Origin of the sequence: Sphingobacterium endophyticum (assembly GCF_009733535.1) — a bacterium.
In the GTDB taxonomy this organism is placed as follows: Bacteria; Bacteroidota; Bacteroidia; order Sphingobacteriales; family Sphingobacteriaceae; genus Sphingobacterium; species Sphingobacterium endophyticum.
Map to the genome: position 1 here is coordinate 1 of NZ_SMMI01000020.1, position 56,843 is coordinate 56,843.

At 37.9% G+C, this 56,843-nt stretch carries 63 protein-coding genes (1 of these 63 running past the window's edge); 33 read left to right on the plus strand and 30 right to left on the minus strand.

Translation table 11 applies throughout. The features are described 5' to 3' along the window. The 3 genes from E0Y80_RS18120 to mobA all read right to left on the minus strand — a co-directional run. A partial coding sequence (locus E0Y80_RS18120) for a YWFCY domain-containing protein (protein ID WP_156309093.1) occupies positions 1 to 1,433 on the minus strand: 1,433 nt, incomplete at its 3' end. A gap of 102 nt (positions 1,434 to 1,535) precedes the next feature. Beyond that, positions 1,536 to 2,822: a conjugal transfer protein MobB gene (mobB, locus tag E0Y80_RS18125; protein WP_156309094.1), complete on the minus strand. Its 1,287-nt coding sequence runs from the start codon at positions 2,820 to 2,822 to the stop codon at positions 1,536 to 1,538. Positions 2,823 to 2,830: 8 nt separating this feature from the next. Continuing rightward, positions 2,831 to 3,262, minus strand: a complete 432-nt coding sequence (mobA, locus tag E0Y80_RS18130) for a conjugal transfer protein MobA (protein ID WP_156309095.1) — start codon at positions 3,260 to 3,262, stop codon at positions 2,831 to 2,833. 748 nt (positions 3,263 to 4,010) lie between these two features. On the opposite strand from mobA, the gene E0Y80_RS18135 reads away from it, so the two are divergent. From E0Y80_RS18135 to E0Y80_RS18155, 5 genes are read left to right on the plus strand one after another with little or no spacing between them, the layout of a single operon-like run. Further along, positions 4,011 to 4,778 carry a ParA family protein gene (locus tag E0Y80_RS18135; RefSeq protein WP_034867773.1) on the plus strand — a complete coding sequence of 256 codons (768 nt, stop codon included), beginning with the start codon at positions 4,011 to 4,013 and terminating at the stop codon, positions 4,776 to 4,778. A 5-nt stretch (positions 4,779 to 4,783) separates the two neighbouring features. Continuing rightward, on the plus strand, positions 4,784 to 5,227 hold the full coding sequence (locus E0Y80_RS18140; protein WP_034867772.1) for a DUF3408 domain-containing protein: 444 nt from the start codon (positions 4,784 to 4,786) through the stop codon (positions 5,225 to 5,227). 11 nt (positions 5,228 to 5,238) lie between these two features. Beyond that, positions 5,239 to 5,511 carry a DUF3408 domain-containing protein gene (locus tag E0Y80_RS18145; RefSeq protein ID WP_052114627.1) on the plus strand — a complete coding sequence of 91 codons (273 nt, stop codon included), beginning with the start codon at positions 5,239 to 5,241 and terminating at the stop codon, positions 5,509 to 5,511. An 11-nt stretch (positions 5,512 to 5,522) separates the two neighbouring features. Then, entirely contained in the window at positions 5,523 to 5,795 is a 273-nt protein-coding gene (locus E0Y80_RS18150; RefSeq protein ID WP_156309096.1) for a DUF3408 domain-containing protein, read from the plus strand. Between the two features lie 2 nt (positions 5,796 to 5,797). Further along, on the plus strand, positions 5,798 to 6,433 hold the full coding sequence (locus E0Y80_RS18155; RefSeq protein ID WP_156309097.1) for a conjugal transfer protein TraD: 636 nt from the start codon (positions 5,798 to 5,800) through the stop codon (positions 6,431 to 6,433). Positions 6,434 to 6,493: 60 nt separating this feature from the next. On the opposite strand, the gene E0Y80_RS18160 is transcribed toward E0Y80_RS18155, so the two are convergent. The 3 genes from E0Y80_RS18160 to E0Y80_RS18170 form a co-directional block, all read right to left on the minus strand. Then, positions 6,494 to 7,288, minus strand: a complete 795-nt coding sequence (locus tag E0Y80_RS18160; RefSeq protein ID WP_026706462.1) for a cation efflux transmembrane domain-containing protein — start codon at positions 7,286 to 7,288, stop codon at positions 6,494 to 6,496. A gap of 3 nt (positions 7,289 to 7,291) precedes the next feature. Beyond that, a complete protein-coding gene (locus E0Y80_RS18165; RefSeq protein WP_231596100.1) occupies positions 7,292 to 9,433 on the minus strand; it encodes a TonB-dependent receptor in 2,142 nt (713 codons plus the stop codon). A 115-nt stretch (positions 9,434 to 9,548) separates the two neighbouring features. Next, positions 9,549 to 9,950, minus strand: coding sequence for a hypothetical protein (locus E0Y80_RS18170; protein WP_228384046.1), 402 nt, complete (start codon positions 9,948 to 9,950; stop codon positions 9,549 to 9,551). A 99-nt stretch (positions 9,951 to 10,049) separates the two neighbouring features. Between E0Y80_RS18170 and E0Y80_RS18175 the strand changes: the two genes are divergently transcribed. From E0Y80_RS18175 to E0Y80_RS18240, 14 genes are all read left to right on the plus strand, one after another. Further along, on the plus strand, positions 10,050 to 10,355 hold the full coding sequence (locus tag E0Y80_RS18175; protein WP_026706465.1) for a DUF4134 domain-containing protein: 306 nt from the start codon (positions 10,050 to 10,052) through the stop codon (positions 10,353 to 10,355). Positions 10,356 to 10,366: 11 nt separating this feature from the next. Next, on the plus strand, positions 10,367 to 10,699 hold the full coding sequence (locus E0Y80_RS18180; protein WP_156309098.1) for a DUF4133 domain-containing protein: 333 nt from the start codon (positions 10,367 to 10,369) through the stop codon (positions 10,697 to 10,699). After that, a complete protein-coding gene (locus tag E0Y80_RS18185) occupies positions 10,696 to 13,200 on the plus strand; it encodes a TraG family conjugative transposon ATPase (protein ID WP_156309099.1) in 2,505 nt (834 codons plus the stop codon). The genes E0Y80_RS18180 and E0Y80_RS18185 overlap by 4 nt, the downstream gene beginning before the upstream one ends. 29 nt (positions 13,201 to 13,229) lie before the next feature. Further along, complete coding sequence (locus E0Y80_RS18190) at positions 13,230 to 13,862, plus strand: DUF4141 domain-containing protein (RefSeq protein WP_156309100.1); 633 nt, start codon at positions 13,230 to 13,232, stop codon at positions 13,860 to 13,862. A 2-nt stretch (positions 13,863 to 13,864) separates the two neighbouring features. Then, positions 13,865 to 14,860, plus strand: a complete 996-nt coding sequence (traJ, locus tag E0Y80_RS18195) for a conjugative transposon protein TraJ (protein ID WP_002978255.1) — start codon at positions 13,865 to 13,867, stop codon at positions 14,858 to 14,860. Positions 14,861 to 14,879: 19 nt separating this feature from the next. Then, a complete protein-coding gene (traK, locus tag E0Y80_RS18200) occupies positions 14,880 to 15,503 on the plus strand; it encodes a conjugative transposon protein TraK (protein ID WP_002978256.1) in 624 nt (207 codons plus the stop codon). An 11-nt stretch (positions 15,504 to 15,514) separates the two neighbouring features. After that, positions 15,515 to 15,943 carry a hypothetical protein gene (locus E0Y80_RS18205; RefSeq protein WP_156309101.1) on the plus strand — a complete coding sequence of 143 codons (429 nt, stop codon included), beginning with the start codon at positions 15,515 to 15,517 and terminating at the stop codon, positions 15,941 to 15,943. Positions 15,944 to 15,962: 19 nt separating this feature from the next. Next, a complete protein-coding gene (locus E0Y80_RS18210; RefSeq protein ID WP_156309102.1) occupies positions 15,963 to 16,247 on the plus strand; it encodes a nitrogen regulatory IIA protein in 285 nt (94 codons plus the stop codon). Next, complete coding sequence (gene traM, locus E0Y80_RS18215) at positions 16,234 to 17,583, plus strand: conjugative transposon protein TraM (protein WP_156309103.1); 1,350 nt, start codon at positions 16,234 to 16,236, stop codon at positions 17,581 to 17,583. Before E0Y80_RS18210 ends, traM begins: the two co-directional genes overlap by 14 nt. A 24-nt stretch (positions 17,584 to 17,607) precedes the next feature. Continuing rightward, complete coding sequence (gene traN / locus E0Y80_RS18220; protein ID WP_156309104.1) at positions 17,608 to 18,501, plus strand: conjugative transposon protein TraN; 894 nt, start codon at positions 17,608 to 17,610, stop codon at positions 18,499 to 18,501. A gap of 20 nt (positions 18,502 to 18,521) precedes the next feature. Continuing rightward, positions 18,522 to 19,082, plus strand: a complete 561-nt coding sequence (locus tag E0Y80_RS18225; protein WP_156309105.1) for a conjugal transfer protein TraO — start codon at positions 18,522 to 18,524, stop codon at positions 19,080 to 19,082. An 11-nt stretch (positions 19,083 to 19,093) separates the two neighbouring features. After that, positions 19,094 to 19,543, plus strand: coding sequence for a DUF3872 domain-containing protein (locus E0Y80_RS18230; RefSeq protein ID WP_156309106.1), 450 nt, complete (start codon positions 19,094 to 19,096; stop codon positions 19,541 to 19,543). 101 nt (positions 19,544 to 19,644) lie between these two features. Then, positions 19,645 to 19,917, plus strand: coding sequence for a molybdenum ABC transporter permease (locus E0Y80_RS18235; RefSeq protein WP_156309107.1), 273 nt, complete (start codon positions 19,645 to 19,647; stop codon positions 19,915 to 19,917). 10 nt (positions 19,918 to 19,927) lie between these two features. Then, positions 19,928 to 20,728 (plus strand): TIGR02391 family protein, encoded by an 801-nt coding sequence (locus E0Y80_RS18240; RefSeq protein ID WP_002978276.1) that lies wholly within the window; start codon positions 19,928 to 19,930, stop codon positions 20,726 to 20,728. A 39-nt stretch (positions 20,729 to 20,767) separates the two neighbouring features. Here E0Y80_RS18240 and E0Y80_RS18245 read toward each other — a convergent pair whose 3' ends face one another. Further along, positions 20,768 to 23,428 carry a phospholipase D-like domain-containing protein gene (locus E0Y80_RS18245; RefSeq protein WP_156309108.1) on the minus strand — a complete coding sequence of 887 codons (2,661 nt, stop codon included), beginning with the start codon at positions 23,426 to 23,428 and terminating at the stop codon, positions 20,768 to 20,770. Continuing rightward, positions 23,428 to 25,029 (minus strand): hypothetical protein, encoded by a 1,602-nt coding sequence (locus E0Y80_RS18250; protein WP_156309109.1) that lies wholly within the window; start codon positions 25,027 to 25,029, stop codon positions 23,428 to 23,430. Before E0Y80_RS18250 ends, E0Y80_RS18245 begins: the two co-directional genes overlap by 1 nt. A gap of 169 nt (positions 25,030 to 25,198) precedes the next feature. Here E0Y80_RS18250 and E0Y80_RS18255 point away from each other — a divergent pair, with 169 nt between their 5' ends. The 3 genes from E0Y80_RS18255 to E0Y80_RS18265 all read left to right on the plus strand — a co-directional run bounded on the left by E0Y80_RS18255 (position 25,199) and on the right by E0Y80_RS18265 (position 26,452). Beyond that, positions 25,199 to 25,510 carry a helix-turn-helix domain-containing protein gene (locus E0Y80_RS18255; protein ID WP_135834316.1) on the plus strand — a complete coding sequence of 104 codons (312 nt, stop codon included), beginning with the start codon at positions 25,199 to 25,201 and terminating at the stop codon, positions 25,508 to 25,510. Further along, a complete protein-coding gene (locus E0Y80_RS18260) occupies positions 25,491 to 25,790 on the plus strand; it encodes a helix-turn-helix domain-containing protein (RefSeq protein ID WP_049038341.1) in 300 nt (99 codons plus the stop codon). The genes E0Y80_RS18255 and E0Y80_RS18260 overlap by 20 nt, the downstream gene beginning before the upstream one ends. Positions 25,791 to 26,062: 272 nt before the next feature. After that, positions 26,063 to 26,452 carry a response regulator transcription factor gene (locus E0Y80_RS18265; protein ID WP_037438467.1) on the plus strand — a complete coding sequence of 130 codons (390 nt, stop codon included), beginning with the start codon at positions 26,063 to 26,065 and terminating at the stop codon, positions 26,450 to 26,452. Positions 26,453 to 26,463: 11 nt separating this feature from the next. Here E0Y80_RS18265 and E0Y80_RS18270 read toward each other — a convergent pair whose 3' ends face one another. After that, the gene (locus E0Y80_RS18270) at positions 26,464 to 27,453 is read right to left on the minus strand and encodes a hypothetical protein (protein ID WP_156309110.1); all 990 of its coding nucleotides are present in this window, start codon (positions 27,451 to 27,453) and stop codon (positions 26,464 to 26,466) included. A 95-nt stretch (positions 27,454 to 27,548) separates the two neighbouring features. Then, a complete protein-coding gene (locus E0Y80_RS18275; RefSeq protein ID WP_156309111.1) occupies positions 27,549 to 28,016 on the minus strand; it encodes a DUF1905 domain-containing protein in 468 nt (155 codons plus the stop codon). Positions 28,017 to 28,414: 398 nt separating this feature from the next. Here E0Y80_RS18275 and E0Y80_RS18280 point away from each other — a divergent pair, with 398 nt between their 5' ends. Both E0Y80_RS18280 and nhaA read left to right on the plus strand, forming a co-directional pair. Continuing rightward, positions 28,415 to 29,458 (plus strand): IS110 family RNA-guided transposase, encoded by a 1,044-nt coding sequence (locus tag E0Y80_RS18280; protein WP_041461711.1) that lies wholly within the window; start codon positions 28,415 to 28,417, stop codon positions 29,456 to 29,458. A gap of 221 nt (positions 29,459 to 29,679) precedes the next feature. Further along, a complete protein-coding gene (nhaA, locus tag E0Y80_RS18285; protein ID WP_002978293.1) occupies positions 29,680 to 30,867 on the plus strand; it encodes a Na+/H+ antiporter NhaA in 1,188 nt (395 codons plus the stop codon). Between the two features lie 2 nt (positions 30,868 to 30,869). Here nhaA and arsB read toward each other — a convergent pair whose 3' ends face one another. From arsB to E0Y80_RS21040, 20 genes are all read right to left on the minus strand, one after another. After that, positions 30,870 to 31,910 carry an ACR3 family arsenite efflux transporter gene (arsB, locus tag E0Y80_RS18290; RefSeq protein ID WP_002978295.1) on the minus strand — a complete coding sequence of 347 codons (1,041 nt, stop codon included), beginning with the start codon at positions 31,908 to 31,910 and terminating at the stop codon, positions 30,870 to 30,872. Between the two features lie 2 nt (positions 31,911 to 31,912). Further along, on the minus strand, positions 31,913 to 32,290 hold the full coding sequence (gene gcvH / locus E0Y80_RS18295) for a glycine cleavage system protein GcvH (RefSeq protein WP_002978297.1): 378 nt from the start codon (positions 32,288 to 32,290) through the stop codon (positions 31,913 to 31,915). A gap of 16 nt (positions 32,291 to 32,306) precedes the next feature. After that, complete coding sequence (locus tag E0Y80_RS18300; RefSeq protein ID WP_002978299.1) at positions 32,307 to 33,080, minus strand: metallophosphoesterase family protein; 774 nt, start codon at positions 33,078 to 33,080, stop codon at positions 32,307 to 32,309. A gap of 43 nt (positions 33,081 to 33,123) precedes the next feature. Beyond that, positions 33,124 to 34,251: a chromate efflux transporter gene (gene chrA / locus E0Y80_RS18305; protein WP_002978301.1), complete on the minus strand. Its 1,128-nt coding sequence runs from the start codon at positions 34,249 to 34,251 to the stop codon at positions 33,124 to 33,126. Next, positions 34,241 to 34,672 carry a DoxX family protein gene (locus tag E0Y80_RS18310; RefSeq protein WP_002978304.1) on the minus strand — a complete coding sequence of 144 codons (432 nt, stop codon included), beginning with the start codon at positions 34,670 to 34,672 and terminating at the stop codon, positions 34,241 to 34,243. Before E0Y80_RS18310 ends, chrA begins: the two co-directional genes overlap by 11 nt. A gap of 12 nt (positions 34,673 to 34,684) precedes the next feature. After that, positions 34,685 to 35,158 (minus strand): DUF6428 family protein, encoded by a 474-nt coding sequence (locus E0Y80_RS18315; RefSeq protein ID WP_002978305.1) that lies wholly within the window; start codon positions 35,156 to 35,158, stop codon positions 34,685 to 34,687. A 66-nt stretch (positions 35,159 to 35,224) separates the two neighbouring features. After that, positions 35,225 to 35,554 (minus strand): ArsR/SmtB family transcription factor, encoded by a 330-nt coding sequence (locus tag E0Y80_RS18320; RefSeq protein WP_002978307.1) that lies wholly within the window; start codon positions 35,552 to 35,554, stop codon positions 35,225 to 35,227. Positions 35,555 to 35,665: 111 nt separating this feature from the next. Then, positions 35,666 to 37,201, minus strand: coding sequence for a SulP family inorganic anion transporter (locus E0Y80_RS18325; protein ID WP_002978310.1), 1,536 nt, complete (start codon positions 37,199 to 37,201; stop codon positions 35,666 to 35,668). Positions 37,202 to 37,675: 474 nt separating this feature from the next. Continuing rightward, complete coding sequence (locus E0Y80_RS18330; RefSeq protein ID WP_156309112.1) at positions 37,676 to 38,482, minus strand: PRTRC system ThiF family protein; 807 nt, start codon at positions 38,480 to 38,482, stop codon at positions 37,676 to 37,678. Beyond that, entirely contained in the window at positions 38,482 to 39,204 is a 723-nt protein-coding gene (locus E0Y80_RS18335; RefSeq protein WP_156309113.1) for a PRTRC system protein B, read from the minus strand. Before E0Y80_RS18335 ends, E0Y80_RS18330 begins: the two co-directional genes overlap by 1 nt. Continuing rightward, positions 39,201 to 40,364 (minus strand): hypothetical protein, encoded by a 1,164-nt coding sequence (locus E0Y80_RS18340; protein WP_156309114.1) that lies wholly within the window; start codon positions 40,362 to 40,364, stop codon positions 39,201 to 39,203. Before E0Y80_RS18340 ends, E0Y80_RS18335 begins: the two co-directional genes overlap by 4 nt. Before the next feature lie 15 nt (positions 40,365 to 40,379). Continuing rightward, positions 40,380 to 40,598, minus strand: coding sequence for a PRTRC system protein C (locus E0Y80_RS18345; protein WP_037438461.1), 219 nt, complete (start codon positions 40,596 to 40,598; stop codon positions 40,380 to 40,382). Between the two features lie 18 nt (positions 40,599 to 40,616). Then, positions 40,617 to 41,228 carry a PRTRC system protein E gene (locus E0Y80_RS18350; RefSeq protein ID WP_156309115.1) on the minus strand — a complete coding sequence of 204 codons (612 nt, stop codon included), beginning with the start codon at positions 41,226 to 41,228 and terminating at the stop codon, positions 40,617 to 40,619. A gap of 12 nt (positions 41,229 to 41,240) precedes the next feature. Next, on the minus strand, positions 41,241 to 41,423 hold the full coding sequence (locus E0Y80_RS18355; protein WP_156309116.1) for a 3-isopropylmalate dehydratase: 183 nt from the start codon (positions 41,421 to 41,423) through the stop codon (positions 41,241 to 41,243). 18 nt (positions 41,424 to 41,441) lie between these two features. Continuing rightward, positions 41,442 to 41,780, minus strand: a complete 339-nt coding sequence (locus E0Y80_RS18360) for a molybdenum ABC transporter ATP-binding protein (RefSeq protein ID WP_156309117.1) — start codon at positions 41,778 to 41,780, stop codon at positions 41,442 to 41,444. Between the two features lie 11 nt (positions 41,781 to 41,791). Beyond that, on the minus strand, positions 41,792 to 42,274 hold the full coding sequence (locus E0Y80_RS18365) for a DUF1281 family ferredoxin-like fold protein (protein WP_037438458.1): 483 nt from the start codon (positions 42,272 to 42,274) through the stop codon (positions 41,792 to 41,794). A gap of 52 nt (positions 42,275 to 42,326) precedes the next feature. After that, positions 42,327 to 43,400 (minus strand): DUF932 domain-containing protein, encoded by a 1,074-nt coding sequence (locus E0Y80_RS18370; RefSeq protein WP_156309118.1) that lies wholly within the window; start codon positions 43,398 to 43,400, stop codon positions 42,327 to 42,329. A 43-nt stretch (positions 43,401 to 43,443) separates the two neighbouring features. Further along, positions 43,444 to 43,821 carry a single-stranded DNA-binding protein gene (locus E0Y80_RS18375; protein ID WP_135834327.1) on the minus strand — a complete coding sequence of 126 codons (378 nt, stop codon included), beginning with the start codon at positions 43,819 to 43,821 and terminating at the stop codon, positions 43,444 to 43,446. A gap of 646 nt (positions 43,822 to 44,467) precedes the next feature. Beyond that, on the minus strand, positions 44,468 to 45,718 hold the full coding sequence (locus E0Y80_RS18380; protein WP_037438455.1) for a site-specific integrase: 1,251 nt from the start codon (positions 45,716 to 45,718) through the stop codon (positions 44,468 to 44,470). 928 nt (positions 45,719 to 46,646) lie between these two features. Then, positions 46,647 to 46,934, minus strand: coding sequence for a DUF4372 domain-containing protein (locus tag E0Y80_RS21040; protein WP_394350248.1), 288 nt, complete (start codon positions 46,932 to 46,934; stop codon positions 46,647 to 46,649). A gap of 173 nt (positions 46,935 to 47,107) precedes the next feature. Here E0Y80_RS21040 and E0Y80_RS18385 point away from each other — a divergent pair, with 173 nt between their 5' ends. The 9 genes from E0Y80_RS18385 to E0Y80_RS18425 all read left to right on the plus strand — a co-directional run. Next, positions 47,108 to 47,524: a prepilin-type N-terminal cleavage/methylation domain-containing protein gene (locus tag E0Y80_RS18385; protein WP_156309119.1), complete on the plus strand. Its 417-nt coding sequence runs from the start codon at positions 47,108 to 47,110 to the stop codon at positions 47,522 to 47,524. After that, positions 47,525 to 48,022 (plus strand): hypothetical protein, encoded by a 498-nt coding sequence (locus E0Y80_RS18390; protein WP_156309120.1) that lies wholly within the window; start codon positions 47,525 to 47,527, stop codon positions 48,020 to 48,022. A gap of 79 nt (positions 48,023 to 48,101) precedes the next feature. Continuing rightward, positions 48,102 to 49,529, plus strand: a complete 1,428-nt coding sequence (locus E0Y80_RS18395; RefSeq protein WP_231596101.1) for a GspE/PulE family protein — start codon at positions 48,102 to 48,104, stop codon at positions 49,527 to 49,529. Beyond that, a complete protein-coding gene (locus tag E0Y80_RS18400) occupies positions 49,529 to 51,487 on the plus strand; it encodes a type II secretion system protein GspD (RefSeq protein WP_156309121.1) in 1,959 nt (652 codons plus the stop codon). Before E0Y80_RS18395 ends, E0Y80_RS18400 begins: the two co-directional genes overlap by 1 nt. 8 nt (positions 51,488 to 51,495) lie before the next feature. Further along, positions 51,496 to 52,752 carry a hypothetical protein gene (locus tag E0Y80_RS18405; RefSeq protein WP_156309122.1) on the plus strand — a complete coding sequence of 419 codons (1,257 nt, stop codon included), beginning with the start codon at positions 51,496 to 51,498 and terminating at the stop codon, positions 52,750 to 52,752. Next, positions 52,742 to 53,245 carry a hypothetical protein gene (locus E0Y80_RS18410; protein ID WP_156309123.1) on the plus strand — a complete coding sequence of 168 codons (504 nt, stop codon included), beginning with the start codon at positions 52,742 to 52,744 and terminating at the stop codon, positions 53,243 to 53,245. Before E0Y80_RS18405 ends, E0Y80_RS18410 begins: the two co-directional genes overlap by 11 nt. 375 nt (positions 53,246 to 53,620) lie before the next feature. Next, positions 53,621 to 54,409, plus strand: a complete 789-nt coding sequence (locus E0Y80_RS18415) for a hypothetical protein (protein WP_156309124.1) — start codon at positions 53,621 to 53,623, stop codon at positions 54,407 to 54,409. Between the two features lie 60 nt (positions 54,410 to 54,469). Continuing rightward, a complete protein-coding gene (locus E0Y80_RS18420) occupies positions 54,470 to 55,132 on the plus strand; it encodes a hypothetical protein (RefSeq protein ID WP_156309125.1) in 663 nt (220 codons plus the stop codon). Between the two features lie 31 nt (positions 55,133 to 55,163). Then, a protein-coding gene (locus tag E0Y80_RS18425) for a hypothetical protein (protein ID WP_156309126.1) crosses the window boundary here: on the plus strand, positions 55,164 to 56,843 show its 5' portion. Its footprint extends 1,824 nt past the window's final position; the window shows 1,680 of its 3,504 coding nt (coding positions 1-1,680); the start codon lies at positions 55,164 to 55,166; its stop codon lies beyond the right edge, outside the window.

The following is a 56,843-nucleotide window of genomic DNA, read 5'->3' on the forward strand; positions in this document are numbered from 1 at the left end:
GTTGCAATTAAATTATCTAATCCTCTAAAGTAGATCGTCGGCAACTCATCTATGATAACTGAACTCTTTAATTGTCCCTTTTTGTTAATGAGCTTTACAATCCTCGAATTGTACAATCCTAACGCTGCGGAATAAATATTTTGTCGGTCGGGATTATTACCAACACACAAAATTTTTGGTTCATTTGGATTATTGATGTCTAAAGAAAAATCATCGCCTGTCATTACCCAATACAACTGCGGGCTAATCATTCTTGACAACGGAATTTTTGCCGATGCAATCTGCCCTTGTAATTGGTCTTGTGCGCCACCTTGCCAAGCATCCATAAAAGGGGACAAATAGTTTTCTAAATCGGGATATGAAGTTAAAATCGTGAAAACATCTGAATACTTCTTGTTCAGCAATTCAATAGCGTGCGGAAAAGTACAAAACTTTCCATCTTCATAAATTTTCAAATACCAAATAATGGCTGCTAGCAAAATAATCGGACTTTCTACAAAGAAATCGCCTTGCTTCTGTATCCAGCTTCGGTTGAGGTTTAGCATTATGGTATAAGCCGCTTCGTAAGCATCGGAAATATCCGTCATAAAATCAGGATTTAATGGATTGCAACGATGGCTCTTTCGTGGGTCGTCAAAGTTGATGACGTAGAATTTCGGCTGAACTTTGTACTTATCGGTATGTTTCAACAAATGATTGTAGGCAATTGTAGAAAGGTCATCAAACTTAAAATCGTAGATATACATACTGAAGCCTTTCTCAATCTGTTGTTTGATGTAATTGTTTACGATTGCATACGATTTTCCAGAACCGGGTGTTCCCAAAACAATAGTTGCCCGGAAAGGATTGACGATATTTATCCAGCCGTCATTCCATTTATTTTTATAATAAAACTTGGTAGGAAGATTGACAGAATATTCGTTTTCCATCAGTTTGGTTTCCTGCTGAAAACTCTCATTTTCATTATTGAAAACATCGTCCATAAGGTTAGTACGGAGTAATCGGCTCATCCATACACCTGCCATCAGCAAGGCGATATAACCTAATGAGATAGTAAGAATATACAGGAATGTGCCTATTACTGGAGATAGCTTTAAGAATGGTGTGTTCAGAAAAAACAGCACAAAGCCAATCCCCAAAGCCACGTAAATTTTAGACCAGGTTATTTTTTCATTCTTTACACCCTTTGTACCTAAACAGCTTAATGCCAATAATACTAAAGCAAATACTTTGGTATATAAGGTATGCGAAAACAATCCTGCTGTTCGCTGAAAATTGCCTAATATTTTGTTGATTATTTCTAAAGTCCAGCCACGTTCTATAAAGAAACCGTAGCAAAACCAATAAAGGTGCATTAGTACCAAAAGGATACTTACTGCCCTCATAAAAGCCATTATTTTGGCTAAACCTCTTAAATCGTCTTCTCCCTGCATTATTTTTTAGTTTTAATGTTCGGGAGTGAATTTAAAGGCTCTACTTAGTGGCTATAAGAATGTGGCAGTCAATGGCGGTGCGTGGCAGTGTTTGGCTGATTTCTATTTTTGACCTCTTTGGCGGTTTCTTTTTTTCTTCATCTTATTGGCAAAATCCTGTTCCTCGTAATCTTCGCCCTGTGCTTCGGGCAATAAACCGCCTAATGCCTCAATCAAACCGTCTTCGTGTTTTTCGGCATTTAAGAAATCGAAGAAATGATGAGGTTCTTCCGCAGGAAGATCTGCATCATTTGGTCTTGATATTTTCGATTGTAGTTCAACTGGCTCTTTAATCCCAGATTTTATATTATTATTCCAATAATCATTAAAAGTATTGGCAGAAAGTTCTTTTCCCAATCGTGAACCATTCCAAACTGTCTTAGAATTGTGGTCAATAAAAGTTATTCCGTAAATACGTCCTGTATCATTTCTCCTAACCACTACATTAATCCCTTGTTCGACTAACTTTTTCTTAAAACTCATTTCATCGTTCGTTGATTGTAAAGCAATGTTTACAGCAGATTTTAAAGTTTTTTGAACAGGATTATTTTTTAATGCAATTTTACTTTTCTCAAAATGCAATTCCAAAGCTGGAAGTCCAGCACTTTTTCCGAACAAAGAAGCTTTGAACGGATGACCGGCTTTTTCTCCTTTTTCATTTAATGGAATGTACAATAAACCCTTCTGCATCTTTCCTTGCAATTCGCCCTCTACCTTTTCAGTCGTAATATTAAACAAAGAAAGCAAGGCGTTGTATTCTCCCAAAGTCTGAAATTTATAATAATTCGGCAGGTGGCGGACTACTGAAGCAATCTGACTTTTTACATTGCCTGCTTTATAATCAACCGGACTGAAAACCTTGCCATTCTGCTTGTGTTCTTTATCGGTTGCGGGTATCAATCCGTGTTTCCTTTCGAGTTCACGGCACACATTCATAGACCGCATTTTTTCAAACTTGTCAGAGATTTTTTTACCATTCTCGTCCACACAAACCGATACGATATGAATATGACTGCGGTCAATATCCGTGTGTTTGAAAACTACAAAAGGCTGTTCACCGTATCCCATTTCCCGCATATACTGCTCAGCCATTTCCCGATATTTTTCATCGCTTACCTTATCATTCGGGTCGGGATTGAGCGAAATATGCAAAGTATGTTTTTCAGTATTGCGGTTCGCTATCAAATAAGAAGCAAAAGATTGGGCTAATTGAGCAACGGAATATTTTCCATTTGCAGTTTCAATCAACTTATTGGTAAACAAAATTTTTCCATTTTCATTCTCCACTTTCAGCTGATTGTACCCCAATGCTCCGTATAAATTTCCACTTCTTCCGATTTTCGCTATCATTACTAAGACTATTTTTTCAGATGTTTTGCTTCAAATTCTTCGGTTATCTGAATGATTTTTTGGCACAGCATTGCCATTTCAGCCGTCTGTTTTTCCAATTTGTATAGAAACGCCGCTGCTTTTTTCTCGGAAAAATTCTTGTACAGCAGCTTTACAATCTGGTTATAATTAACGCCTACTGAACGAAACTGACTGTGAAACGAGGTCAACCGCATATAAAAATCAACTGTTCCTTTATCAATTTTAACCGATTTCATTTCCTTATTAAACAGCAGGAAAATGATAAACTTTGCTTTATTGGGCATTCCCGATGCTTCAAAAAGCGATAAAAGTTTGGCGTTTTCTTCGTCCGTAAGACGAAAAACGTGGCGGTGGATGCTTGGGTCGGTCTTAGCTCTCCGTCCGCCCTTATTCTGTTTTTTGTTATTGTTCTCGTTCATCATAAATCAATTTTAAATTCACACAAAAACGCTGACTTCGGAAGGCGTTTTTTAAGCTCCCGGCAGGGCAAGTTGTTTTGAGGCACTAACTCGGTTTCGAGTGCCTCAAAACACAACTTGCCGTGTTCCGTTGAACACAAAAATCCGTCCGCCAAAAAAGGCGGAACCGGATTAAATGTAACAGGGAAAAACGGCTCGATGCCGTTCCCGTTACCCTCCGATTTGTCAAAAGTCTTTTGCATAAATCCGTTAATAAAAATTATTGTACAAAGTAAAGCCCTGTTTACGAAAGCATTGTGCTGTATAGCAGTGCCAAACACTGCCTTTGAACGCCAAACACTGCCACATTGATAAACTCCTTTGTTTATCTCTTTTTATTTGTACCAACAAAAGGAAGTAAGTGTATAGATAGTTATGCAGGTAACAACATAAGTACCTAACTACCGAAGTAAGTAATCAAGCAAACAGGTACATAGAAAAGTACCTGTTCAGATACCTGTTTATGTTGTTCTGTATGCACAAGTGCAAGTATTCAGGTAAGTAGGTCTGCTTGTACATATCTACTTATCTGCCTACCGATGTAGGCGTGTATTCAAGTACATAGATAGGTTGGTCTATGGGTAAATAATTACGTACGTAAATAAATCGGTGCATAGCAACATACTTAAATACAGAGGTGTCTATCTGCGGACATAAGCATTTACGCATATAGGTAATGGAGTATATAAATAATTAAATAAATAGAGATATGAGTACAAAACACAAAACAGTATTTATCGCCTTTTCTTCTCAAAAAGGCGGTGTCGGCAAAAGTACATTCACCACACTTGCTGCAAGTACCCTGCATTATCGTTTAGGTTATAATGTAGCCGTATTTGATACGGATTTTCCACAGCACAGCCTGATGAAAATGAAAGAACGTGACCTTAAAATGGTAATGGGAAACGAAGCCCTGAAGAAACAGGCGTATAATCAATTTATGACCATAAACAAAAAGGCGTATGAGATTATACAGCACGGGGCTGATAGTGTATTAGAAAAAGCCCAGGAATATGTAAACGCTTCTCCTGTTCCGATTGATGTTATATTCTTCGATTTACCCGGAACCGTGAACACACCCGGCATTCTTAAAGCGTTGGCAGGAATGCACCACATTTTTACTCCCATCACGGCAGACCGTGTGGTAATGGAAAGTACGCTTGTTTTTACACAACTTTTAAAGGACGTGATTATGAAACAAGGTGAAACTTCCATTAAAACAATTAACCTGTTTTGGAACCAAGTGGACGGCAGGGAAAGTACACCATTATATGAGGTATATAACAGCCTTATCCGCCAATTAGGATTAAGCCTGATGCAGAGCCAAATCAAGAGCAGTACACGCTTTCGTAAAGAAAGCGAAGTGAACAGCAAAACCGTTTTCCGCTCCACGCTATTGCCTCCCGACGAACGGTTGATGAAAACCTGTCAGTTAAACCTGTTTATGAACGAATTTTTAAAAATCATTCAATTATAAGCCCTATGGAAAAAGGAAACAAGAAAAGGGTTACTCCCGATATAAACGAAGAACTTATGATGAGCCTTATGGTGGATGGTATCAAAAAGGATGGCATAAAACTACCTCCTGAGCCCGTAAAAGAACCCAAAAAGGAAAGTGAAGTTGAGGAAACAAAACAACAGGCTGACCGAAACAAAGTCACGGTTAGAGAAAAGAACAGAACAAGGCGAAACGCTGAAACCGATTACGAAAATATCTTTTTCAAAAAAACCGACACCAATGCCCGTGACGGAAAAACGGTCTATATACGACCGGAATTTCATGAAAAGCTGACACGCATTATTCAGGTGATTGGCGAAGATAAGATTAGTATATACGCTTATCTGGACAATCTGCTGGACTACCATTTTCAGGAATTTGGCGAACAGATTACCAAGAGCTATAACGACAAGTATAAACCCATTTAATAATTGGAGATATGGAAAAGAGCAATAAAGCGACCAGAGCAAAGAAGACAAACAAATCGTATTCTTCTAAATTCCTTAAAAGGAACACACTGAAAGGAAGAGGCGATAAATCTATTTATGTCCGTCCCGAATACCACGAAAGGCTTACCCGGATAGTGAAGATTATCGGTGCGGGAGAAATCCCACTGTACGCCTATTTGGATAATATCTTAAAGCACCATTTTGAGTTGCATTCCGAAGAAATTCTCGAAGATTATAACAAGAATAATAAACCTATTCTATAAAGTATTTGATTATGAAAAATTTATTTAAGAAAAAGGCACAACATAAAAGCACCGCACAATATAGTGCCAGGTTTTTAGCCAATCGGTTTCCGTCCGGTCGTAACGGTAAGGTCGTTTACATACGTCCCGAATACCACGAAAGATTGCTCCGTATTGTACAAGTAACAAGGGAGGAAAAAACAACGCTCTACTCATACATTGACAATATTCTTGAACACCACTTCAAGGAGTTCGGGGAAGATATTACAGATTATTTCAACGACCATTTTAAACCCATTTTGTAGCTATGGAAATAGTAATTGTGATATGCCTACTGATAGTCATTGTCCTGCTATTGCAGGATAAGATTGTCATTCATAAAAGGTCGAAACAAGAACCTCCGCAGAAGAAAGCCAATCCGAACCTGCCCGATATTATGGGGCAACCAAAACCCGTAGAACGCCTTTCAGTGCCAAACACTGCCAATGAACGCCAAATTCAGGAACCGGAGATAAACCCTGCTAATTTAGACATTGAATACGACGAAAATGAAAGCGTAGGTATTCAAATTCCGCAGGAAGAGCTGGACGAAGTTTTCAGAAATATACCTGATTTGGAAGAAGAGGAAGAAGAATGGAACAGGTACGGAATATCCGGTGGCGATGACGGTTTTGCCCAAGGGGTTACCTTTGAAGAACTAAGCTCCGTGGGGGTGTTGCTCCAAAAAGAAGAATTGGAACCAGCCCAAAAGGAAACAGCGATAGCAATAGTTCAAAAAATACAGGGAACCGAATTATTCAGCCTATTGGAAAATTCTATGGAAGATGCTTCCCGAAGAATAGCCGAGCTTTTGGATAGTACCCTTTCATCTGAAACGGAAGCCGGTTCTTCCACTTTGCGGAAAAGTGATTTGAGTGATTTTGACATTGGGGAGTTTGTGTAAAAAAATAGAAGATTTTAAATGAGCCTGAAATTTAGTTTTTCAGGCTCAATTTTTTCTCACTCATTTCGCCAACTTCAATATTCTGTATGCCCCCCTTGCCACAACTAAGAATACAATAGCTCCGATAATCAAATCGGGATAGCTTGAATTGAGCCAATGAACCAAAAGCCCTGCAACGATAACACCCGAATTGATAATAACATCGTTTGATGTAAAAATCATAGTTGCCTGTATGTGGGCTTCTTTGCTTTTGTTCTTTTGCAACAGGTAAAGACAAAATATATTTGCCATTAGTGCCAAAACAGAAACGATAATCATAGTTTGAAAATCGGGCATTTTTTCAAAGCCTAAAAAACGCCTGATAACTTCAACAAAACCAATAACAGCCAATAGGATTTGAAAGTACCCTGCAAATTTGGCGATGTTGTTTTTCCTTGCTATTGTTCCACCCACAGCGAATAAAGCCAAAGCATAAACGATACTGTCCGCAAGCATATCCAAACTATCAGCTACCAAACCCATTGAATTGGAAAAAATGCCAAACACCATTTCCAATCCAAAGAAAACGAAATTAATAATCAGTACAGTCCAAAGTAGTTTCCGTTGGTTATTATTTGTATCTGTTTCAAAAATTGCATTGCTTTCTTCAGTTGAAATCAATGTAGTATTCAGGTTTAGTGTTCCCAAAGCCGTTAAAATCGGGTCGGGATTTCCATTGTGATAAACGTTCAGCTTTCTGTTTGGAATATCAAACTCTAATGATTTTACCGTATCAAAGTTTTGCAGTTTCATACGGATTAACTGCTCCTCACTTGGGCAATCCATTTTTGTAATATTGAATATTGTTTTGTTCATCTTTTAAAGTTTAAATTTTATTCCTCCGTTAATTACAAATCCGTCCAATGGTGAATAAATATCTTTAAAAACAGGGTTGGTTATAGTACCTGTATAAATGTTATCAAAACGTGTCTGTCTTGTATCAAGGAAGTTTTCAAAGTTGATATATAAAGAAAATCTTTCCCAAATCTTTTCAGCCATAAAGCCACAGGTCCAATAATCGTTTCCTATTGTTCCGTCATTGAGCTTTTGCGGACTGAAATAATAGGCTTCTAAACCAATCTTCCATTTATCCTCAATTTCATACATCAGTACAGAGTTAATACGGTGTTTTGGGGTTAATGGATTTTCGGTAGTTGTTCCGTTTTCAATCAATCGGGTATCGGTAAAGGTGTAGCCCAGAAACAGTTTCAAATCATCATATCCTATTTTTACGTTGGTTTCTGTTCCTTTAGTATGAATGTAGCCCGATGAATTGATGAACTGATAAAGATTAGCAGATGGATTTTGAAGCAACAAAGGATTATCCAGATAAGTATAAAAAAACAATTGGTTTATGCTGAATGTCCAATCATCGCCTATATTAGTACGGTAGTTGATGTCTGCATTTGCTCCGTAGCTCCTTTCTAATTTATTGGTTTTATCGTTAATAGGCATTACGTTTTGATATTGTATGCGTTCGCTTTCTTCGGTAAAAATGGTTGGTGTTTTGTAGCCAAATCCGCCCCCGACACGTGAAGTCAATCCATTTGCAATCTTAAACAATGCCGATACTCTTGGCAAAAAAACAGCTCCATAATCAATCACATAATCCGTCCTTAAACCTGCTTCCAATTGAAGCCAATCGGTAGCCTTAAAAGAATTTTGAACGAAAGCCCCGAATGTGGTATGAGTATAATCCCTCAACGGAAATGCAGTAATCTGTTTTTCTTTAAAATTATCAGTCCAAATATTAACGCCTGTTACCCATTCCGATTTTTCTTTGCTGTGCGTATAGCTTGCTTCCGTAAAAGTAGCGGTCTGCGTTCCCTCAAATTCGTAATTCGGAATAGCCGTATTGCGGTTAAAATAACTTACGCTGTTTTTGAATTGTACAAAACTGTTTTCGTTTACAGTATGGTCAAAAACAAATTGAGTGGAATAACGCTGTGTTTTGTTTTCTTCAAAATATTGATGGGTGTTATCTCCTTTGCCTTTGATGTAGAGCATATCGCCACCCAAACGGTTTTCAATGGTGGTGTTAATACCAAAGTTCATTTTTGTTTTATCATTGAAGTAAACAAATAATTTAGGGTTCAGTACATACCTTTCAAATTGGGGAATTGCAGAAAGCCCGATTTTTGCAGGGTCGTAAGCTCCGTTGCGATTATGCGAAGCAAATATTGTCGTTCCGATTTTCTTAAACTTCTGTCCGTAAAAACCGTTGATGTCTAAACCTCTGCCTGATGTTCCGTTTAAATGAAAGCGTAAATCCCTTTCTTCCGTTGGTGTTTTGGAAATCAGATTGACCAGACCTGCTATTGCTCCACCACCATACAGCGTGGAAGTTGAACCTTTGATAACTTCCACCTGCTTTAAGTCAAGGGGTGGGATTTGCAACAAACCTAACCCACTTGAAGCACCCGAATAAATCGGGAAACCGTCTTTTAAGATTTGCGTATATCGTCCGTCAAGCCCTTGAATACGAATACTTGCGTTGGCACTTGTGGGCGATGTAGTTTGTACATGAATACCTGTACTCTCACTCAAAAGCATACGAATATCCCCTGCTTTCATATTGCCTTTTTCGTCCAATTCTTCACCTCCGATAAATTCAATTCTTGTAGGGATATTTTGGATAGTTCTTGTACTTCTTGTTGATGAAATAACGATTTCTTCCAAATCTTCCGATTGTTCAGAAAGTAGGATTTCAATCGGGGTTGTATCTTTTAACGGAAAATTAAAGCTGTCGGTACGTTGGGCAAAACCAACATAACTAAATTGAATTTCCTGCAAACCGTTTGGAATACCTGTTAATATGATTTGTCCGTTTTCATCTGAAGTTGTTGCGATTGTAGTTCCCGTAACCTGTGCGGTTACGCCCATTAAAAGCTCTTTTTTTTCACTGTCTTTAATTACAGCTTTGAACGTATTTTGTGCATATACACAAAGGTTTAGTGCCATAAAAAATGACAAAATGAGTATTTTTTTCATTGTAAAAATGATGCTTAATATGAATAAATGAATGATAGCGGTGCTATGCACCGCAGGTAATAAACTGTGCTGAAGGCACTACATATTAAACAAGCTGTGGGGGATGCCAAACGGAAAAGGGAAAATCAGAAACAGGCGGTGTTGGCATTGTTCCTAATTTTCTTTGGGGTTCTTTTACTGAATGTGTAACCGAAAAATGAAAAGTAATTAAAACAAATCCCGTACAGGTATTACAGCTAAAAAAAGGCGAACAACAACCCTTATTGCAATCTTGGTCTTCCTGTCCGTTTTGTCCTTGCTCGGTTGTATGCTCCTGCATACATTTATCCTCAATAAAAGTCGGTACTGCTGATAACAGCAATACATAAACGGCTAATATTAAAGATATAAATTTCATTTTGCGAAGATAGTAAATAAACATTGTCCAATAAATATATATCCTCTTTTTTTCATCTCTATAACGCCACCCACCGCCAAACAATTCCACTGACTGCCACTTTCTTATAACGCTCTAATTTCTGAAACACCTTTGTCCCGAAAGCCCGCAAGGTGCGGGATAACAATAACAAATTAATGTGTTTCAGTTATGGAAAAACAGAGAAAAAAAGTTTTGCTGGCAGCCGTGGCTATGCTGTCAGGAATTGGTGCTTTCGCACAGGGAAACGGTACAGCAGGTATCAACGAGGCTACCCAAATGGTAACGTCTTATTTCGACCCCGCAACCCAATTAATCTACGCCATAGGTGCAGTAGTCGGGTTAATCGGAGGCGTTAAGGTGTACAACAAATTCAGTTCGGGCGACCCCGATACATCCAAAACTGCGGCAAGCTGGTTTGGTGCGTGTATCTTTTTAATCGTGGCAGCTACCATCCTGCGTTCATTCTTCCTTTAATCCTTTGCTTTATGAACAATTACAACATAAACAAAGGCATCGGGAGAACGGTGGAATTTAAAGGTTTGAAAGCGCAATACCTTTTCATCTTCGTTGGCGGACTACTCGGTACGCTCATCTTCGTGATGATACTGTATATGGCAGGCGTAAACTCTTACATCTGCCTGTTTCTCGGAGCAGGCAGTGCTTCGCTGATTGTGTGGCAGACCTTTTCGCTGAACAGGAAATATGGTGAACACGGATTAATGAAAATAGCTGCTAATAAAAGGCATCCCCGCTACATCATCTGCCGCAAGCCTATACACCGCTATTTAAAATTCACTCCTAAATCGAATGTCCTATGAGAAACGTTGCAAAAACTACAACGCTGGAAAACAAATTTCCGTTGTTGGCAGTAGAAAACAACTGTATTCTTTCCAAAGATGCAGATATTACCGCCTGCTTTGAGGTTCGTTTGCCGGAACTGTTTACTGTAGCTTCTGCGGAATATGAAGCCATTCATTCCGCCTGGCATAAGGCTATCAAGACCTTGCCTGATTTTACAGTTATTCACAAACAGGATTGGTATATTAAGGAAAGCTATACGCCCAATTTGGCAATCGAAGACCAGAGCTTTTTATCGAAGTCTTACCAACGTCATTTTAATGAGCGACCGTTCCTAAACCATTACTGCTACCTCTTTTTAACCAAGACAACTAAAGAGCGTATGCGTATGCAAAGTAATTTTTCATCGCTTTGCAAAGGTTCGCTGATACCAAAGGAAATCAGGAACAAGGAAACGATACACCGCTTTATGGAAGCGGTGGCACAGTTTGAACGTATCTTAAACGATAGCGGTTTCATAACCCTGAAACGTCTTACCGAAGATGACATTATCGGAACGGACGAAAAACAGGGATTATTGGAACAGTACCTTACGCTATCAAGGGAAGCTGGAACACCGATGCAGGACATCGCTCTCGGAACGGAAGAAGTCCGTATCGGGAACAAAAGGTTGAGCCTGCACACCTTGTCCGATACTGACGATTTACCCGGAACGGTATCGGCTGATACCCGTTTTGAAAAGCTATCTACCGACCGAAGTGATTGCCGTTTGTCATTCGCCGCACCTGTGGGCTTGTTGTTAAACTGCAACCACATTTACAACCAATATTTGTTTTTGGATAACAGCGAAGCCAATCTACAAAAGTTTGAGAAGTCCGCAAGGAATATGCACTCACTGGCTCGTTACAGTCGTGCCAACCAAATCAACAAAGAGTGGATAGAAAAGTACCTAAACGAAGCCCACAGTTTTGGGCTATCTTCTGTTCGTGCTCACTTCAACATTATGGCGTGGTCGGATGATGCGGCAGAACTGAAACAGCTAAAAAATGATTGTGGTAGTGCTTTAGCATTGATGGAATGTAAACCCAGACACAACACTACCGATGTAGCAACATTGTACTGGGCAGGAATACCGGGTAATGCAGGTGATTTTCCCGCAGAGGAAAGTTTTTACACCTTTATCGAACCTGCATTATGCTTCTTCACGGAAGAAACCAATTACCACAATTCGCCTTCGCCATTCGGTATCAAAATGGCTGACCGCCTGACCGGAAAGCCTATCCATTTGGATATATCGGATTTGCCTATGAAGCGTGGCATAATCACAAACCGGAACAAGTTTATACTCGGTCCATCGGGAAGTGGTAAATCGTTCTTCACAAACCATATGGTTAGGCAGTATTACGAGCAAGGCGCTCACGTTTTGCTTGTGGACACCGGAAATTCTTATCAAGGTTTGTGCGAACTCATTAAAGGTAAAACCAAAGGCGAAGACGGTGTTTACTTTACTTATACAGAAGACAACCCAATTGCCTTTAATCCTTTCTATACCGATGATGGCGTATTCGATATTGAGAAGCGTGAAAGTATCAAGACTTTGATACTGACACTCTGGAAACGTGATGATGAACCACCAACCCGTTCAGAAGAAGTAGCATTATCGAATGCTGTATCAGGCTATATCGAGCGCATCAAACAGGAAGATATTTATCCATCATTCAATGGCTTCTATGAGTATGTAAAAGGCGATTACCGCAAGGTACTCGAAGAAAAACAGGTAAGGGAAAAAGACTTTGACATTGCCAATTTCCTTAACGTACTCGAACCCTACTACAAGGGCGGTGAGTATGATTATTTGCTCAATTCCGATAAGCAGTTAGACCTGCTTTCCAAACGCTTTATTGTCTTTGAAATTGATGCGATAAAAGACCATAAAATCCTCTTTCCCATAGTTACCATTATCATTATGGAAGTCTTCATTAACAAGATGCGTAGGCTGAAAGGTATTCGCAAACTCATCTTAATTGAAGAGGCTTGGAAAGCGATTGCCAAAGAAGGAATGGCAGAATACATCAAGTATCTCTTTAAGACCGTCCGCAAATTCTTCGGAGAAGCGATTGTCGTAACGCAAGAGGTCGATGATATTATCCAATCGCCTATCGTCAAAGAAAGTATCATCAATAACTCTGACTGTAAAATCCTTTTAGACCAACGAAAGTATATGAACAAGTTTGATGATATACAGGCGATGTTGGGGCTTACAGATAAGGAAAAAGGGCAGGTACTTTCTATCAATATGAACAACGATGCAAGCCGACTTTACAAAGAGGTTTGGATAGGCTTAGGTGGTACGCACTCGGCAGTCTATGCCACCGAAGTTAGTTTGGAGGAATACCTTGCTTACACCACCGAAGAAACCGAAAAAATGGAAGTGATGCAGCTTGCTGCTGAACTGGACGGCAATGTAGAACTCGCCATCAAGCATATCGCAATGCAAAGGCGGGACAAAGTAAATCAATAGTCAATTAACAATTTAAAAATTCAGAAACAATGAAAAAAGTATTGTATCTGGTGTGTACGGCACTAATGCTCGCCGTAGCACCGTCAGCGAAAGCTCAATTTGTAGTAACTGACCCTGCAAATCTGGCATCAGGAATTATCAACAGTGCGAACGAAATCATACAGACTTCTTCCACCGTGAGCAATGTCGTAAAGAACTTCAACGAAGTGAAGAAAGTGTACGACCAGGGCAAGGAATATTACGATAAGCTGAAAGCTATCAACAACCTTGTGAAAGATGCCCGTAAAGTACAGCAAACCGTATTGTTGGTAGGCGATGTGTCCGAAATATATGTTCAGAACTTTGGAAAAATGATGAACGACCCCAATTTTACACCACAGGAATTGGTTGCAATCGGCAACGGTTATTCGGCACTGCTCAATGAAAGTACCGAACTGCTGAAAGAATTGAAGCAGATTATAACCTCGTCAAGTCTTTCCCTGAACGATAAAGAACGTATGGATGTAATTGACCGTGTATACAAAGAAGTTAAGGATTACCACAGCCTTGTTCGCTACTACACGAATAAGAACATTTCTGTAAGCTATCTAAGAGCGAAAAAGAAAAACGACGCACAGAGAGTGCTTGAACTCTACGGAACTTCTAACCAAAAATACTGGTAAAAATGGAATGGGATAATCTTCACGAACTCCTTCGTTCACTTTACGATGATATGATGCCACTTGCTGGTGATATGGCGGCTGTGGCTAAAGGATTGGCTGGATTGGGTGCGTTGTTCTATGTAGCATTAAAGGTTTGGCAGGCTTTAAGCCGAGCCGAGCCTATCGATGTGTTTCCGTTACTGCGTCCATTCGCTCTGGGTCTTTGTATAATGTTCTTTCCAACCATCGTGTTGGGAACCATTAATGCAGTATTAAGCCCGGTAGTTACAGGAACTCACGCCATACTCGAAGACCAGGTGCTTGACCTCAACCAACTCCAGCAACAGAAAGACCAATTGGAATACGAAGCAATGGTACGAAATCCCGAAACCGCCTATATGGCATCAGACGAAGAGTTTGATAAAAAACTGGATGAATTAGGATGGTCGCCTTCCGATGTTGGTACAATGGCAGGAATGTATATGGACAGGCAAGCCTACAAGATAGAGAAAGCAATAAAGGATTGGTTTCGCAATTTATTGGAAATACTCTTTCAGGCGGCGGCTTTAGTTATTGATACCATACGAACATTTTTCCTGATAGTCCTTTCGATACTGGGGCCAATAGCTTTTGCTATTTCCGTTTGGGACGGATTTCAGTCAACGCTCACGCAATGGATCACGAGGTATGTAAGTGTTTACCTGTGGCTTCCTGTTTCCGATTTGTTCAGTTCGATGTTGGCAAGAATACAATCCCTCATTTTAGAACGGGATATAGCAATGCTTGCCGATCCAACTTACATACCCGATACGAGCAATACGGTGTACATCATCTTTATGATTATCGGTATCGTTGGCTACTTCACAATTCCAACAGTAACAGGTTGGGTAATCCAAGCCGGAGGTGCAGGAAACTTTACTCGTAATGTAAATCAAACAGCGATGAAGGCAGGAAACCTTGCAGGTGCTGGTGCAGGATCTACAGTAGGAAACATCGGCGGTAAACTGATGAATAAATAACAATAAATCATTAAAAAAAATGGAATTTAAAACGCTAAGAAATATCGAAAACAGCTTTAGGCAGATAAGACTATATGCCATTGTGTTTGCGGTTCTCTGCATTGGCGTGGTAGGATATGCCGTATGGCAGTCCTACCGCTTTGCAGAAGAACAACGCCAAAAAATCTATGTATTGGATAACGGCAAATCTTTGATGCTTGCCTTATCGCAGGATGCGAGCATCAACCGACCTGTGGAAGCAAGAGAACACGTTAGAAGGTTTCACGAACTGTTCTTTACACTTGCTCCCGACAAAAACGCTATAGAAAGCAATATGAGCAGGGCATTCAATCTTGCTGACAAAAGTGCCTTCGACTACTATAAAGACTTGTCGGAAAAAGGCTATTACAGTCGTATTATATCAGGAAATGTACAGCAACGCATCGAAGTAGATAGTGTGGTCTGCAATTTCGATACCCATCCTTATGCGGTACGAACCTATGCAAAACAATTCATCATTCGGTCAAGCAATGTAACCAGACGTAACTTGATTACTTCCTGCTACCTAGTCAACTCCGTTCGCTCTGACAACAACCCACAAGGCTTCAATATCGAAAAATTTGCAGTCGTGGAAAACAGGGATATAGAAGTCATCGAACGCTAAAAAATAATCTTATGGAAGTATTATCAGATTTAAACACGTTCGCAAAAATCCTTACAGAAAAAGGATATAACGGCTATTTCCATACGCAGGGTGCGTATGCCGGAAAGCTGAAAGAAAGCATCAGCGATTACCTTGAAAGTTACCAAAAAGGTACAGACAGTTTACCCAAACAGGATTTATTGTTGACAGGCTATCTGCAATGGTTGGGAGAAGACAAGCCCCGTGTAGAATGCAGTATGTGGGTAAAGTACCTGAACGGCAAATTCTCATTGAGCCGAATGGAAATAGCCAAGAAAGACAGCTTTGGGCAACTGCTTAAAAAATCGGAATTGACAAACCTTTCAATCATATCTGCACCCAAATTAACTGAAGCGATCGCACTGGTCAATGATGAACAGAAACAAAATCTGGGCTCAAGTTCAAAACGGTTCAAGCTCTAACATCAGAAATAATAAGAATATGAAAAAACTAAGAGCAAATATGGACACGTATTTTGACAAGCTTGATGAACGTTGGCAGACGTTACCAGTACGCAAACAGCACCAATATACCCTGTGCTTTTTTGTGGGATATCTACTGCTTACCGCAGGTGTAATTTTCAAAGTCTGGTACGATACAAAGTCTGGAAACGATATGATCATAGAGCATATCGAAAACCCTGTCCTAAAAAAAAATGGAAGTCCTGCAAGATTGCAGGATAGTGTATCAACAATTTTAAAAAATAAAATTTATGAAAGAAAATGAGAACAAAAAGTCAGTTGTTCGGGTAACAGAAGGTAATCCGTCTGCAACTGCTGATGTGTTACAAGACGGCACACAGAATAATAAGGAGAAGCTCAAAAAGCCCTTAATTTTCGGCTTAATGGCGATTGTTTTCGTGGGTTGTATGTACCTCATATTTAAACCATCCGAAGACAAAAAGACAATTGAAAATGTAGGGCTGAACGATGCGGTACCAGAGGCTACTGGAACTGGAATGCCTGCCGACAAAGGCAAGGCGTATGAACAGGAAATGTTCGAACGCAAAGAGCAGGAAAAACGCAATGCATTGGCTACACTTTCAGACTACTGGAATACAGAAGACAAAGAAGAGCCAACCGACGAACCGTTTAATGAAGAAGAGGAAAACAACAGCTTTGGCGGTAGTGGGAGAAATTCGGCAAGAAGCAGTAATCCTGCTTTGAACAGCTATCGAAATAGCCAAAGCGCATTGAGTTCCTTTTATCAAGATGATAACGCTGAAACAATGGAACTGCGTAAGCAGGTGGACGAATTGAAAGAAAAATTATCAGAAAAGGGTGTGCCACCTGTGGCCACAGTTGATGACCAATTGAAGCTAATGGAGAAATCTTATGAAATGGCAGCAAAATATCTTCCGAAGAATGAAAATTCCGAGAACGGTACTCCTGCCAATGGTACTGTTCCGGTTGCTGTTAGTGCTGCTGGTACTAACCAAAAAGAGCATTTTGTATCGTTTACGCCTACAAGAAAAAATGCCGTATCAGCCCTGTACCGTGAACCATCGGACAGTGCTTTTTTAGCAGATTGGAGCGAAACAAAGAACCGTGGGTTTTATACCGCTGGTTCTGTGGAACAAATGGCACAACCCAAACACAGTATCAAAGCCTGTGTACACGATGCCCAAACAGTAGTTGGCGAAACAGGTGTGCGTTTACGATTATTAGAGCCTGCAAAAACACCGAGCCGTACCATTCCAAAAGGAACGATTTTAACGGCTAATGCGAAATTTCAGGGAGGGCGTTTACAACTAAAAGTTACCTCGATAGAACTGGAGGGCAATATCATCCCGGTAGATATAACCATTTATGATTTGGACGGACAGCAAGGCTTGTACGTTCCATATTCGCCGGAAATGAATGCCCTTACCGAAATGGCAGGCAATATGAGCCAGACAGGCGGAACAAGCGTAATGCTCACTCAAAATGCTGGACAGCAGGTTGCCGCAGACCTTAGTCGTGGTGTGGTACAGGGGATTTCGGGCTATTTTGCTAAAAAGGTAAGAACCCCAAAAGTTACGCTGAAAGCAGGATATCAAGTCTTCCTTGTATCTAAACAATAATGTTGAATTCAAACAAATAAAACAATGAAAAATATTTTAAAAACCTTTTGGGCAATTGCCCTCATACTCGGCTTTGCCGTACAATCTTTTGCACAAGACAGCATTAGAACTCCGCTTGCATTAGGCAAGATAGAACCGTATAAAATGGAAGTTACCTACGATAAAACTTCTCACTTGATTTTTCCGACCGCTATCCGTTATGTGGATTTGGGAAGCGAATATCTGATTGCAGGAAAAGCAGAAGATGCGGAAAATGTTTTGCGTGTAAAAGCATCTGTAAGGGATTTCGAACCTGAAACCAATTTTTCGGTCATTACCAATGACGGACGTTTTTACAGTTTCAATGTATATTACAGTTCCTATCCCGAGGCATTGAGTTATGACTTGCTCACAATGCAAAAGGCAGTAGACAAAGCTAACGGTAACGATGTGCTTTTTGAAGAGTTGGGCAATAATTCGCCTTCGTTGGCAGGATTGCTTTTGGAAACGATTTACAAAAATGATAAGCGTATTGTAAAGCACATTGGGGCAAAAAGCTTCGGCATACAGTTTATTTTGAAAGCTATTTATATCCACAACGGCAAATACTATTTCCATACGGAATTGAGAAATAAAACCAATGTGCCTTTCCAGATTGATTTTATCAATTTCAAAGTAGTAGATAAAAAGGTAGCCAAACGTACTGTGGTACAAGAACGCCCGATGACACCCCTCAGAACTTACAAGCCGTTGGACGAGATTGGCGGAAAACTAACCGAACAAAACGTGTTCCTTTTAGACCAATTTACCATTGCCGATGACAAGGTACTATTGATTGAGATTTTCGAGAAGAACGGTGGCAGACATCAAACTTTGCAGGTAGAAAATTCGGATTTGATAAAAGCTCGTTTGATAAACGATATGCACCTAAAATTTTAATAACCTTTTAATGCAATAATATGAAAAAGTATATCTATACCGTGATGTTCATTTTGATGGCCATCACGGTTACACAGGCACAAAGAATGCTTCCAAAACAGAAAGGATTGGAAATAAGCACAGGCATACTGTCCGATGATAAAATCGGTAACGACTATTATATTAATCTTGGTATGATCATAAACGGTAAAAATGGCAACTACCAACTTTGGGCGTTGGAATATACGAACCAATACCACGACTACAAAGACCTCCGCATACCGCAGGAAACCTACACTGCTGAAGGCGGTTACAGTTTTTTCCTTTTGGGCGATGCTCGTAAAAACATTACGCTGAACTTCGGAATAACAGGTGTGGTCGGTTATGAAAGCATCAATCGTGGCGAAACGATGTTGTATGATGGAGCAAAGGTTTTGAGCGAGGATAACTTCATCTACGGAGCTGGTGGACGGCTCACTCTTGAAACATATCTATCAGACCGTTTTGTGTTAATCCTGCAAGGACGCACAAAGGTATTTTGGGGTACGGACTTAGAGCAATTCCGACCATCCGCAGGTGTGGGACTAAGGTTTAACTTTTAATACATAAAACAATGATAGCAATATCCAATAAATTCAGAATAGGATTAAGCTCAATATATGTACTGTTGGCAATCCTCACAGTTTCGGTTTCTATGGTGTCTTGTAGTAAAGATGATGAACTGGAAATACAAAACGATTTTCCTTTCGAGGTAAACGTGATGCCTGTTCCCAAAGATATAGCCAATGGGCAGACGGTAGAAATACGCATTGCCATACAGCGAACAGGCAATTATAGCAACACACAGTATTTTCTTCGATATTTCCAATTTGACGGACAAGGAACGTTGCAATACTTCGATGAACCGCCATACCAGCCCAACGATTTATACCCATTAACCACAGAGCAGTTTCGCTTATACTACACTTCGACATCTGCCGTATCACAATCTTTTGATGTTTGGATTTCCGATAATTTCGGTAACGAAAAACAGATAAGTTTTCAGTTTAATAGTGCTGATTAAAAAGAATGAAATCCTGTCAAAAAAAGCAGGATTTCTCTTTTTAAGGGATATTAAAACTGTTTTTTTTGTAAATTTAAAAGGTAAAATTTAAGTGTTTTGTTATGGTCGCATCATTGGTTATAGGAATAATATTTTTGGTTGCTGGTTTAGGACTTCGATACTGGATTAACCGCAGAAAATTTTACAGGCGTGGTCCGATGGGAGCCGAAGGTTTTTCATCTTATGAAAGTTCGGTTTTCATTAAATTTATTGAAAAGGTTGGTAAATGGATAGCTTATGGATTGATTATATTTGGACTTTTATCACTTTGGGTTTATTCTCGTGAGAAAAAAGATAGGGAAATCCAAAACATGGAAATCCAGAAACAGAATTAATCATTTTTAAATGACAAAATCCTTTGATGACATAACCTTGCGAAATATATCTGACATTATATCAAATCTATTAACGCATACAAAAATCACAGAACATTTAGCTGGTGCTAATATTTCTCAATCGCAAATTGGTACAAACAAAACCGACAGACTTTTTTATGCATTAAAAGAAAAGCAAATACAAGACAATTGTGGAAATAATGTATTGGCATTTGTAGTTAGGTTATTAAATCCTAAAAGATATAATTCCGAAGACGAATTTGAAAGAGACAGAACAACTATCAATGAAAAATTAGTTTACGAAGGGATAGAAATTGATAAAACCGGACAACCCCGACTAGTTGAAAAAGCTAAAACCATTTCAGAAGCTAAAAGCAGGTCACTTAAAATCAAAGAAAAAGTACACGGTATCGGAGTTCATTCAGAAATTTTACCATACTGCGAAGCCGAATGGCTGAAAGAAAATTATTTTCACTCTATACTAGAAATCACAAAAAGTGTTGCGGAAAGACTTAGGCAGAAAAGTGGCTATACTTCAGATGGAGCAGATCTGGTTGATGATTGTTTTGCTTTAGGAAAAGACAAAAGACCTATGCTTGCTTTTAATATGCTGAATAATCCAAGCGAAGAAAGTGAGCATAAGGGTTTCGGCAACTTCTGTAAAGGATTTTTTTCTATGTACCGAAATCCAAAAGCGCATAACCCGAAAATATTAGAAGACACTCAACTTTCAGAAATGACTGAAGTATTGGTTGTAGCTACAATTATTCATAACAAACTTGATAACACTTACAAAACAGGACTTAAATAGCGCAAATCGGATAACCCAAAAGTTATCCGATTTTTTAACTTACAAATCGGTGCATATAAAAGATGAGAGTTTTAGAGGTAAATAAATTTCGTCTGGACTGTGTTTTATGTAATCTTCTTTATCATAGTCCCACATAAAGCCAGGTCTGATTAAAGTAAAATCGTTTGTTTTATTTACGTACTGAACGTAGCTATAACCCCAAGGCGATTTGTAAATAATTTGCCCGTTAACTGCTGATGTATCAAAGTTCTTATCTTCAATCTGTTCAATCACTTTTATAAACGAAGGACATAGTCTTTCGTAAAATATCTCTAAGTTTTTTTCAAATCCTTTTGTTCTGTTTTTCAGCTCGGAAATTCTAATATTAATTTTGGATTTTAATTCTACAAAATTGCTATTGAAATCATCTACATTCCTACAACCTAAATAATGAAGTGCATTTAAAGCCATAGTAAAAAAGTAATGTAATTCATCATCTTTCCATCGATTGTTAATTAAGCAAACAATTGTATTTATGAGTGCCTCTTTTTTTAGTTCCTCGATTTTCTTTTTTGTATAGTCAAATTCATACGCTTTAAATCCGCTTCTTGCCAGCATCAAAAAGTCGCCAATTAAGTTTAAACAACAACCCTTTACATTGTTATTGTCATAATCGTCTACAAATGGTAAATAACTGAAAAAATGGTGCGTGTCTTGTTCGTCATACTTTGCAGATTTCCCTCCGTATTCACTTATCAACTCAAGAGCGATTAAATATTTAGTCAAATCTGTAAGTGTAGGCCTATATGTTTTTGGTCGACTATTCCCATAGAGAATTTCTTGTTGGTAATTGTAAAGGTTATCAAAGTAGTTCATCAACTTTCTTTTTTCAGATTTAAGCATGACAAAGGAGAGGTTACGAACCGTTGCCACTTCTCCTTCCTCATTTCCATTTATGTTGCCTAAATCGTCTTCTTGCTCATCAATACTTATATCAGCTTTTTTATTTGTTGAAATTTCATTTAAATTGATGAACTTCAAAACATCTAAAACACGTAGGGAAAGAGAAGAGAGTAGAAGGTTTTTTTCAAATCCAGAATTTTCTATTGCTTTATAGGAAGAGAGATCGTAAAGTTTTTCAGGTTCTTTGTCATCATTCAACTTTGTAAACGTGTTTCTTCTACTATCTAAAAAGCTGGCTCCTGTCTCATTTTCTGTTTCGTCAAAGATGGCGTAATGCAACAAGTCAAGAACTTTACTTAGTTCGCCATTTTGAATTTCGCTATAAATTTTCTCAATTTCCTCTGTTTTTGGGTTAGGATGCGTTTTCGCCAAAAGGAAATAATCGGAAATTAATAGTTTATTAGAGATAATCTCTTCACTAATATTTGTCAATTGCACATATTGGAAAGTGCCTAATTCTAAATTGAGTTTTGTTTTTAGTTCTTTCTCATAATTTGAGAATGTTTTGGAATACAAAAATCGGTTTTGTTTATCGAAGAAAACAACCTTAAATTCATCGGTATAGGTGCCATTGGAATGAAGTATAAATTCATCATAAATCAACTCTGCCGATAGCAGTTGTAGTTTAAATTGATTATTCTCGATTATAGTTTCATAAATTGATTTACTTGTAGTCGTTGTAAATTCATCAAGGGTTTTACTATTGCTTGTTTTCAGTTTTATGCCTAATTGATTTAACAGTCCACCTTTTTCTGACTGAATAAGAAGTGAAACTTCTGCATTTGAATTTTTGCCCAATAATCCCAATCCTGCAGGTGTAATATTGGCACTACCGAACAAGCAAAACTCTTTTCCATTTTTTGTCTTGAAATGAATAATCTTCCCGTGAAGTTTTGATTTTGAGTTTCCAGAGTTTCCAGATTTTGCATATTGGATTTTGCTTACGCCTGCATCACACCAATCGTAAAATGTAAACGCTTTGCTCACTTGCATTGCAGAAGGGATTAAACCACTTTCATCCAATATGACTTTTACTATGGCTGAAGGAAAAAGAGAATTAAGTTCTTGCAATACTTTCCCATTTTTGTCATAATATGGAGAAATGGTAGTTATTTCTACTACTTTCTCATTGCTAAGATGTTTTAAAAGTTCGTTCCAAATAGAAGTTGTTTCAGTATTAAACAGGAAAGCAACCTTCTCTTTTTGCGACGTTTCGATAAATTGAAATGGTTTTGTCTTTGGCAATTCATTCAGCCATTTAGAATGTTCAAGTATCCATTTTGTAGTTTTTTCATTCATCTGTCCTTTAACTGACGATGAAAGAGTTGATAGATAATCCCAAGCTGACGAAAAGACTGATGAATTTTCGGTTGAACGAATATCAAAATGAAATGCTCCCCAAATCTCATCATTGTTGCCATTTCCAGAATTTGTAAGGTTTCCAGAACCAACAATAAGCAATCCTTCTTTTTCACCAAACAACATCCAAATTTTTGGATGGAATACTGACTTTTGAAAAACAGGATAAAGTGAATAACCGGCAGAAAGTTGCATTTCTTCTCCTGTCGCTTGTTGCATTAACTCTGAATAATAATGTCCATCAATAAAAACGTTGATGTTTCTCACGCCACAAGAACGCAACCATTTCATTGCTTTCATTTCAAAAAAATAAAAGTCAAAGCTGAAGGTAGTAAGAATTGCAGAATGATATCTTCTGCTTCCTATCAATGTTAGTATGTTTTCTCTTTCTAGTATCATCAGTCAATCAAAAGTTTCTTATGTAATGGCGATAAAACCCTTTGGTCGTTGATTACCTGTAAATCAAACATTATGTTTTGCAAGGCGTTCATTCTTGGCGATGTGTTTCTTGGAGGAAATGTATCTATGAAACGGATGTATTGTTCCTCAATAAAAAATTTGTGAGTAGCCTGTGAGCCGTTGCCCATTTTTCTGAGTGCAACCATTGAGTGCCTGTAAATAATTTTGCGTAAAATAAATTGTTCAACAAAATCTTGAAGTGTATCATTTTCTGCTGTGTGAACTGTCAAGATACCATCAACCATATTCCCATCCCTTTCTATCTTTTTTCTGCTCATAAATTCTTTCAATGGATGAAGTTGCTCTCTATTATTCTTGAATATTTGAAGCAAAAGCATAAAGCCATATTTTGCTGCCATAACAGGGTCGTTTGTTGCATCAATTTCCTTTTTGATGTTTTCCTCATCTTCTGTGTCAGGGATTAACTCCAAAATTTCTGCAAGTGAACTTGTTGGCTCTGTAGCTTGCTTTAGCTCTTTGCATATTTCATTTGTAATACTGCTTGAAAATTTCTTTACAAACAATGGTAGATATTGGTCTTGTTGGAAATCGTAAAGATGTTGTAATACAGCCCAAAATATTGTTCCGCAACTGTACTGCCAATACTCATTTAATTGATAGCAGTACCAACCAATATTAGTTTCCGTTTCAGGATAACCATTTGTTCCCAATTTCTTTCGGTAACTTTCCAATAGAAATCTATACCAGTCGTAATTATTTTCATTTTTAACAGCTGTATTTAAGAGCGACAAAATTGTTTCCCTTCTGTGAAAAGTAAAACGTTCTTCCATTTCTTGACTTGGATCGTCTTTGTCCAAAAGCATTTCTACATATAGTTGCCATTCGGCATTTTCTGTTTGTATCGTATCAATCGCAAAATACTTTATCAGTTCTGAAATATCATCTTGGTAGAGTTTTCCTTTTTTGATATTAATATAAAATAACTCTTTTATTTGTGGTGACAATGATCCTTCAAAAGCCTCGGCTAATTGTTTCCCAGAAACTTTTTGTCTTGGGTGTGGTTTACTAATGTTGTAAATAACATCTCCATCATCATTTATTGCTGTAATAATTAAGGAAAGTGCCTGCATTGCTCCGTAATAATATTGTCCGAATGCACCGGATGGATATTTCCAATAAACATTTTTATCGGTATTGTCCTTGTCTGCTCCTTCGGCTAAGTCAAAATAAGTTTCCTCAGCTGTATTTATTAGGTTTGAAGCAAAGTTACTTCCTGTTATCTGTTGAACTCCTTTACGCTCGCTTTGCATAATTATGGCAATCATCAATTCAGCTCTGCGGATAAAACGATATTGTTCTTTTGAGTTGCCTTTCTTCTCGGTCTTGAAATAGAAGTCTAAAAGCCAACAATAAAACCCATAATAACGGAGACGATTAGTCAAATTGGAAATTCCAGGCAATATAGTGGCGTAAGTCGCTTCTGAGGTTGTTTGAAGGCCTAACGGGTCAAGTCCAGTGATTAGACTTATTGATGCTCCCCAAAACGGATAATTTGAATTGCCTTTTTGTAATACTGCCATTTAAAATTAATTTATCAGTAACCTATATTCTTCAAATTTACAAAATAAACTATCTTGAAATTTATATCGTGGCGACAAATACTACCTTTCAACGCCAATCAATACAACATTTTCCAAGCCTTTACAAATCCTTGATAAATTCCACTTCCACAGCAAAATTGAGCAGATTATGGAAGTTATCGCAATACAAAAATCCGCATTGGATGGAATGACAAATGAACTGAAAGCACTTTTGGAATTGACCGAAAATGCCACAATGAAATACATTTCAATTTTCAAAGAAGAAAAATGGCTAGATAACCAGGAAGTTTGTTTGATGATGAAGATTACTAAACGGACTTTGCAGACCTACAAGGACAAAGGGCTGTTACCTTATTCCAAACTGAACCGCAAGAATTATTATAAACTCTCGGACGTACGGGCTTTGCTCGAAGCTGGACAGCCGTACAATACCAATGATAATGGATTTACTGACGAATGATAATGAAGAAATCATTTCCCATCAAGAAATGATTTTGATATTGAGAGACCGTATTGAAAATATATTAAAAAACTATCGTCCCGTAATGAATGGAGAAATTTATTTGTCGGGCGAAGATGTATGCAAACTGTTACACATTAGCAAACGCACTTTACAGCAATATCGTGATGATAATATCCTGCCGTATATTCAGATTGGTGGCAAAATTATTTATAAGGAAACAGATTTGATGACAATATTGGAGCAGAATTATATCAATCACAAAACTAACTCAGACTAAGCTTTTTTATTGCATTAATACATCTAATAGCAAGAGTTTAGTATCTTTGCTATGTAAAATATAGAAATACTTAAAGTGTTTTTGCTTTAAGTCCCACATTGAAAACTGGTAATTTTTAGACAACGGGACGATAAGGAAGAACGCTCATGCCATAGGCGTGGGCGCTCGCTTATTCGTTGTCGGGTATACCAGTGCCTCAATGTGCGGTAAGTGTAGTGGCCTGCGCTTTCTTTTTGTGCAGGGCTACATCAACTTTAAAAAAGTATGATGATATGAAAACTGGTACATCCCAACAAAAAATCACACTCGCCTTTATCAATGATAAAAGCCCAATTTTAGATTTCATTTGTAAAGACCTCATTGCTTCAGGAACTGAAGTCTTATTTCGTTCGGAAAGCATTGAAGATGGACTATCACAATTATCTTCATTAAATGAACTCCCAAAAATTTGTATTATCGACCTTGATTTTTACAACAAGAATGTTTTTGTTGAACTTCAAGAATTAAGAACAAAATATCCAACTATAAAACTTATTGCACATAGTGATATTGATGATGAGAAAGTGGGTAAATATCTTTTAGATATTGGTTTTTCAAGTTACTTGCTGATTGGTAATGATGCGGAATATTTTAGAAAAGTAATAGAAGCCGTTATCAATTAGGATAAAATTCACTAATTCTCATACAAAATACTAGCGATTTTTTTATCATTTAGTACAAACCTTATCTGCTCATATTTTTGAGTAGGGTGCATATCCTTTTCTGTAACTGGCGGAAAATATTTTACTCCAATAGTCACGTTTGGTAAACTAAAACTCCAAGATGACCTGATTTTAAAATTCTTACCACACAATTGTTGATCGGATGAGTTCAGATATTCTTTGAATTTTGAAAGCCCTTCGATTTCAAATATTGTTTTCCAGTTTTTACGAACTTCAAAAACGATATTTTCGTCAAGATTTTTCAGGATACTACTTTCATCGGAACTGTTACAGGCGTTTATAAAATCTCTGATGATTTTTCGTGGTTGTTTTTGAATTTCTCTGATTTCTTTCTTTTTGTTTTCAAGATAAGTGCTAAAATCCTTGTCAACCAATTCAGATAACTTATAGTATCCTGAATGAAAAGCTTCTAATGGAGATTTGTATAATCTATCTTTAAAAAAAGTTGCTTCATCTGTTTCATTGGCTTTAAAATGATCCAGAAGCAAAAAACCTTTTTCTTCGGTTGTACTGTTAACACCATCCACAATGTTTACAAAGTAGAACTGCTCTTTATCTTCGAACAAAACTTTGATTTTAGAGTTGAATTTTTCAGACTTATTTGCCGATGCTTTCACAAGATATTTCGTTTCATCCAAAGGATTTTCAATCCGTCTTCCCCAGCCATCAGTAGATAATTCAGATTGGTATCGGGATATTTGTATCCGTATTTCCTTCCGTCCTTTTTCGAGGTCGGTGGTAAATTCATATCCAGGAAAAGAATTGAGAATAGCCGTGTCTAATTCCCATTCCTCATAATCACTTGTAAAATTTATTTGATAGCTAAATTCATATTCCCGAATGTAAACCGGAAATTGGAACTTGTTCCCGACAATTGTTTGCGCTAATAAGGTAATATCGGATTTTCTGTTTACGGTTATTGAGATTTCTGTTTCAATCATTTTGAAATTTATTTTTACTGACAGTTTTTAAAGTAATGCCATTTTTTTTCAAACCATTCTGCTTGAGAGTAGAAAGGAAATCAAGTGAAGACTGCTTAATCATTGTCGTCACCCAATTGGTCAATGTATTTCAAAATTATATTTACTTGTTTGTCCTCGGATTTTGTAGAGGATATTTTTTCAATAATTTTGATCCTATCTTCTTTTGGTAATTTATTGAACGATTTTAAAACACCCGAATTTCTAAAAGTATCTAATATTTCTTTTTCTGTAATCGGCTCCTTTGAAGTCAATAAGTAAAGTGTCACAGTTACAGTGTCGCCACCACTTTTGTTGATTGCTTTCCTGATTTTGTCATTGACCGAAATTAGCTTGTCTTGTCCCCCAATTGTAAACAAATTAATACTGTCAATTGTGTAGTTGTCAATTGTACCAGATACTTTCAATGAACCCCATTTTCCTACGATATGTTTAGTATTAGGTACTTGGATGTGATATGTCCAAGCACCTTTACCTGCTTCATATTTCAATTCGAGTTCCTTGTCCTTTACTAAGTATTTCATCTTTTATGACCTCTGTATTATAGCTTTACCGCTAACCCCTTATTAGAAAATTTGGGTATTTTGTATAGGAATTAGTCTATTTGTTTTAAGGACAAATTTAATGAATTAGATACTAAAGTTATGGCAAATATTCTATTATAAACCATCATTAATCAGGCGACGTTCTTTTGCTTCTCCTATGTTTGTATAATATAATCTAAGTGAAGAAGGGCGAGAGCAGATTTTGCTTTAAATAGCCTATATGGTATATTCAAGAAAAGAAACTGCCTCCTCTTCTTTAACCTTTTAGAATCTGAACAGAATGTAAGGAATTTGCTCATTATGATGAGTCTTATAGCCAGTATATCCAGTCAGGAGAAAAGATGAAGAAAGGTTATCACTTACCTAAACCAGATAAGATGAAGGTATTATTAAAGCAGACAGTAGGAATTGATGTAGCACAAAATGAATTAGTTGTATCGCTTGGTCGAATGGATGAACAAATCAGCATAGAAGTTTATGCATACAAAGTATTTCCCAATACTCGAAAGGGTTTTTCAAGCCTTGTGTCATGGGTAAATAAGCAGACATCAATTACAACAGAAGTACGGTACGTAATGGAAGCAACAGGCGTTTATCATGAATCCTTAGCCTATTACCTATGCAGTATTAAAAAACAAGTCAGTATCGTTCTGCCAAACAAGATTAGTAATTATGCGAGAACACTTGACATAAAAACCATAACTGACAAGAGCGCTTCACAAGCCATTTCGAGATTCGGTTTGGAAAGGCAATTGGAAGTTTGGCAACCTCCTTTAAAAATATTCAATGATTTGAGACAGCTTTGTCGGGAACGAGAGCAGTTGGTACATGAGCGTACAATGTTAAAAAATCAACTGCATGCAGAACGTACTTCTGAAACATCAAGTGAAAGCTCAGTGAAACGAACAAAAAAAAGAATAGCTCTTATTGATTCGCAGGAAAAAGAGATAAGAGAAGAAATTGCTATACTTATCAAAGGAGACGAAGTTCTACTAGAAAAGATGAATATGGTATCTTCTATTCCTGGAATTGGAAACTTAACCGCTGTAACCATTATAGCCGAAACTAACGGATTCGAGTTAATAAAGAATAAAAGACAATTGGTCAGTTATGCAGGATTAGATGTAAGAGAAAAAACATCTGGAACCTCAGTGAAATCCAAACCCCGAATATCCAAGCGGGGTAATCGGAATTTAAGGAAAGTAATGCACTTTCCGGCACTGGCTGCAATCAGGACTGATGAAAGATTCAGAGATATTTTCTTAAGAATAGTTTCAAGGCATGGGATTAAAATGAAGGCTATAGTTGCCATCCAAAGGAAATTATTGGAATTGACATACATATTATGGAAAAGTAATGCCTATTATGATTCAGAATATGAACGCAAAATAATCTCATCAGAAGTTATAACATTACCATAATTAAGGAAATAGCCCCAACACAGTTCCTTACAATTTTAAAGTGTATTAGCTTACTAGCTATTATGTCAGGATTTTACATGCATAATTTTAATAGATCTTCACTACAAAGTGACACGGATTTATTACCCAAATTAAGCTTATTTCATAGATTTAGAACCCATCTATGAGGCAGAGTAAGTTAATATTGGTAAATTGCGATATTTAACTTTTACATTTAAAACATGAAGGATAAGATCAATCTAAATATTTTCAAAGACTTTGTTCAATCAAGTAATTTTGGAGGTTTCCTCCTTTTTTTATGCGTAGTGATTTCAATGATAGTGGCAAATACATCAATGGCCGTTCCGCTACAAAATTTATTGGACACAAAGCTGGGGTATGAAAATGAAGCCATACACCTCAATTATTCCGTAAGTATGTGGATCAACGACGGATTGATGGCAATCTTTTTTCTGTTGGTAGGTCTGGAAATTAAGAGAGAAATTGTTGAAGGAGAACTCTCTTCTCCTAAAAAAGCAATCTTGCCTATCCTTGCTGCTATCGGTGGAGCAGTTGTCCCCGCATTGATTTATTTATATTTTAATTCAGGAACCCCGACAGCTTCCGGCTGGGGTATTCCCATGGCTACCGATATTGCTTTTGCATTGGCCGTAATTTCGCTGTTAGACAAAAGAGTACCAACCAGTTTAAAAATATTTTTAGCGGCTTTGGCGATAGTGGATGACCTCATAGCTATTTTAGTAATTGCCATTTTCTATTCATCCGGAATTGAGTTAGGCTATCTAGGCTATGCCGGAATTGGAATACTAGTACTGATTTTGATGAACCGATTCAATATTAAGAATCCCTATCTATATCTAATACCAGGAGTGTTTATATGGTATTTTGTGCATCATTCTGGCATTCATGCCACTATAGCAGGTGTACTGGTAGCGATGACCTTGCCAACCAATGATACAGAAGTTGAATCTCCGTTAGAGAAACTAGAACATGCACTTGTAAAACCTGTTAACTTTCTAATTATTCCCATTTTTGCATTCGCCAATACAAATATTACAATTCATCAGGAAATGATAGAAGGACTGACTTCCCCTTTAGGTTTAGGTATTTCACTGGGATTGATTTTTGGTAAGCCCATTGGCATTGTTGTAACCTCTTTGATATGCTCTAAATTAGGGATAGGTCAACTTCCTGCAAACAGTAACTTTATTCACATTATTGGCTTAGGATTATTAGCTGGAATAGGTTTTACAATGTCCATATTTATATCTATGCTTTCATTTGACAATCAGGTTTTCATTGAAGAGGCCAAGCTATCTGTTTTAATAACATCACTCATTGCGGGTATAATAGGATATGTGATTTTGAATTTATCAAGTAGAAGAAAGAGTAAGAAGACTGAAATTTAAATTCAGTCTTTTTTACTATAATATTTCTCCTTTAGCCATAAACTTGCCTTTACCAATAATATCAGTACCGGAACTTCTACCAGTGGGCCGATAACACCCACAAATGCCTGTGGCGAATGAATGCCGAAAATCGATATTGCTACGGCTATTGCTAATTCAAAATTGTTTCCTGTGGCTGTAAATGCGATGGATGCGTTTTTGTCGTAAGGAACTTTAAGAGATTTATTGATAAAGAAGCTCACGAAAAACATCAACACAAAATAGATGATTAGCGGTATGGCTACTTTTACTACATCCATTGGTAATTCCAATATTTTATCGCCTTTCAAGCTGAACATTAATACTATCGTAAACAGTAAAGCGTACAAGGTAATTGGCGATATTGCGGGGACGAATTTTCGGTTATACCATTCTATACCTTTTGATTTTATAAGGAAGTAACGGCTTAAAAAACCTGCTAGGAATGGAATACCTAAATATATCAATACGCTTTCGGTAACATCTTTCATGGATACGCTTACATTGAAATTGGCTAATCCTAATTTTGCAGGTAATACGTTGATGAATAACCAAACTAAAAAGCTGTAAGTAAATATCTGGAAGATGCTGTTTAATGCAACTAACATAGCTGTATATTCTCTGTTTGCTTTAGCTAAGTCACTCCAGACGATGACCATGGCAATACATCTTGCCAAACCGATAAGAATTAAGCCTGTCATATAATCGGGTTCGTTACGTAAAAACAAAACCGCTAATCCAAACATCAATAGCGTGCCGATTACCCAATTGAGCAATAAGGATATGCCAATTACTTTTTTATCTCTAAATGCTTTGGGCAATAAGGAATAATCAACCTTTGCCAAGGGGGGGTACATCATTAATATCAATCCTATTGCCAATGGAATATTGGTAGTGCCAACAGATAAGCTGTTGGTAACATTAGAAATATTGGGAAAGAAATGACCCAAACCCACGCCAATTGCCATTGCAAGGAATATCCATAAAGTAAGGTATCTGTCTAAGAATTTTAATTTTGGTTGCATTGCTAATTTGTAAGTTCTTTATATTGGTTTGATGTCAATAAGTCTTCTAATTCTGTAATGTCTTTTATTTCAATTTTAATCAACCAACCGTCTTTATAAGGATGGTCGTTTATGAGTGTTGGTGCTTTCAAAAGTAGTTCGTTCGTTTCAGTGATTTTACCCGATACAGGCATAAATAAATCACTGACCGTTTTAACTGCTTCAACAGAGCCGAATACTTCGTCCTGCTGAAAACTATATCCAACGTTTGGTAAATCCGCATATACGATTTCGCCCAATTCACTTTGCGCAAATTCTGTAATGCCTATTGTACCTGTGTTGTCCTGTATGCTTATCCAGGTATGTTCTTTTGAATACTTTCTTTCGGTTGGAAATTCCATTTTTATAAATTTTAGATTAGTAACCTCTTCTTAAATTTTCTGCGTATTCGTTTGGTAAAATGCTTTCTTCAACTGCTTTTGCAGCCCTTTCAATATCATAATCAAAGCGTATAAATTCTACACTGATACTATCTTTGTCCAACACAGAACTGTTTTCATTAATCGTAAACATTACATAACCGCCTCTTACATCGCTGTCCTTCGGTTTACCAACCGAACCGATATTAATGGCGTGTCTGAAATGATTTTGACCGTCAATACCCGAATTTAAAACTCTGTGATAAGGTTTGTGTGTGTGTCCGAAGCACATAATGTCTGCATCGGCTTGCTCCATAATGCGAAGCATACTTTTTTCCTCACGGTCTTCAAAAAGATATTCGTTTATTTTTCTCGGACTTCCGTGTACCAAAAGCAAATTCAATTTATCTTCATTCAGTTGAAATTCTACTTTGATATGGGCTGGAAGTGTACGCAAATACGCTCTTTCTTCATCTTTCATCAAAGAATTTGTGAATGAAATAGAAATATTTCCGTTATCTTTTTCACTGTCTGTTTTGTAGGCACAACCGCATTCGTTGCTCATTCTGCCAATGCCAAAATCGTAATTTCCGGCAATGGTTGGTATTCTCCTTTTACGGATTTCGTTTACCACTTCGTTTGGCCAAATATTATAGCCCACCAAATCGCCCAAACAATAAATACTGTCTGGTTTTCTTTTTTCAACATCTTCAAAAAATGCTTCTAATGCAGGTAAATTGGCGTGAATATCACTGAATAATGCTATTTTCATTTTGTCTAATTTTTATTGTTTAAATATTTTGTTTAAGATAACTTTAGATAAGATTAAATAAATACCCTAATAATGCTCCTCCAATAACCACAAAGGCACTATTTATTTTTTTGAATTTGAAAACTACGATCGCACTTATCATTGCAATTAATATCGTCCGCCAATCAGTAATAGTTTCTTTGCCCATTGTAAGACAAATAGCGGCTATGATTGCAACAGATGCCACATTGACCGCATCGAGAAAAATGGACAGTCCTTTAGATTGGCGCATTTTTTTCATTAAGGGATTTAGCAATGCTACTAAAATAAACGACGGCAGAAAAATAGCAATCGTAGAAATAACTGCTCCGGATAGTCCGTTGATTTGATAGCCAATAAACGTAACTGAAGAAAAAACAGGACCTGGGGTAAACTGTCCAACAGCAATAGCATCCATTAATTGCTGCCGGGTGAGTAAGCCCGTTGCAACTAATTCCGTATCTAAAAAGGCGAAAAGAACATAACCGCTTCCGTAGAGGATAGCACCAATTTTCAGGAATATCCAAAATAATTTGGTATTTGTTTCAGACAGTAAGGGGCTTTGTGCGATTTGTAAGAATGCGAGCGGGATAAAACTTTGGAGCGTATTTTTTGTATCCTGAAGGTAATACAAGGCCATTGCCAGCAATCCCGCTCCAAACATCAAATAGATTTCACTAATGCCGAATAATGACAGTACCAAAACAAGAATACCTACAACCGCCAAGAATGTGGACTTTACTGATTTCTTTGCTAATGGAAAAACAGCTCCTATGATAATAGCGATGATTGCAGGTTTGATACCGTAAATAAAGGGCTGTACTTCGGGCAATTGTCCGTATTGCTGATACAACCATGCAAATATCCCGGTAATGAAAACCGCAGGTAAAATAAAGCATAACCCTGCAAAGATTAATCCTTTCCAACCGCCTTTGTCATAGCCGATGTGTATCGCCATTTCTGTACTGTTGGGGCCAGGAATGAGATTAGTAGCTCCCAACAAATCCAAAAAATGCTGTTCGCTCATCCATTTTCTTTTCACTACTACCTCCTGCTGCATCATAGCAATATGAGCCGCGGGACCTCCAAAACCAATAAAACCGAGCTTTAGAAAGAGTTTGGCAATTTCCTTTATTTGAATATCACGCTCCATTTCTCATTACGATTTTATCAATAGACCAATTACCTCCGCCTTTGATTAACAAAAACATACTTCCCAAAAGCATCGCCCAATCCGTACGGCTGCCGTGCAGCAATTCCCAAATACCCTCGCTAGCCAAAATAGATGTTTTGGTCGTGGCAATGGCAACCAGCATAATGATGATGAGCGGAATACTTGCTAACCTTGTAAGCAACCCCAGCAAAATAAACGCTCCGCAAAGGATTTCAAATATGCCTACAAAACTTCCAAAAAATTCAGGCGATGGCAAGCCAATTTTTTCAAACCGTCCCGCTCCACGAATGGCAGGAAACAGCAATTTTTGAATGCCCTCCGATAAAAAAACACCTCCAACAATCAGTCGGATTATGATTGTTGTCTTTGAATTATCTGTATGAATGATTTTTGAAAACATAAAAATTCAATTTTAACAACATCCGCCACCTGGAGTACAAGCATTAGCATTATTTACAGGCAGTTCTGCCAAATTTTTCTTTACTTTTTCGGAAGGAATACCGCAGGCATCTTGAGCCAAACAAGCTGTTGTTTTATTTTTCAGTACAAATGTATCTCCGTTGAAATCCAAATCATACTTACCAATCGTTTCGCTTTGGTATTCCACTTCAATTTCCGCATCTTCTATGCCCAATTTTTCTTCGGATAGCTTGATGATGTTTAATAGCTTAGCTGGCTTTAATTTGTGCTCGAAATCGTCTGCATTCCATAATTGGAAGTTTACAACTTTTTCCGAACGGATTACGCCACCACAGTCTATAAAGTTTTTAGTAATTTGTCCCACTTCGGTAACGTGGAAATGTTCTGGAACTAAGGTTCCGTTTTCTAATTGAAATCCAACATTTACTAATGTTGGCAGGATTTCTTTAATTTTTGATAGCTTCATATTTCTGATATTAACTCAATAAATGTTATATTGCAATGTTACGATGATTTGGTGTTAAAAAAAAGCTTAACAGCATTCTTTACTATTTACATTCTCGACAAAAAAGCTATTGAGTTCCTTCTTAATCTCATTCCAGACTGTTTCATTAATACAGTAACATACACTAGTTCCTTCTATATTTCCTTTAATGATACCAATATTTTTCAGCTCTTTCAAGTGTTGTGAAATTGTCGCTTGTGCCAATCCCAATTCTTCTACAAGATCATTACAGATGCAGGCATTTTGTTTAATGATATGTTGCAGTATAGCTATACGAGCAGGATGAGCCAGTGCCTTTAAAATACTAGCTAAATGGTTCTGCTGTTCTGTAAAAATTTCGGTTTTTGTGACACCCATCAGTTTTATAAAAATAAATATATCGCAATATTACGATAATAAATTTAAACAGCAATAATTTTTTTTAAAATTATTGCTGTAGTTGTAATATTAAACTTGGGTATTCCGATGCTATTTATTAGTCATTACTTTGTAGGTAGGATCTTCAATAATATTCACATCAATAACTGTTTCTGCATTTTTAAGTAATTGCCTGCAATCTTGGCTTAAATGACGTAAATGTAGTTTTTTACCTTCCTTGTGATACTTCTCCGTAATTTTATTTAAAGCTTCAATAGCAGACATATCAACTACTTTACTTTCCTTAAAATCAATTACAACTTCATTCGGGTCATTTAGTACGTCAAATTTTTCAATAAATGCGGCAGTAGAACCAAAGAAGAGCGGCCCAAAAATTTCGTAATGCTTTACACCATCTTCATCTACATATTTTCTTGCACGTATTCTTTTAGCACTCTCCCAGGCAAATACTAGAGCCGAAATGACTACACCAATCAAAACCGCTAAAGCTAAGTTGTGCAATACTATGGTTATAACTGCTACCAACATGCCAATAAAAATATCGTGTCGAGGCATTTTATTAATAATTCGAAAGCTGACCCACTCAAATGTACCTATAGCTACCATCATCATCACCCCGACTAATGCCGCCATTGGAATTTGCTCGATTACAGGACCAGCAACAAGAATGATCAATAAGATTGCTATGGCTGCAACTATTGAAGAAAGTCTGGCTCTTCCTCCAGCTCCTACATTCACTAAAGTCTGGGCAACCATTGCACATCCACCCATTCCTCCGAAGAAACCGTTGGTGATATTGGCTATACCTTGTGCGGCAGCCTCACGGTTAGATTGTCCTTTTGTGCCGGTTATTTCATCAACCATATTAAGCGTTAACAGACTTTCAATCAATCCAACCCCTGCCATTACCAAGGCATAAGGGAAAATAATTTTCAATGTTTCCAGAGTAAAAGGAATAGCAGGGATGTGAAATGAAGGTAAAGAGCCTCCTACAGAGGCGATATCAATAACTTTTTTAGTATCGATGCCGAAAAAATATACAATACCAAAGACAACTATTATTGCTACTAAAGATGCAGGAACCGCTTTTGTAAATTTTGGCAATATAAATACGATGGCTATAGTTAATAATGTCAATCCAGCCATTAGATAAAGCGCCGGCCCCTGCATCCAACCTTCTATCCCGTTTTCTACAACTTTAAATTGAGCTACCTGTGCCATGAAAATGATTACTGCAAGGCCGTTTAAAAAACCATACATTACTGGTTGTGGGATCAGGCGGACAAATTTACCCAGTTTAAAAATTCCTACTGAAAATTGCAGTACACCTGCTAATATAACCGCAGCAAAAAGATATTCCACACCGTGTGATGCTGCCAATGCGATAAGTACTACTACCGTTGCTCCGGCTCCCCCAGAAACCATTCCGGGTCTGCCTCCCAAAATTGCAGTAACAATACCCATTAAAAAAGCTGCATAAAGCCCTGTCAAAGGCGAAAGCCCTGCCAGAATAGCAAAGGATAAAGACTCAGGTATCATGGTCATAGCCACCGCAAGACCCGCAAGAATTTCGTTTTTGTAATTAATTTTCTGTTTGAAATCAAACAGATTAATAACTTTCTGCATAAAAAAGTATGTTTAAATATTAAAAATGTAAATAAAAAAGAGATGCACCAAAAGAAAAAACCTTTGGGTACGATAAAAAAGCCAATAAATTAAAATTGGGAAATATAACAGTTAGCCTAAGATCAAGGCGGAGTAACTTGGGATGATATTTGTACTGTTCTTTTCATTGAGTGGTGCAAAAGTACAATTTATAGTTATTGTACACAATTTAACACCAAAAAAACTAAAAAAAATTGTTTTACAACACAGAATCTTTTCTTTGGTCGCAGTGTGAAAAGAAAAGAAGTCAATACTAAATACAGCAAATGGGATAGCGAATATCCCACATAAAAATCTCGCAACCTGTTTGTTAAAATGTGAAGAAAGGGATTGTGTAGCGGTGCATTTTGAGAAAGGGGTTGCACCAATTTTAAATGCAAAAATGCGTTTCCGACCGTAGGAAGGAATTGCATTTTTGCCCGCCGATTTCGGCTTTTAGGCAACTTTTATCGGGTGGGTGCGGAAATCTTTCAGATTGTGAAAAAATCCCTTGTATTCGGTCATTCCCTTGCGAAACAAGTTCCACAACAAAGAACAACCCATTTGTGTAAGCGATGAATTGATAAACAAATCTTGGTGTTCCAACGCTTCAGCAAGTGAGCAACTTGGCGTATTGTCCTCTTGCTCGGATTGCTTCAGCAATTCGCCAAATTCATCGGTAACAAATGGCAGGCTTGCCACCGTTTCGTACTTTTCAGAATTGGGTTGTTTTATCTCTCCGATAGTGGATAATATCACTTGTCCTGTATCTTGGCTGTTGCCAAAATCCAACCAATATTTTGGCTCATCTTGGTAGTGTTTGCGATAGCTTATTTCATTAAGAATTTCAGCAACGCCAAACCTCGCCTGCACATTGTCCACACACGTAATGGTAATGATTGCCCTTGCTTTTTCGGGAAGTCTGCCAAAATTGTCTTTTTCAAATTTTACCGTTTTGGCTTTCCAATTTGTTCCTGCCCAACGGTTGCAACGATTGATTAAAGCAACGGATTTATATAATCCTGTTTCACTTTCTGCAAATCGTTGTCTGCCCAAATTGGCACTCGTGATAACATCATCGTCCCAAAGGCGGACTTGTAACCCTGCGTGTCCCAACGCAATCAAACTTTCGTTTATTTCCATTAAAGCAGTCAATACTTTTGAGCCTGTGCCACCTGCCCCGATAAGGTTTACCGAAATCGGATTGGTAGGATTGAGCAGGTAATTATCTGTAAAATGTACTGCGGTTTTTGCTGTATTCATTACAATAGATTTTTAAGGGTTTTGTTGTTCTTTTTTAATACTTCTTTCGGAAAAGGTTTATCCGTATTGATAAGGTCTTTCCAAAGGTTTACAATGTTTTTTTTCGTCAGGTTTTCACATAATGAATGACTGAAATAAGAATTGAAAAAATAATGTTCCCACGCCTGTATAAATTCCTCAACCGAAGCCGAATTTTTAATATCAACACTCACCGTACCCATACATACATTGCCCTTTTCGTAGATATTGAAGAAAGGTGCATAATGCAATGGCGTTTTCTCGGTGGGTCTTCTGTCATTTGCCAAAGCAAATACGGTAAGACTGCTTTTGCTCGCTAACCATAGCATTGGCGGTACTTGTGATATTCCGCTGGGTATGCCCAAACTATCCACAAAATACAGTTTCCGTTGTTGTGTTTTAGTGTACCAAAGTACCGTACCTTTTTCCGCATTTGGATTGATATGCAGAATATTGGTAGGCAAAATTCCCTTTGGTTTTAAAAAGGCTTGGTTCTTTTCTTCATCGGTCTGTAAGGACTTTGCTAAAATATTGGCTTCCTTTACGGTTAATGGATGGGCATTGATAGGCATTCCGTTGCTGTCCATATCAAAATGCTCCACGTACATATCGTTTTCTGTTCCTTTGGTTTCATAGAAAACCAAAGCGGATTTTGCATAGTACAATGTTCCAAAATGGTCTTTTATATCTGTTGTTGTATTCATTTTTCTATCGTTTTGTATTCGTATAATATTCCACTCAAATCATTCAATAAACCAAATAAACGGTTCTCAAAATCAAGGTTTGCTGTTGGTATTTCACTTCCGTCAAATCGCTTGGAAATAGTAGGTTCTGCCATTGCTCCGTACTCGTTAAATTCATTGTTGATGGTATCTGAAAGACTTTCGTACAACCAGCCTTTAGTATCTGCAATAAATGAAATGTATTTTTCCATTCCGATTATTTCATTCTCGTCATTATCATAAGGGTCTTTTTCGGGCAATGTTGCGTTGCTAAAAATAGTGGTGTTCGGATATTCTGTGCAAAGGGCAAACGCATTACAAGCCACTTGCCAACATTCCTTGTCGAACATATCAACACTTTTAAATCGGTTCAAACGCTGTTCAAATACCTTTAGATTAGTTCGATTAAATAGCTTTTGTTCTATTCTATCGCCAATGTATTCGGCATTTCTCAATTCACTTTTATAGCTTTCAGTTTCTTCCGTTTCCTCGTCCTGTTCCACCCAATCGTTCATCATTTCGTAAAGCCAATACAAGTAACTTTCTTCCTGCCTGTAATACGGAATTTGAGCGATATGATACAGATAACTACATACCGATAGTAAAAGCTGTGCGGTCTTTTTACGCTTTGGGTCTTTGAGCATTTTAAAGAGTGGCACAACGGGAATGTAATACAAGGTTGTTCCTGTGTTGTATCGTTCCTCGCCTATAAAATAGGTTTTCCTGCTATCCTTTACCAATCTGAAACCATCCCAATTGCTGTTGGTACGCTTTACTTTGTTTTCCATATCCCACATAGCCAATGTTATATTGTAGGGAAACTTAAAACTGTTGGTCTGCATTGGTTCAATCCTGTAATGCTCGGCAAGTTTGGAAAGGGACTTGTAAAAATCCCTCTCCGTTTTCTGACAAGCCTGTACGGATGGTGCCGTTTTTAGTTTGGGCAGAAACGTACACTTTAGAATACCATTGGTAGCATTGCTATTGGTACGGATTTCTGCTTGTCTTTCTGCACTTGGTTTGCGTCCTTTGGTCTTTGTAGCCAATTGGCGAACTCGCCCAACTGTCGGTGCAATTGCCGTTGTCGTTTCTGTTCGGGTATGCTGATAGTTCCCGATATGATGTTGCGTTGCATAATTCATCGCTTTAATATTTGGTTAACCTTTCGTACCCATTACACTCTCAAACTTGTACTCGACTGCATCGTCTTTTATTTGTGGTGCAGATACTTTTGCCGTTGTCAAAATCGGGTACATATTGGCGTAAAAATTCATTACGGCTTCCACGCTCCAACGTGGTTCGGGGTCGGTCAGTCTGATGTCCTGTCCTTTATCTTTGAGTATAAAAACTCTTTCTAATTGCGTTGCTAATAACATAATGTTCTGTTTTAATGATTAATATTCGTTTTCATCTTCGTGTGTTTCATCAATAGGATAATCGGCAGTAACTTCTTCCGCTTGTAGAAGTTTGGGGTTTGTTTCGTCAATTGCTCCGAAAAGGCTCGGTGTTGCGAATTTGTCGGATAATGCTGTTTTGCGTTTGCGTATCTCGTCTGCTTTTTCGGGAAACTCCGTTATATCGGGAACTTTTATCCACGCTTCACGGAACTTACCCTCTTTTTCCAACTCGTCCGCCTTTGCTATAGCATCTTTAAACTTCTTGTCTTTGGTTTCCTTGTCCTTTTTCGCTTTCTCGGTTTTTTCCTTTTCTATTGCCGATTGTGCTTTGGCTTCGTCCAATTGCTTTTGGAATTTTTCCATATCCACCATTAAGCCCGATACCTTTTGTATGGGTGTAGTTATCTGCTCAAAAAATCCCTCGTCAAACTCTTGGGGCGTGGCGTTAAAGGTCAATGGGGGAATTAGATTTTTTGCACTATCTCCGCATTGTTCGTTGTTGAGCAATACTGTTACAATTAGGTTGCTTTCTATCCCTTTTGAAATGTTCAGTTGCAATACTCCTGTAAAGTCCAACTGCTGTATCTGATTGAAAAAATTGGTGTTCATCGTTCTGAAATTTTAATTGTTAATACTTTTTTCTTTTTTAAGTTTCTCGTGCATATCTGCCCAATATTTCTGTCTTTCCTTGTCTGTTTCTGTTGGTGGGTCGTGCAGATATTCTTTATACCAACCAGTTTGCTGGATAGCTTTTATGAGGTCGGTAACTTCAACCCAATTCCCATTTTTATCTATGATTTTCATTGTACTTGGCTTTAAATGTTATTTGCTGATTTCCGCTATTTGGTCAATCCTGCCATATATGATACTTCGAAGACTTGTTTTGTCGGGAGCGTTGTATTCTAACCAACTGCCGTACTGCTTTACGATATAGGATTTTAAAACATCCTCAAAACCAAAACGATAACCCATAAGCGGTACAGCTCTTTTGAAATAGGCGTTTCGGTTTACTGCTTCTGCAAGCCAATTTTTTTCGGCTCGGTTCAATTTTTCGCCTTTGTTCAGTTTTTCCCTTAATAAGTAAACCTTTGCATTTTGCAGGGTTGCCAATTCGGGTACATCTTGGCGTACAAACTTTGTAGCTATTGTTCTTGTTTCCATTGCCTTTGGTTTTAAGTTTCTTGAATTTTAATTTTCCGCTCCAACAAGTTTTCTAATATCTCGTAATCGCTTTCGTAATCATTACCCTCAAAATGGTAGGTTTCGTTTTCTTCATCAAATTCGTATTGCTCAAAATCCACGTCTTCCAAATAAACATCTGTGAGTAGCTTGTCATAAAATGTTGCCCTGCCATATACAAGATTGCCCATTTCTTCATAGTCGTGTGTGAAATTCACTTCGTAATGCTCCGCTATCTTTTGAATGATTTCCATATTGGGCGACCACTTTGTTTCATATTGAAATTGTCCTTCATCGCCTTCATTCCAATAGATATTGAAGAAATAACCACCATTATCTTTAGAAATAAATTCGGGTAATTGTCCTTCTTCGATTTTTTCTTCCTTTTCCTTCATTGATTGAAAAAGTTCCTGTATTGCTGTGATTGTTTCGGGTTTCCCCTCGAATACAACTGTATTACTGCACCAATTTGCCATAACTTTTGTTTTTAGTAGGCTACCACCGATTAAAGCGGTAGCCTGTTGTTATTTAATTAAGGTTTAGGGTTTCTGCACCATCTAAAGCAAAACCATTACACAATTCAAATGCTTTCTGTGATTTGAGTTGAGCAGTGCCACCCAATACAATGCTCTGCAACTTGGCTTCATCATTCTTGTAATTTCTTACGTTCTGATAGTAACCTGTAACCGCATTATAAGCTCCGAACAATGTTCCTTTTGTAGTATCCATTTGTTGGGTGTCGCTTATCATTGCGTATGCAAAAGCATCTTCAACGGTGTTTTTGAACACGGTTGAAATTTCATCTTCCGCACCTTTTTTGATTAAATCAAAGGTTTCCTTATTCGGGCAAAGTGCCAATTGAATTAGCTTTTTAACCTCTCGGTCTGTTACCTTTACTTTTGCCCATTCATTGAAAATTCCCTCTAATTGGTTGCTCAATGTGTTGGCAAGTCCCATAATCTTGTGAGCGTTCTCGATACGTCCTTTTGCTCCCGAAGTGTGTTTGATACGGACAACATTGGTCATATTGCGTAATGAAGCGTTTAAGGTATTTTGGCAAACGATACGGATTGGTGTAAATGCGGCTGTGATACTTCCGCTACCATCGTGCGAAGTGGTTAGGAAAATGTATTTTTCCGTAACATCATCGCCATTGCCTACACGGATATAGTCAGGCAGTTTGGCTGTGATAAAAATACGTTCTCCGTTGCCTAATGCTCCTGCGGTTTCGTACAGAATGCCCTCGCCACCACCTACAATAGCATCAAAGAAATTAAAGGCTTCACGGTTTTGTACGATATGGTAATCCTTGCCGACTACTCCCAATACCTTATTGTTATCGGTGCGAATGTTGGCGAAATAGTTAGGTACTTCTAATTCGCTACTGCCTATCTCTATACCGTTAGCCGTTTCGATAATGCCCGAACCTTTGGTAAAAAGTGGGGATTTTACGACTTCGTAATCTAACCCTGCGTGTTTGATAGCTTCCTCGCTTGTCGGGTATTGCTCCACGATTTGCCCCAAGTTGTGCCATGCTTTTTGTTGTACGCTAAAAAATGAATAACGTCCTGTTCTCTCGTTAAAATTGATATTATGTGCCATAATGTTAGAAATTTTGATGTTAAAAATGATTGAATGTTCTTGATTAAAATGGGAGGTCGTCTTCTGCCTTGCTATTGTTTGTGCTTGTGGTAGCTTGTGCCGTTTCCGATTTTTTGCCACCTCCGTGCAATTTGATTTGAGAGGTATGGAAATTCAGTCCTGCTCTTGGTTCTCCATCATTACCTGTCCACGCTCTTGTGCTTACTCGTCCCGATAGTTCTACCAAAGTACCTTTTGTGAGTAGCTTGGCTACATTCGGGGTTATCCAATAGGAGCAATCGAAATAGGTTGTTTGCTCTATGCGTTCGCCCTGTTTGTTACGGTAGCTGTCGTTGGTCGCTACTGAAAAGTTTACTACTTGTTTGTCCTGTGACGTTGTGCGTACTTCCGCATCCCTTGTCAATCTTCCTGTGATGTTCATATTCTTTAATTTTTAGTTATTGATTTTGATTTTTTTTGATTTATTCGGCAATGAGAGGAGGTGCTGTTTCGTTTCATTACCATTTCCAATGTTTTTAATCTTCATATCTGACATTTTTTTTTATTCGTTTAAAGAGCCGGAGTATGCTATGTTTCGTTTCACGAGCATAAAAGGTTCGTGTTTAGCATCACCAAGGTTTTGGAAAAAAATACTACCCAACGGGTGGAGATTATTTTCCAAACTTGCTTGACATTTGTGATGCGTTAAGAACACGGAAATACCTTTGCTCTTGAAATGGGACAAAAAAGCATACGGGTCTTTGGATAAAATGAATGTGGAAGCCAAGAAGATGGCATTGAGAAATGGTTTACAATGAATTGAAATAACACTTCCAATTCGCTGAATTTTTAAAACACTTTTTTAAAGCGGTGGGTTATCAAAGCCACACTAGCAGAGGATTAGAAAATGTATTTGTGTGGGAGGCGTAGATGGCAACATTTTTTAATCTTCTGTTCCAGAAGTAGCCGAAAAGCTCTTTTACAGAAAGGGAATAGCAGAGCGAAGTAAATGTGCTTTGGCTATAAAATATGGGCATAAAAAAAGCAGAACCGTTAAGTTCTGCTAGTAATTATCAAATTGTGATTAACTATATAACCTGTAAAAACGCTTCTTCAATCTCCTTAAATTTAGGAGCTACTAAATCCATATCCTTACTAATCTTTTGGCTGGTAATTTTAGCATAAATCTGTGTAGTTGAAATGTTTTTATGTCCCATCATTTTGCTAAGGCTTTCAAGAGGTACGCCTTCGGTCAAAAACATCGTTCCAAATGTGTGTCTTGCGGTGTGAAAAGTTACTTTTTGTTCTGTAATAATTTCAGCTTTTTCAATTAATTTGCCAATGTGAGTATTGCAGGTTACATTAGTTGGAACTGGAAAGATAAACTCATTACGAGTGCTACCGAGGTATTTTTCTATAATACGTTTTGGGATTTCCATTAATCGAACATTAGAAGCAATATCTGATTTTTTTCTTCTGCTGATGATCCATTGATGGCCATCGAAGAAAGACTGAATATTGTTCCTTGTTAGTTTTTTAATATCCGCATAAGCAAGTCCGGTAAAACAACTGAAAATAAAAAGATCTTTCACAAGCTCATACCGTGGGTGGGGCGGTGCACACATCATCAGTTTTTCTACATCTTCTTTAAGAATATAACCCCTGTCGGTTTCTTCCATATTAATTTCATAATCTTGAAACGGATTATCACGTATCAAACCTTTTTTTATAGCCAATTCTACCAGACTTAGTACGGGCATCGTGTAAACCCAAACCGTATTATGTGTAGATTGTAAATCGTACCGAAGATAAAAATCGAATTCCCTAATAAAATCTCCAGTCAATTCCCGAAAGGCCATATCATCACGATGATAGCGTTCTTTGATAAAAGTGGTAAGATGATTATAAACCGTGATGTACTTGTTGTAGGTGCTTTGTGAACGTTCTTCCTTGTCAACCAATTTTTTAAAATCCTCATTTTTATCGTTAAAGACTTTTAGAATTGCATCATCCATTACACCAACACCCAAGAATGAGAGCTTTACTTTTTGGGAAGTAGCAAAGCCCTCGTGTTTCAGCATATCTTCATAAATTTTGTCGATACGCCCACGTATGTTATCCAACTTTTTATTAATATTTAAAGCTGTTGCGCTTTTGCCCTCAACTCTTCCATATTTTAGATCCCAATTGCTAGGGTCAATTTCTAACTTTGTCCCAAAAGTTTTAGGTGTTCCGTCAATGGTAATACGTGCCATAATTGGAGCATTACCATTTTTTTTCAGTTCGTTCTTTTTCAAGTAGAAAAGCAGTTTGAACGTTGATTTTTTTGTCTGCGTCATAACTCAAATGTTTAATGTTTAAAATTAATTTACATTGAGTTACAAGGAAATATAAAAATAAGTGCAAAACACTGAAATATAACCGTTTAAGCTAATAAGGAACCTCTATTAATCGGTAACGAATTAGTAACTTAACTTTGTCATTTCAAGCCCAAAACCTATCAGACACCGAGTTCCAAATAAAGACTACTTCTTTATAAAACATTGTATAGCAACGGATTTAATCGTTTTGCTTAACTTTGCTTTTTACTAATCTTTTTTATAAAAAAGAGTTTCATCTATCCTTTTTTATCAGTTGGTTTTTCCTGAAATGAATGAATTCACCGCTGCTTTCAACTGACCAATTTTCACGAAGATGTTGGGTCGAATAAAATTGACAAGATTTGAAAGGTTCCTGTTTTACTTTGCCTTCATCTATATTTAATTCAAGAGCAATATTTCTATATGTTCTCGATTATGTCCCAAACGCGAACTAGACGGATTTCCATTCTTGCATAGGGTCGATTTTCAATGCTGTCAATTTTAATGAGATGGCTCTCAAGGTGCTCGCCAGAAAGAAGCTTTACATTTTTTGCCGTTTCACTACCGAATACATCAAATTTGATTTTTGTCCATTAACAAAGGTGCAACCGGTACTTTCAAAAACGTTCTTCTTTGCATAATCGACATTCTAAGCTACAACAAGTACACATTATTTCGAAAATGACATGGATTTACCTATTTTGAATTAGTTATGCCTGCCATCTGTCTTATGGACATAATTGGGCACTCATCCATCTTAATCCAGTATCGTATTTAGCTTCAGCACCACCTTGGCAATACAGAACTTCGCCCAATCAAATACGTTTAAACACAATGGAATGATTGTGGCATTCATCAAAATTAATTTACGCTTCTGTCCTCTGAATTCGTCTCTGCGCTTGAAGTACTATTTCCACAAGAGATCCAAGAGCCTGTAATAAAGATCCTGAAAAGGCGATTGTCGCGAATGGAGTTTATGTTGGAAAGATTGGATTGCTGGATTTCTGGAAATATCCATAAGGTTCATATTACCCGTTGATATGGAGGGTAGGTGGCAAAATAGCATAGCCACAAAATATGTCAAACTGCTAATGCCTTTGTAGTGCTTGTGGGATTGGTATTGTTGAACCAATCTGTTGGAAAATGCCTCGATCGACAAGAACCAGATTCTGAGAGAACGCGTATTATTTATCATTGCGATGGAAGAATTTTAGCAAATTAAATATACCAACCCCACATATATAAATCCACCACAGTTTTTTCTTTATTTAGGACGCTTCTGGAGATAAATTTTTATTAAAATAGAAGTGATTAGCTAGGTTGGAATTAACAAAGAATGATTAGTTTTGGGTATAGATAATTTAAATTATGAAAGAAATTTTATTTAAGAAAGTCAAGGGGTATACTTTGACGGAGATATTGGTCGTTCTTTTGATTATTGGCATCCTAATCCTGTTGGTATTGCCCAATTTATTGCCTTTGATTACAAAAGCCAAAAGTACAGAAGCCAAGATGCAGCTCCAGCATGTCCAAACGCTGCAAAAGAATTATTTCTACGAGAAGTCCAAATACTCTTCCGATATTCAGGAAATTGGATTCATACAGGAGAAATTGGTGAGCGATGGAGAGGACGGAAAAGCCAACTATAAGATTGAAATTATTGAGGCCGACAATAAAGGTTTTTTGGCCAGAGCGACTTCCGTTGTAGATTTTGATGGTGATGGAGTGTTCAACGTTTGGGAGATTGACCAGGATAAAAATTTGAAGGAAGTAACGGCGGATTAAGTGATTTGGTTAGTAATCGCTCTAGTGGGATGTACTGGTATCGCTGTTGAGGATTTCAGGAATCGAATGGTGCATTTGGCCTGGTATATTTTGTTGATGATCGGCATACTGGGGTGTTCCTTAAAAAGAATAGATTTTAATGCCTTCATAGAAAATACAATTCTCTGCTTAGCATTTATTGCATTTCTCATGCTTTTATTGACTTTGTATTTCTCTATAAAGGATAAGAAGTTGGTCAATCTTTTCTCTCAATATTTGGGACTTGGAGATATGCTCTTTTTTATCGTGACCGGTTTTTATTTTGATATCATCTCCTACATTCTTTTTTTTATTGCCAGCCTGTTGATCAGTTTGCTGCTAACCCCAATAATTTTTAAATTTCAGGGAAAAGAAAATCATATACCGCTTGCTGGATTGCAGTCGGTCTGTTTTGCGCTTTATATCACTTTGGATTACTTTCAGCTATTTAGCTTTAAAGAATTTCTAAATATTCTATAATTCAATTTTTCTTTTTTGGTAAATCCTTTATATTTACAAAAAGATGTTTAACACAGACTAAATTATTAACCAGTACGTTTTGGATGATTTTCACACAACTTCGGTAGAAGAGGGACTGATTATGACGGTGCCTCGAAAGGTGGCGCATCATTATCGCGTTGTTCCCGTTGCTAAAAAGGGAGATATAACTGTCTTGGTTTCAGACAACCTAAGGGACGACATTGAGGAGGAACTATCGATGATTCTTGATTTTTCGTTTAAGCTGGAGAAGACTGAACCAGCTGTGATTGAACGTTTCTTGGAACTATATTATTTTGAGAATTATAATACGGTGCAGGTTCATGTTGCTAAACAATTATCCTTTGACAATAACTTTTTAGATAACCTGATTTTAGAGGCCAAGCAGTTAAAAAGCAGTGATATACATATAGAAAGCTTTGAGGATAGGGGAAGGGTTAGGATTCGGATCGACGGCATGATGGTGGAACGGTATTCAGTAACAAAAAGTGATTATCCCGCCTTGGTAAACAAGATCAAGATTATGTCCAATATGGATATTGCTGAAAAAAGGTTGCCGCAGGATGGAAGGATCCATTATTCCAGAAATGGAGAGAATTTTGATATGCGTGTTTCGGTCCTGCCAACTCTCCACGGTGAAAAGGTTGTCCTTCGCTTGTTGAACAATGATGCCGCCAATATCCACATTGAATCCTTGGGCATGACCCAGGAGGATCTTTCCAATTATCTGCAGGGGGTAAAAAAACCAAACGGAATTTTACTGATTAGCGGTCCGACGGGTTCCGGAAAAACGACCACGTTGTATGCGACCCTTAAATACCTGAATAAGGAAACTACCAATATACTTACCATCGAAGACCCAATCGAGTATACCCTGGAGGGAATCAATCAGGTCCAGCTTCGGGAAAATATCGGGCTTACTTTTGGCGCCGCCATGCGGACATTTCTAAGGCAGGACCCGGATATTATCATGGTCGGTGAGATCCGAGATCCCGACACGGCCAATATGGCCATACGTGCTGCGCTGACAGGACACTTGGTCCTATCTACCATCCATACGAATTCGGCGTGGGGGACGGTTTCCAGGCTCATCGATATGGGAATACCCGGATTCTTGATTGCAAATACGTTAAATACAACGGTTGCCCAACGATTGCTTCGTTTACTGTGTCCACACTGTAAGGTTACAAAACCTTTTGACGATTCACTATTTCCCCGGCATTTTGTCCCATTTTATGCAGTGGACGAATATGCCGTACCTGTCGGATGCAGTCAATGTTACTATACAGGTTATAAGGGAAGGAGAGCTGTATACGAGATTATACCGATGGATCGGGAATTGGCCGAAGAAATTAAAAAAGAGAACTTGGTAGTGGAAGACCTTCTAAATCAGCGAAAAGTTAAGACTTTGGGTTTTAATGCGTTTGAGATTTTTGCTAATAAACTGACCAGTATAGATGAGATTTACCCATTATTAATTAATTATTGATGAAAAGTTTTCGTGAGATTTGTATCCTCCTATTGCTTGTTCTAGGATCGATATCAACCCTATATGCTCAACAGACCCTGGAACAGCGATTTCAGCAGGTCGAAGAGCGTTTACGTGCCGTAGCTATTATGAGTCCCGGAATGAATGAAAAAGTAAGGCTTTCTGTTTCGGGAGTCTCCATTCAGGAATTCGTCCGGGCGCTTGCGGAATCCAATGGCTTGAACATCAATGTGGATCCGGGACTTCAAATAAACATTGCCAACAATTTTCAAGGTGAAACCCCTTTGAATATTCTTTTGTTCTTGAGCAAAAACTATCAACTGGATATACAGGTTGTTGGAACCATTATGTCGATCAGTGCCATGCAGGGCGTTGAGCCGATTCACGTTCCGAAAGAACTTAAAATTTCGTATAACACCTCCGAAGGAACGCTGCACTATGAACTCAGCAATGATAAACTGTTGGATGTTGCACAACTGATATCCAATCTCTCGGGCAGGAATATCGTAGTTCCCAACACCCTAAAAGAGCAGGTAGTAAGCGGCTACATCGAATCAGCTCCATTTGAGATAGCATTGGAAAAATTAGCTTTTGCAAATAATTTAAGGTATAACCTGACCCGGGACGGCGTATATGTATTTGAAAGACTAATTCCCGGGGAGGAGCTTTTCATCAATCAGGATAGAGAAACCGCAGTGCGTTACCGGAGCAATGCAGCCAACCCGATGCAGGATCCAATGCAGAGCATGGGGGCTCCCGGTGATTTTACGGTCTATGGGCAAACCACCACTTCAGGGAAAAGATTTACCATTCAGGCCGAAAATACACCCATTATTGAGGTGATAAAGCGAGCAGCTCAAGACGCTGAGGTGAATTATTTTATTTATTCGGCTATTCAGGGGCAGGTCAGTGCGAATGTACGTGATGTATTGTTCGATGATTTTCTGACCACTATTTTTCAGACCACTCCTTATACCTATAAAAAGGAAAATAGGATGTACCTCATTGGCGACCGAAAGATGGAAGGGCTCAGAGATAGCAGAATTGTCCAATTGCAACATCGGTCACTGGATACGGTGCTGGCCATGATCCCGATGGAATGGAGGAGGGACGTGGAGATCAAGGAATTCAAAGAGCAGAATATGCTGCTATTGTCAGGTTCATCTCCACAGATCAACGAAATTGAATCCTATATCAAAAGGCTTGACAAGCTGGTGCCTATGGTGCTGATCGAAGTCACGATCTTGGACATTCAAAAGGGAAATACCGTTAAAACAGGTATCAGTGCAGGCATTGCGGACAGCACAACAAGATACGGCGGTAAATTACTGGGTGAGGGAATCGATTTTACCTTTGGTTCGGGTGGAATCAATCGATTCCTGTCGCAGATCGGAAGAAACAGCACTTTTAATCTGGGACGGGTCTCCCCGAACTTCTATGTAACGCTGAAGGCACTGGAAGAAAATCAGAACGTGGAAATGCGGTCGGTTCCCAAGCTCTCCACCTTAAATGGTCATAATGCCACATTGAGCATCGGAAGCAAGCGGTACTACAAAACTGAGACCATGAACGTTATTCCGTCCCTTCAATCGAATACCATCACAACCGAACAGTATACGGCCGTGGAAGCAAATATGGACATCACGATTAGACCGGTCGTGTCTGGAGATGATCAGATCACATTGGATATAGACGTAGATATTACCGACTTTATCGGCAACACTGCCATAAACCAGCCCCCGCCTACCTCGACCAGCAAGTTTCAGTCGATCGTGCGTGCCAGAAACGAAGATATGATTGTACTTGGCGGGATCGAACGTATGGAGAACAGTGATACGGGCAGCGGAGTGCCGATTCTTTCAAGAATACCTGTTCTTCGATGGTTATTTAGCAGTAAGGAAAAAACGATAAGAAAAGTTGTCTCCGTTGTGTTTCTTAAACCGATTATCATTTATTAACGTGTTGTATGGGAATCTTGGCTAAGATTAAAGGTCTCTATGAATTAAAGGAATCAATAGGAATCAGTATCTTCCTGGAACCTGACGGTCAATGCAGCTTTCATCTGAGTTACCTCAAAAAGACCAATGATGAGATTGAGATACTTTTAAATGAATCTTTTCAAAGTTGGGATACCTTATTGGAATTCTTACAAGATTACAAAGCCATTCCCATGGCCATCCAACTGCAGGGCAGGGGAGTGTTAATTAAGGAGATTCCAAAAACGGAAGAGATAACGGATAAATTTCTGGTCGATGTATTTCCCAATTTTACAAATGAAGGTTATCTTTTTACCTCTTTTAAAGGTTTTTCCAACGATTGGTTGAGTCTGATCAGAAAGGAACTCTACGTGGATATTCTGGAAAAATTCAATTCCCGGGGATATCCTGTCCTTCAGGTGTTTCTAGGTCCTTTTGTGAGTGAAAATATATTGGAATTAATGAATGGATATTCCGGGATATATAAGTTTGCGGGCCATGAAATTTCGGTAGATACCACCTCAGGGTTATGGGAATCTTATAAATTTGATCCTCAAGAAGGCCGTAGATTTCTATTAAAGATTCAGGGAACGGAGATGAAGGAAAATTACATCATCCCTTATGCCCTTGCCTTTTCGCTTCTGCTGCAGCCATATCTCGAGGATTATGCCGTTGAGGACCGGAATCTAGTTGACGAATTATACGAATACAGGCAAAAACTAAAATTAAAGGTTAATTTCATAGCCTTTCTCAGCATATTATTGGGATTGCTTCTAATCAATGCACTCCTATTTTCGCATTACAGTTCTAGGGTTGAATGGATGGATTCCAAATCCAAAGAGATTACCTTATCCCAAGGGGAATTGGATAGATTGAATGGAAGATCAATGCAAAACGATTCGCTCCTGAGGGAAATGGGATGGAATTCGGGCATCCCAAAATCATGGCTGATCAATCAGTTAATGTCATCCCTTAAGGGTAGGGATGGTTTGCAAATTCAGCGAGTTGATGTAAATCCTGCTTTGGAACGAAGATTATCCAGCAAACTAAATGAAAAAATAAATCCGTACCTGATTAAAATTTCGGGCAGTAGCCTTTCGCTGAATCAACTTGAAAATTGGACCAGGGCGCTTCGGAACCTACCTTGGGTAGAACAGGTCGAAATCAATAGGTTCGTTTCCCGCAACGACCCAAGGAGCAACTTGATGGACTTTATGTTAAATATGGAATACCGAAATGAACGTTAAGGATTGGACATACAGGAAGAAGAATATGGCACTGATTGTTTTGGTAATCGTTGCGCTATTAATATCCTGGTTTCTAGCTTTTGGAAAGACCTACTGGTTGATTCGTGATTATCATGGGATTGAGGATAATCTTGAAAATAACCCATGGATTCATTCGAATAAAAAAAGTGTTTCGGACAAGGTGATATTGCAGGATAGTTTGCTATCTCTCTATACCGCCGACTCCACGACCTGGAGCATTGGTCTGCTGTCGAATCTAAGTGATGCTATTAGGGAAGAGGAGGTAAGGGTGAATTTTGAAAATCACGAAATAAAAACCAACCATAAGATTCTGGAAAGGGAAGTGACATTAATTGGGACATACCAGGAAATTGAGAAATCTTTAAAGAACATTGAAAGTAAATTTTTTATTAAATCGGTTAAACTATATGTCGATAAAGGCTCATTAAAATGTCAGGTTTCACTAGCAGTAATCAAAGCAAGCAATGAATAATATTTTCCGAGGATTTACCCACATTATCGAAAATCTACAATCAAAATTATAGGGTCACATTGAATAAATGATTCTGACATCCTCAAATCCAGATGTTTTATCATTTTTAAGTATCGAATAAAACCCTAAGCTCTGTATTGAAAATACCCATTTTTAAGCAATTGTAAACAACAAATATTTTTTTTAAATTTTTCTTTTTTAATTTATTCTCAATATTTATCTTTACTCAGAATCAAATTATTAACAGTAATAACCTTCGAGTTGTTTGATGCGAAAAATTATTTTCTCGAACAACTGATTTAACTAATTTTCCGAAACTTTTAATGAGTTCCTGATATAAAGAAACAAACCGTCTAATTATATTAACCTATTTGTATGGATAAAATCTTCACGTCCTTTTTATTGATTGTGCTCTGTTCTAGCACATTGTCATTATTTGGACAGACATCTACGTTTGTCAAGAACATCAATGTCAGCATTAACAACAGGGTGGAGTTGACCAATGAAACCAATCAACCGTTAAAGATAGGTGGAATCTACCGGGTAAAAATGAATGTTCCCAATACGGGAACGAGATCGGGAGCAGAATATCTGGTCTGGTACGATGCCCCTGCCGGAATATGGAAGGTCAGGATGGTCAATGCCTCAGGTATCAATTCCAATCACCCGACATTGGAAATTGAGAATAATGTGGTCAAGGTTGCAACCCAACATGTTACTTCCTATGGCATCCGCATATTTTGCGAGTTTTACGATGTTGGCAGCGGCAATGTGCTGCCAGCTTTGCTGGGTTCTTCCTATCAATGGCAAAGACTGTCCAGTAAGATGTATTACCTAGATGGAAACGTTGGTATTGGCACCGAAAACCCCGCTGATAAATTTGAAGTCAATGGCGTTATCAAGGCCAAAGAAATCAAGGTGGTGGCAACAGGATGGCCGGATTATGTCTTTGAACCCGATTACCCTTTAAGTCCCTTGCCACAGGTAAAAAAGTTCATTGAGGAGAACGGTCACTTGCCCGAAGTTCCCAGTGCACGCACGATCGAAAATGAAGGGCTTTCGGTAGGAGAAATGAATAAGATTTTAATAAAGAAAATTGAAGAGTTAACACTTCACCAAATCAAATTGGAGGAAAGAATAACAGAACTGGAGAAAAGGCAATGATGATCTAAGAGCTGTTTTCACCAATTCAATTAAAAGCACTAACCAAAAACCAATTATTATATGAGAACGAATACCAAATATCTAAAGATAATTCTATCTTTTTTACCGTTCCTTTTTGGAACCATATTGACTTCCAAAGCTCAGAACCTCTTCCCCACGACCAAAAATAGTTATATCACAATTGATGGAGGTGGTATCAACCAACTGGCTCCGGTGACGACTGGCGGATGGGCTAGGGGCACAACTTATTTTAATTCGGATGGGACCAAAGGTTTTTTTAGTTTGGGAATGTTGGGTTCTGTAGGAAATCCTTCAAGGTTCTATCTTGCATTTGCTGAGAATTCCCCTTGGGCCAGTGAACTGGGGATGCATTTTCTTCCCAATGGAAATATAGGCGTTGGAACGGTTTCACCTGTTGCCAGATTAACCGTTAATGGAAACATCCTCGCAAAGGAAATAAAGATCAAAACGGATATCACGGTACCGGATTATGTCTTTGAACAGGATTATCAGATGATGTCACTTTCGGAGATCGAAGAATTTGTCGCCAAACATAAGCACCTTCCTGAAATCCCATCTGCCAAGGCTATTGAAAGGGATGGACTGGACGTGGCTGAGATGAATCTACTGCTATTAAAGAAGATAGAGGAACTAACGCTCCATTTGATCGAAAATGAGAAGGAATTGAAAAAAATTAAAATTTTATTGGGTGAACGTGATTAAGTATTCATTTTACAACAAATATTGAGGTTCTATGAGAAACATTGTAATTTTTCTTCTTTTTAATTTTTGCATATTGAATTCGTTTGGGCAGTATGCCGTGAATACCTTAGCTGAATATACTACCATTAATAAGCAATTTACCCCATTCCCCCAAATACAAACTGATGGAGTAGATCTCTATTCGGGAAAGTTAAATCTCTCCTATAGTTTATTAGGTGGTGTGGGGCAGCAGGACTTAAATAATATATTTCTGTCTTATTCAGGTGGCGGAGTAAGGGTTAATGAAGAAGCAAGTGAAATTGGGTTAGGATGGTCCATATATACGCACGCTACGATATCTCGAGAAGTACGTGGTTTAGGAGACTTTGAAGTAGTTGCCGGGGAGAATCATGGCTTTATCAATACCAGCATTTCACTTCCCACATACAATTCCTTTTTCACGACTGAATTACAAAATATTTTAACAGAGCACCTGTTCAATAAGTTTACGGATGATTCTTCGATTGCAACAACGTTTTACGATACAGAACCTGATGTTTTTACATTAAATTTAGGGGATCGATCAGTTACTTTTGTCTTGCCACAAAGGCTTGGTAGCAATTTAATTACTGCAAAGTTATTAAATAAAGAAGATAAGATAAAAATATTTTTTGATGTTCAAAATACAAATTTTACAGTTATTGATGAGTATGGAACGCAATATCTTTTTGATATCAAAGATTATACAGTGAGCTCATCTAAATCGTCTAATATGGGACCAAATTATGACGAATTATATCGTACTTCAACATTCCAGACCCCCTTATTGACAAACTGGCATGTCAGCCGCATGAAAAAGATAAATAATGAGGAATTTTTATATACTTATCAAAAGGTAAATAAAGGAGAGAGCCCTTCATCTAGTCATTCTTACAGTGTTGTAGCCTGTATTGATGGAATGCCTGACAAGATTTATGGAAATGGAGAAACGACATATACAGTATTCATAAATGAATCTGTAGTTCATCAATTAAAGAAAATTGTTTTCCCTAACGGGTACGTGGATTTTTTATACTCAAATAGGACAGATCTACCAATTTGTGGTTCACTTCCATATTATACCGATTTGCTCAAGCAGAGTATTCCCGGTGGTTCCACAACTACGAATTTTCAAAAGTTGGATAAAATTCAGCTTTTTAATAAATCAGGGGCTGTTATTAAAGAAATATCGTTTAATTTTTCTTATTTCAACCAAGGAAAAACATTTGTTTCCCACAATAGTAAAGAATTGAGGTTAAAGCTAGATAAAGCGCTAATTGGGCCGGAAGAGTTTAGTTTTGTTTATAATAAGTCCGATTCTTTACCTGACAAACTTAGTTGGTCCATGGATTACTTAGGCTTTTTTAACGGAAGATTGAACCCTACTTTAATTCCAAGTAACCATCTTAGATATTGGTGTTCGGCCAGTATTCATTGTAACAGCTGCTTTAGAGACATTTATTCTTTGAACCCCGACAAACGAGGAAACAGAACTCCTTCTCTGAATCATGCTAAGATCGGAAATTTGACGGAAGTTAGAAGTAAAATCGGTAAAGTGACAAAAATCGATTATGAGCTGAACAATTTTTTGTTGAGTAAATCAGATACCGTCAACTCAGGATATGATTTTGACAGTGAGAAAATTGAGGAATATGTGGCTCAGTATGCGTCTACAACTGTCCAAACAGATGTT

What these genes read in the sequence shown, in the direction of transcription:
- arsB (WP_002978295.1), bottom strand. Translation starts at nt 31,910, where the DNA reads ATGCAACCAAAATTAAAATTCTTAGACAGATACCTTACTTTATGGATA.
- E0Y80_RS18400 (WP_156309121.1), top strand. Translation starts at nt 49,529, where the DNA reads ATGAAAAGTTTTCGTGAGATTTGTATCCTCCTATTGCTTGTTCTAGGA.
- E0Y80_RS18330 (WP_156309112.1), bottom strand. Translation starts at nt 38,482, where the DNA reads ATGAATACAGCAAAAACCGCAGTACATTTTACAGATAATTACCTGCTC.
- E0Y80_RS18140 (WP_034867772.1), top strand. Translation starts at nt 4,784, where the DNA reads ATGGAAAAAGGAAACAAGAAAAGGGTTACTCCCGATATAAACGAAGAA.
- E0Y80_RS18310 (WP_002978304.1), bottom strand. Translation starts at nt 34,672, where the DNA reads ATGTTTTCAAAAATCATTCATACAGATAATTCAAAGACAACAATCATA.
- E0Y80_RS18165 (WP_231596100.1), bottom strand. Translation starts at nt 9,433, where the DNA reads ATGGCACTAAACCTTTGTGTATATGCACAAAATACGTTCAAAGCTGTA.
- E0Y80_RS18325 (WP_002978310.1), bottom strand. Translation starts at nt 37,201, where the DNA reads ATGCAGAAAGTTATTAATCTGTTTGATTTCAAACAGAAAATTAATTAC.
- E0Y80_RS18275 (WP_156309111.1), bottom strand. Translation starts at nt 28,016, where the DNA reads ATGAAATACTTAGTAAAGGACAAGGAACTCGAATTGAAATATGAAGCA.
- E0Y80_RS18335 (WP_156309113.1), bottom strand. Translation starts at nt 39,204, where the DNA reads ATGAATACAACAACAGATATAAAAGACCATTTTGGAACATTGTACTAT.
- E0Y80_RS18415 (WP_156309124.1), top strand. Translation starts at nt 53,621, where the DNA reads ATGGATAAAATCTTCACGTCCTTTTTATTGATTGTGCTCTGTTCTAGC.
- nhaA (WP_002978293.1), top strand. Translation starts at nt 29,680, where the DNA reads ATGAAGGATAAGATCAATCTAAATATTTTCAAAGACTTTGTTCAATCA.
- E0Y80_RS18255 (WP_135834316.1), top strand. Translation starts at nt 25,199, where the DNA reads ATGGAAGTTATCGCAATACAAAAATCCGCATTGGATGGAATGACAAAT.
- gcvH (WP_002978297.1), bottom strand. Translation starts at nt 32,290, where the DNA reads ATGGAATTTCCAACCGAAAGAAAGTATTCAAAAGAACATACCTGGATA.
- E0Y80_RS18355 (WP_156309116.1), bottom strand. Translation starts at nt 41,423, where the DNA reads ATGAAAATCATAGATAAAAATGGGAATTGGGTTGAAGTTACCGACCTC.
- E0Y80_RS18145 (WP_052114627.1), top strand. Translation starts at nt 5,239, where the DNA reads ATGGAAAAGAGCAATAAAGCGACCAGAGCAAAGAAGACAAACAAATCG.
- traJ (WP_002978255.1), top strand. Translation starts at nt 13,865, where the DNA reads ATGGAATGGGATAATCTTCACGAACTCCTTCGTTCACTTTACGATGAT.
- E0Y80_RS18300 (WP_002978299.1), bottom strand. Translation starts at nt 33,080, where the DNA reads ATGAAAATAGCATTATTCAGTGATATTCACGCCAATTTACCTGCATTA.
- chrA (WP_002978301.1), bottom strand. Translation starts at nt 34,251, where the DNA reads ATGGAGCGTGATATTCAAATAAAGGAAATTGCCAAACTCTTTCTAAAG.
- E0Y80_RS18320 (WP_002978307.1), bottom strand. Translation starts at nt 35,554, where the DNA reads ATGGGTGTCACAAAAACCGAAATTTTTACAGAACAGCAGAACCATTTA.
- E0Y80_RS18365 (WP_037438458.1), bottom strand. Translation starts at nt 42,274, where the DNA reads ATGGCAAATTGGTGCAGTAATACAGTTGTATTCGAGGGGAAACCCGAA.
- E0Y80_RS18270 (WP_156309110.1), bottom strand. Translation starts at nt 27,453, where the DNA reads ATGATTGAAACAGAAATCTCAATAACCGTAAACAGAAAATCCGATATT.
- E0Y80_RS18370 (WP_156309118.1), bottom strand. Translation starts at nt 43,400, where the DNA reads ATGGCACATAATATCAATTTTAACGAGAGAACAGGACGTTATTCATTT.
- traK (WP_002978256.1), top strand. Translation starts at nt 14,880, where the DNA reads ATGGAATTTAAAACGCTAAGAAATATCGAAAACAGCTTTAGGCAGATA.
- E0Y80_RS18410 (WP_156309123.1), top strand. Translation starts at nt 52,742, where the DNA reads ATGAACGTTAAGGATTGGACATACAGGAAGAAGAATATGGCACTGATT.
- E0Y80_RS18375 (WP_135834327.1), bottom strand. Translation starts at nt 43,821, where the DNA reads ATGAACATCACAGGAAGATTGACAAGGGATGCGGAAGTACGCACAACG.
- E0Y80_RS18240 (WP_002978276.1), top strand. Translation starts at nt 19,928, where the DNA reads ATGACAAAATCCTTTGATGACATAACCTTGCGAAATATATCTGACATT.
- E0Y80_RS18230 (WP_156309106.1), top strand. Translation starts at nt 19,094, where the DNA reads ATGATAGCAATATCCAATAAATTCAGAATAGGATTAAGCTCAATATAT.
- E0Y80_RS18350 (WP_156309115.1), bottom strand. Translation starts at nt 41,228, where the DNA reads ATGAACACCAATTTTTTCAATCAGATACAGCAGTTGGACTTTACAGGA.
- E0Y80_RS18340 (WP_156309114.1), bottom strand. Translation starts at nt 40,364, where the DNA reads ATGAATTATGCAACGCAACATCATATCGGGAACTATCAGCATACCCGA.
- E0Y80_RS18235 (WP_156309107.1), top strand. Translation starts at nt 19,645, where the DNA reads ATGGTCGCATCATTGGTTATAGGAATAATATTTTTGGTTGCTGGTTTA.
- E0Y80_RS18420 (WP_156309125.1), top strand. Translation starts at nt 54,470, where the DNA reads ATGAGAACGAATACCAAATATCTAAAGATAATTCTATCTTTTTTACCG.
- E0Y80_RS18385 (WP_156309119.1), top strand. Translation starts at nt 47,108, where the DNA reads ATGAAAGAAATTTTATTTAAGAAAGTCAAGGGGTATACTTTGACGGAG.
- E0Y80_RS18150 (WP_156309096.1), top strand. Translation starts at nt 5,523, where the DNA reads ATGAAAAATTTATTTAAGAAAAAGGCACAACATAAAAGCACCGCACAA.
- traN (WP_156309104.1), top strand. Translation starts at nt 17,608, where the DNA reads ATGAAAAATATTTTAAAAACCTTTTGGGCAATTGCCCTCATACTCGGC.
- E0Y80_RS18245 (WP_156309108.1), bottom strand. Translation starts at nt 23,428, where the DNA reads ATGATACTAGAAAGAGAAAACATACTAACATTGATAGGAAGCAGAAGA.
- E0Y80_RS18155 (WP_156309097.1), top strand. Translation starts at nt 5,798, where the DNA reads ATGGAAATAGTAATTGTGATATGCCTACTGATAGTCATTGTCCTGCTA.
- E0Y80_RS18210 (WP_156309102.1), top strand. Translation starts at nt 15,963, where the DNA reads ATGAAAAAACTAAGAGCAAATATGGACACGTATTTTGACAAGCTTGAT.
- E0Y80_RS18250 (WP_156309109.1), bottom strand. Translation starts at nt 25,029, where the DNA reads ATGGCAGTATTACAAAAAGGCAATTCAAATTATCCGTTTTGGGGAGCA.
- E0Y80_RS18185 (WP_156309099.1), top strand. Translation starts at nt 10,696, where the DNA reads ATGAGAAACGTTGCAAAAACTACAACGCTGGAAAACAAATTTCCGTTG.
- E0Y80_RS18175 (WP_026706465.1), top strand. Translation starts at nt 10,050, where the DNA reads ATGGAAAAACAGAGAAAAAAAGTTTTGCTGGCAGCCGTGGCTATGCTG.
- E0Y80_RS18405 (WP_156309122.1), top strand. Translation starts at nt 51,496, where the DNA reads ATGGGAATCTTGGCTAAGATTAAAGGTCTCTATGAATTAAAGGAATCA.
- E0Y80_RS18280 (WP_041461711.1), top strand. Translation starts at nt 28,415, where the DNA reads ATGAAGGTATTATTAAAGCAGACAGTAGGAATTGATGTAGCACAAAAT.
- E0Y80_RS18225 (WP_156309105.1), top strand. Translation starts at nt 18,522, where the DNA reads ATGAAAAAGTATATCTATACCGTGATGTTCATTTTGATGGCCATCACG.
- traM (WP_156309103.1), top strand. Translation starts at nt 16,234, where the DNA reads ATGAAAGAAAATGAGAACAAAAAGTCAGTTGTTCGGGTAACAGAAGGT.
- E0Y80_RS18160 (WP_026706462.1), bottom strand. Translation starts at nt 7,288, where the DNA reads ATGAACAAAACAATATTCAATATTACAAAAATGGATTGCCCAAGTGAG.
- E0Y80_RS18345 (WP_037438461.1), bottom strand. Translation starts at nt 40,598, where the DNA reads ATGTTATTAGCAACGCAATTAGAAAGAGTTTTTATACTCAAAGATAAA.
- E0Y80_RS18260 (WP_049038341.1), top strand. Translation starts at nt 25,491, where the DNA reads ATGGATTTACTGACGAATGATAATGAAGAAATCATTTCCCATCAAGAA.
- E0Y80_RS18205 (WP_156309101.1), top strand. Translation starts at nt 15,515, where the DNA reads ATGGAAGTATTATCAGATTTAAACACGTTCGCAAAAATCCTTACAGAA.
- E0Y80_RS18180 (WP_156309098.1), top strand. Translation starts at nt 10,367, where the DNA reads ATGAACAATTACAACATAAACAAAGGCATCGGGAGAACGGTGGAATTT.
- mobA (WP_156309095.1), bottom strand. Translation starts at nt 3,262, where the DNA reads ATGAACGAGAACAATAACAAAAAACAGAATAAGGGCGGACGGAGAGCT.
- E0Y80_RS18265 (WP_037438467.1), top strand. Translation starts at nt 26,063, where the DNA reads ATGAAAACTGGTACATCCCAACAAAAAATCACACTCGCCTTTATCAAT.
- E0Y80_RS21040 (WP_394350248.1), bottom strand. Translation starts at nt 46,934, where the DNA reads ATGATAAATAATACGCGTTCTCTCAGAATCTGGTTCTTGTCGATCGAG.
- mobB (WP_156309094.1), bottom strand. Translation starts at nt 2,822, where the DNA reads ATGATAGCGAAAATCGGAAGAAGTGGAAATTTATACGGAGCATTGGGG.
- E0Y80_RS18380 (WP_037438455.1), bottom strand. Translation starts at nt 45,718, where the DNA reads ATGACGCAGACAAAAAAATCAACGTTCAAACTGCTTTTCTACTTGAAA.
- E0Y80_RS18135 (WP_034867773.1), top strand. Translation starts at nt 4,011, where the DNA reads ATGAGTACAAAACACAAAACAGTATTTATCGCCTTTTCTTCTCAAAAA.
- E0Y80_RS18315 (WP_002978305.1), bottom strand. Translation starts at nt 35,158, where the DNA reads ATGAAGCTATCAAAAATTAAAGAAATCCTGCCAACATTAGTAAATGTT.
- E0Y80_RS18190 (WP_156309100.1), top strand. Translation starts at nt 13,230, where the DNA reads ATGAAAAAAGTATTGTATCTGGTGTGTACGGCACTAATGCTCGCCGTA.
- E0Y80_RS18360 (WP_156309117.1), bottom strand. Translation starts at nt 41,780, where the DNA reads ATGGAAACAAGAACAATAGCTACAAAGTTTGTACGCCAAGATGTACCC.